This window comes from Alloalcanivorax profundimaris, from assembly GCF_015265435.1.
Taxonomy (GTDB): domain Bacteria; phylum Pseudomonadota; class Gammaproteobacteria; order Pseudomonadales; family Alcanivoracaceae; genus Alloalcanivorax; species Alloalcanivorax profundimaris.
Genome location: NZ_JABJWH010000010.1, coordinates 1 through 56368 on the forward strand (window position 1 = coordinate 1; position 56368 = coordinate 56368).

Below are 56368 nucleotides of genomic sequence, written 5' to 3' on the forward strand. Positions count from 1 at the left end.
TCGACCCCATTCCAGCCTTGGCTATCTGCCTCCCGTCAGCCGGCTGCCCTTACTGAACAACCTGGTGGCTTTACACAGCTAGCGCCGCCCGTAGGTGCGGCGCAGGTCGTCGCGCAGACGCACGAACCAGGGCGCCACCAGGGGTAGGAGGATGGCGCCCAGGGACATCAGCAACAGCGTCAGGGCAATCGGGCTGTTGATGAAGATGTCCCAGGATCCGCGGCCCAGGATCAGGCTGCGCCGCAGATTTTCTTCCAGCAAGGGGCCGAGGATCAGCCCGAACGCCAGGGGCGCCGCCGGTAATCGGAACAGGTTGAGCAGATAGCCGATCAGGCCGAACGCCAGCATGATGTAGACGTCGGACATGGTGTTGCGGATGGCGAACGAGCCCACCACGCACAGCACCGCGATCACCACCAGCAGGATGTGGGAGGGGATCCGCGTCACCCAGGCCACCCAGCGCATCAGCAGCAGGCCGATCACCAGGGTCAGGATCAGCGCCAGGAAGAACGACGAGTACACGCCGGACACGAACTCCGGGTTGTTGGCGAACAGCCCCGGCCCCGGGCGCAGACCGTGGATCAGCAGCGAGCCCATCAGCACCGCGGTGATGGCGTCACCGGGAATGCCCAGGGTCATCATCGGGATCAGGGTGCCGCCGATGCTGGAGCTGTTGGCGGATTCCGGCGCCACCACGCCTTCCGTGACGCCCTTACCGAACTCGTCCGGCCGCTTGGAGAAACGCATCTCCTGGGCGTAGGCGATGGCCACCGCGATGGCGGAGCCGGCCGCCGGAATGGCGCCTACCGAGGCGCCGATGAACGAGCCGCGCAGCATGGTCTTCCACTGGCCCAGCAGTTCCTTCATCGGCGGCCACAGCCGGCCGATGGCGGGCATCACGCTCTTGGTGGAGGGCCGCCCGGCGGTGCCGATGTTCTTCATCACCTCGGCGAACCCGAACAGCCCCACGCACAGCGGCACCAGCTCGATACCGCCTTCCAGCACCGGGCTGTCGAAGGTGAAACGGGGAATATCGGTGAGGCTGTCGAAGCCGACCATGCCGCACAGCAGCCCCAGCCCCCCAACCATCATGCCGCGAATGGTGGAGCCCGGCGACGCATAGGCCAGCAGCACCAGGCCGAACACCGCCACGGCGGTGAACTCCGGGCTGCGGAATTCCATGGCGGCGGCGGCCAGCATGGGCGCCACCAGGACCAGCGCCAGCAGCCCGATCAGCCCGCCCAGGGTGGACGACACCAGTGCGTAGGTGAGTGCCTCGCCGGCCCGGCCGGAACGGGCCATGGGGTAACCGTCCAGCTGGGTGACGATGGCGCCGGGGGTGCCGGGAATATTGATCAGGATGGCGGAAATGGAGCCGCCATACACGCTGGCCACGAACACGGCGAGCAGAAACAGGATGGCCAGGTGCGGGTCCATGCTGAAACTGATCGGCAGGAGAATGGCCAGGGCCATGGTGGAGCTGACGCCGGGCATGGCGCCCAGCACCACGCCGAGCACGGTGCCGATCACCGCCAGCAGCAGGCCCCAGGGCGACATCAGGGTGGTGCCCAACGCGGAAAGGAAATCATTCAGCATGGTATACCTCGTTAGCCGATTGGCACCTTGAGCACCGACACGAAGGTCACGTAGAGGAAAGCGCACAGCAGCACGCCCAGGATCAGACCACTGACCAGGGCGCGCGCCGCGCGACCGGTGCGCCGCCAGCTCAACCAGGCGGTCCAGGCGGCGCTGAATACGAAGGTGGCGGGCAGGAAGCCGATCACGGCCACCCCCGCGCACAGGGCGATCATGCTGAGCAGCAGAGCGACGGCGGCGGGATGGTCGCCGCGCTCCACGGAGGGCCCGCCGGTACGGCCGGTGGCGAGACGGAAGCATCCCTTGATCAGGATCAAGGCGGCGCCGAGGGAAAGCAGGCCCAATACCAGCACGGGCAGGAACGCGGCCCCGGGATCGAGGCCGGCGTCCAGGCTGGCCATCAGGCGCTTGCCGCTCAACACCGAGGACCAGCCGGCGGCGCAGATGATCGCGAAGAACGCGCCGACGGCCAGATCCAGCACCGGGCTTGTTTGCGTGTTGTTCTCGCGGCCGGCGTTTTCGGTGGGCTCGCTCATGGTCAGCCTTCGATCAGATTGGCGTCTTCGAGGATCGCTTTGACTTCCTGGTTGCGTTGCTCCAGGTAAGCGCGGGTGGCGGCGGCGTCACGGGGCATGATCACCAGGCCCAGTTCGGCGGCTTTCTTCTGGAAGGTCTCGTCGTTGAGGAGGCTGTAGAAGCCTTCTTCCAGTTTCTTGCGACGCTCTTCCGGCACGCCCTTGGGCAGGTAGAGCATGTAGAAGTCCTCGGCGATGAAGTCGTAGCCCTGCTCCTTGAAGGTGGGCACGTCCGGGGCGAACGGGTGGCGCTCCTCGGCGGCCACGCCGATGATCTTCACCTTGCCGGCTTTGTGCTGTTCGGCCAGCAGCGGAATCGGCAGGGTGGTGGACATGACCTCGCCGGACACCAGCGCGGACGCGGTGGGGGCGTAACCCTGGTAGGGCACCTTGCTGAGTTTCACGTCGAAGTGATTTTCCAGCATGGTGGCGGCGATGTAGGAGAAACCACCGGGGGAATCATTGCCGTTGATGATGGAGCCGGGCTGGTCCTTCAGTTGCGCCAGGTAGTCCTTGACGTTGTCGATGCCGGTGTCCTTGGCCACCGCCAGGGAAGCCGGTTCCGGACCGATGAACACCAGCGGCTCCAGGTCTTCCAGGGGCGTGGCGTTGCGGTTCATGTAGCTCTGCGCGATGGCGTGGGTACCCATCATGCCAATGGTGTAGCCGTCCGGGTCGGACTTCGCCACGTGTCGCACGCCGTTGGAACCGGCGGCGCCGGTGACGTTGTTCACCACCATGGACACGGGCAGGTTTTCCGGCGGTTTCTCCGCCATCAGGCGCGCGGCCAGATCATAGGCGCCACCGGCGGGCCAGGGCACCACGATGGTGATGGGTTCTTCCGGAAATTCCGCCAGGGCGCGGCTGGAGAGGCCCAGCAACAGGGCCACGGCCAGGCTGGCGGTGGCGAGCAGTTTAACGATCTTCATGTTATTCCCCCTTCGAGGATAATTGGTTCAGGTGAGCGATGGCTTCGTCCATGCCGATGACGTCGCCGTACTTACTGTCGATATCGAACAGATTGGCTTCGTGGGGCGCGGGATGACGATCACCCACGGCTTCGCGGACAACCATCATCCGGAAACCGTACTGAAGACCGTCCACGGCGGTGGCTCGAATGCAGCCACTGGTGGAACAGCCCATCAGGATCACGGTATCCACGCCCAACGACGTCAGCGTGGAGGCAAGAGACGTGCCGAAAAACGCGCTGGCATATTGTTTGGTAATCACCAGTTCGTCCGCCGCCGGGGTTACCGGCTGGCAGAACTCCGCGTCCGGGTTGCCGTCCACCATGGCGCGCATCACGGGTGCTTTTTTCACCCAGACGCCGCCGTCCATCTGGCCTTCGCCACGGTAACGGATATTGGTATGAATCACCGGAATACCGCTCTGACGAGCGGTTTCCAGCAGTCGCGGTGCATGGTCCATCGCCTCCACCACGCCCGGCGCGTAGAGGGGTGCACCGGGACGGGTGTAGGCCTGAAGGAAATCCACCGCCACCAGCGCCGGGCGTCGGCCGAAGCCGACCCGGGTACCCCAGACGCCTTGATAGTTGCTGGCAAGATCGTCCTGGTTGCCGTTGGCCATGATGAATCTCCTCAATAAGCGCCTGACAGCAGGGCACCGGCGCCGGGAACCACGGGTTCCAGGTCCAGGGCCTTGAGCATTTGATAGGTGGTGGCGATGGCCGCGGTGACCACCGGCTTGCCGGTGAGCGCCTCGACCTTGGGCACCGCCGCCAGGGACGGCATCTGCACGCAGGCGGACAGCACGATGGCGTCGGCGTCGGAGAAGTCCATGCCGGCGACGATGTCCGGCAGTTTCGCCGTGTCGTGGCGGGCCACGTCCAGGTTGTTGGGGATTTCCAGGGCGCGGTATTCCAGCACCTCGGTGCCTTCGCGCTGGATGTAATCCACCACCATCTCGGTGAGCGGCTTCATGTACGGCGCCACCACCACGACTTTCTTGGCGTTGAGCACCTTGAGGGCGTCCACCAGAGCGCCGGCGCTGGTCACCACCTCGGTTTCCTGGCCGTTCTCCTTGGTGCGTTCGCGCAGCCGCTTCTGGGATTCCCGGTGGTAGCCGGGGCCCATGGACATGATCGCCACCAGGCAGGCGTAGCCCATCACGTCCACGGCGGCGTCGCTGAGCTCCAGGGCGCAGCGATCGGATTCACCGTCCATGGAGGCCAGTTCTTCCTTGCTCACGGTCTTCATGCGCATGCGGCTGGAGTGAAAGGTGAAACGCTCCGGACGGATAAGCTGCCGGGCGGTGAGCATGGCCGGAATCTCGGTCTCCATGGTGATGTTGGAGCTCGGGACGATCTGGCCGATTCGATAAGGGCGGGTCATGGCTGCACTCCCAGAAAATCACCAAAGCCCTGGAAGAAACCTTCGAGGTCGTCCCAGGGAATCATGTGGCCGGCACCCGGTACCGTTTCGATGCGCACGGATGGCAGCAGCTGTTTGATTTCTTCCTTGTCCTCTTCCTGGATCACGCCGCCTTTGCCGGCGCACATCAGCAGGGTGGGCACCTGCACCTTCGGGAAGTCCTGGTGGATGTCCACCTCGTGGAAGTCCTCGAAGCTCTTGATGATGGCGTCCAGGTAGCAGGTGTGCAGCCACTCGGCGCGCAGCAGCAGTTGCTCCTCGGTCCAGGTGGGGCAGTACTTGCGCATGGTTTCCAGGTCGCAGCCCTTGAGGCAGTCGTTGATGGAATCCACGTACCAGGGCAGCTTGCTGGGGTATTCGCGACGGCCCGGACCGGACACCGGCGGATCGATCAGCGCCAGCTTGGCGACGCCCTTGGCGCCCCGGGTCACCGCCCGCAGGGCGAAGCGCGCGCCCATGGAATGGCCGGCCAGGATGTAATCCTCCAGGCCCAGGGCCTCGGCGAAGGCGACCACGTCATCGGCGCAGGTGTCGGTGTCGTAGTCCAGCTCGGCGCCGGTGGAGGACAGGCCGCGGCCGCGCACATCGAGCACATAGGTGTCGAAGTTCCGGCCCAGCCGCTCGGCCACGAATTCCCAGGTGATCGCCGGGCTGGTGATGCCCGGGATCAGAATCAGCGGCTGGCCCTTGCCGCCGTAGCGCAGGTAGTGCTGGCGAATGCCGTTGGCGTTGACGTTGGCGCCGTACAGTCGGGTGCTGCTCATGCTTGCTCCTCGACCTCCGTTTTGGGGTCTTTCAGCGGTACTTCGTAGACGTCATGGGCGAATACCCAGGCCGGGTCTTCGTTCTGACGCAGCCAGGTGTTGTCGTGGGACACTTGCTGCACGCGGGACGCGCGCTCGAAGCGGTTGGCGCGGTACAGCTCGAAGGCGTCGGCGTAGTTGTCGGCGCCGGTGGTTTCCATGCAGCGTACCAGCATGGCGGCATCCTCGATGGCCATCACCGCGCCCTGGGCCATGTGCGGCTTCATCGGGTGGGCGGCGTCGCCGAGCAGCACCAGGCGGTTGTCGTGCCACAGGGGCAGCGGGTTGCGCTCCAGCAGCGGCCACTTGGTGACTTTATCGGTGCAATCGATCAGAGCTTGAACTTCCGGGCCGTAGTTCTTGAACGCTTCGCGCATTTCTTCCCGGGAGCTGTCCACGAAAGAGGTGCCGTGGTTCCAGTCCGGCTCCGGCACGCCGGTCACGTAGTAGTATTCCTTCTGATCGCCGGTGACGTAGTAGACCATCATGTGACGGTCCTCGGACCACCACTTCACGCACGCTTCGAAGTCGAGATCGTAGGCCTTCAGTTTCTCCGCGGAGATGATCGCGCGGTGCGCCACCCAGCCGCTGTAGATAGGCGCTTCCTCGCCGAGCAGGTGCTCGCGGATCACGGAGTTCACGCCGTCGGCGCCGATCACCAGGTCGGCGGTGGCTTCAGTGCCATCGGCGAAGTTCATCACCACCTGATCACCCTGATCGTCCACTTTCTCCAGGCGTTTGCCGAAGTGCAGGCGGTCCTGGTCCAGCTGATCGACCATGAGGGCGTGCAGGTCGCCCCGGTGCACGGTGATGTAGGCGGCGCCGTATTCCTGCTTGGCGAAATCGCCCAGGGGAATGCGGGACAGGTACTCACCGGTTTCACCGTCGCGGCTGAACCAGTGGCTCGGGTGGGAACCCATGCGCTCCAGCTGGTCCTCGATGCCGATGCGGCGCATCACCTTCATGGCGTTGGGGCCCAGGTGGATGCCCGCGCCCAGGCGAGAGAATTCCGGCGCCTGCTCGTAGACCTGGGTGGGGTAACCGGCTTTCTGCAGCAGTGCCGCGGCGGCGGCGCCACCCAGACCGGCGCCGATGACCGCGATGCTTGGCTTGGTGGTAGTCAAAATCAGACCCTCCTGACGATTCGTTGTATTGGACGACTAGAAACAACGTATACACCATTTATTGGGGGGTCAACCCTCTTTTTGCCCGGGGTCATTATTTTAGCGCGTATTCGTTGACAACGCTGAAAAGCGGTTATAAAGGCGCTAAAGCCCGATTCTGGCGGGGTTTGGGAAGACAGGCGGGGAAAGGCCCTTTTGTGGTGCGTACACGCTAGTTTTCGTTATAAAACAGTGCATGCACCATAAAAGGCGCGGAGAACGCGGCGCCGCACCCGATCAGTGCGCCGCCCGCTCGGTGAGCGACAGCACGCTGGCGGTGAGCGCTGGCAGGAAGGTGACCGTGATAAGGGCGGTGCCGAGCAGGCCGAACAGCACGATGGCGCCCACGCCCCGATACAGCTCGGTGCCCTCGCCGGGCAGCAGCACCAGAGGCGCCAGCCCGCACACCGTGGTGATGGTGGTCATGGCGATGGGGCGCAGCCGCGAACGCACCGCTTCGCTCACCGCGACGGCCACGGCGAGGCCCTGGCGGCGGTTGGTGAGCGCCTCGTGGACGATCAGGATGGGATTGTTGACCACCGTGCCCATGAGAATCAGAAAGCCGAGCATGGAGATCATGTCGAACGGCTGGTTGAACCCGGGCAGGCCGATGGCGGGCAGCAGGGCGCCGGCGCCGTTGAGCAGGGCGAGGCCGAGAATGCCGCTGGCGATGCCCGCCGGAATGGTGGTCATGATCAGCAGGGGATAGCCCCAGTGGGTGAAAATGGCCACCAGCAGCAGGTAGATCAGCAGCAGCGCCACCACGTAGTTGCCGGTGAGGGCGTCCCGGGTGGCGTCCAGCTGGTCGCTGGCGCCGGAGATGTCCACGGTGACTTCCGGGGGCAGGGCGCCTTCCTCGCGCAGGGCGCCGATCACGTCCTCGCGCACCAGGCGCACGCCGGTTTCCAGGGCCACGGAGCGCGGCGGAATGATGTTCAGGGTCACCGTGCGGCGGCCGTTGACCCGGCGCACGGTGCTGGTGTCCACGGTTTCCTCCAGACGCGCCAGGGACGACAGCGGCACCGTGGCGCCCTGGGGCGTTTGCACCGGCAGGCCGGGCAGGGCGGCCAGGCGCGGCGCCACGCCCCGGTTGCTGTAGGCGTAGATGTCCACCTTGTCGTCGCCGAGGAAGAACTCGTCTAGGTAGGCGCCGTCGGTGAGCGCCGCCACCGTGAAGCCCAGATCCTGGGCACTGAGGCCCAGTTCCGCGGCGCGTTCCCAGTCCGGGCGCACTTCCAGCAGGGGCTGGGCCAGGGACAGGCTGCCCGGCTGGGTCTGAATGCGCGGGTTGTCGAACACTTGCTCGGCGCGCCGGTAGGCGGCCCGCGCCACCTGGAACAGGGTGGCCAGGTCATTGCCGGCGATGTCCAGGTTGACGCTGCGGGTGCCGCCGTCGTTGCTGGAGATGATCGAGCCCCGGGCGGCGAAGGCGCGCATACCCGGGTATTGCTCGTAAAAGGTGGTGAGCGCGTCCATCAGCGGTTCCATGTGGCCCGGGTCCACCGGCTCGGCGATCACCCTCAGGCCCTGGGCCTCCACGAACAGGTTCAGGTAGCGCAGCGGCGGCGCCGGCAGTTCGCCGGCCTCCCAGGCCGCCGGATCGGCGTCCACCAGGGGCAGGAAGTGGGCCTGTACCTGCTCGCCGATTTCCTTCATGGCCTCGAGGTTGTAGCCCGGCGGCGCGTTCATGGAGGCGAAGGTCTTGGCCTCCTCGCCCTCGGGCAGGTATTCCGCCGGCGGCGTCAGCAGAGCGATCACCAGGGCGCCGCCGGCCAGGGTGGCGGCGATCACCGTGGCGCGCCGGGGGGCGCTGGCGCTGAGCCAGTGGGACAGGCCGTGCAGGCGGCCCAGCCAGCGGCTTTCTTGGCCCTGGTGGTCGAACACGGCGCCGAAGTCGAGCCGCGCCGCCAGGGTCGGAATCACCGTCATCGCCACCAGCATGGACACCAGGATTGACGCGGACACGGCGATGGCGATGTCGGAGTAGAGCTGGCCGGCTTCCTGGGTGATGAATACCACCGGCAGGAACACCAGCACCGTGGTCAGGGTGGAGGCGAACACCGCCGGCCACACCTTGCGAATGCCTTCCACGGAGGCCCGGAAGCGGTCCAGCCCCCGGCGCCGCTCGATCTCGATGCTCTCCAGCACGACGATGGAGTTGTCCAGGGTCATGCCAATGGCGAACGCCACCCCGGCCAGGGAAATCACGTTGATGGTGCGCCCGGCCAGCAGCAGGCCCAGGAAGGCGGCGATGGTGCAGATGGGAATGCCCACCACGCCCAGGGCGGTGACCCGCACCGAGCGCAGGAACAGGAACATCACCAGGGTGGCGAACACCGCGCCGATCGCCAGGTTGGTCCAGACGTTGCGCACCGAGGCCTCCACGTAGCGCACGTCGTCGGAGATCAGCCCCATGCGCAGACCCGCCGGCGCCAGCACTTCCTGGTTGATCAAGTCCACCTGGTCGAACATGGCGTACTTGATGTCGATGACGTTGGAGCCGCTTTCCCGGCGCACTGCCAGGTTGATCACCGGGTCGCCGTTGACCCGGGACAGGCCGCGTACCGGGAAATGGTCCAACTCCACCGAGGCCACGTCGCGCAGGCGGATCACGCCGTCGCCGCGGCGCGCCAGCACCAGCTCCCGCAGCTCCGGCACCTGGTCGAAGCGGCCCACGGTGCGCAGCAGGTAGCGGCGCTTGCCGCTGTCCACCTCGCCGCCGGACACGTCCCGGTTGCGCTGGCGCAGGGCGTCGCGCACGTCCATCACCGTGAGGCCGCGCTCCGCCAGGCGCTGCGGATCGAGCAGCACCCGCACCTGACGCTCGGCGCCGCCGCGCAGTTCCACCTGGGAGACCCCCTCGACGCTTTCCATGCGGGTGCGCACGTTGTCGTCGATGAAGTCGCGCATCATGTCCAGATCCAGGTCCTTGGGGTTGCCCGTTTGCGGCGCCACCCAGAAATACATGAAGGCGTTGGCGGAGAAGGACGTGGACAGGATGCGCGGCTGGTCCACGTTGTCCGGGTAGTCCGGCACCTGGCTGAGGGCGTTGTTAACGCGGATCAGCGTCTCGGTGATGTCCACGCCGAACGGGAATTCCAGTTCGATTTCCGCCTCGCCGCTGTAGGCGGTGGCGGTGAGCCGGCGCAGGTTGGGTACGTTGCGCAGATACTCTTCCTGCTCAATGAGGATTTCCTTTTCCACGTCCTGGGGTGTGGCGCCGGGCCACCGGGTTTGCACCGTGATGGTGCGCACCTCCAGGTCGGGAATCATCTGCACGGGAATGCGCAGCGCGGCGAGAATGCCGAGCAGGGTGATGATCAGCACCACCACCGTCATCAGGGTGCCGTTACGGACGATCTTTTCGAACACGGGCGGTTACTCCGGGGCGGCGCCGTTGGACGGGTCCGGCCGGCGAACCTCCAGTTCGCGGCCGTCGCTGAGGCTTTCGTTGCCGCGCACCACCACCCGGTCGCCGGCGCTCAGGCCTTCCAGCACGGTGACCCGGTCGCCCAGGCCGGGGCCCACGCGCAGGCGTTGCTCCCGGGCCAGCAGGGCACCGTCCCGGGATTCCGCCACCCACACGGTGACGCGACCGTCCGGGTAGCGCACCAGGGCGTCCCGGGGCACCGCCAGGCTGGCGGTGTCGCCGCGCAGCACCAGGGTGGCGCGGGCGGACATGCCCGGTGTCATCGGCGGCGGGTCGGCGACCCGGGCACGCAGCAGGAAGGTGCGCGAATCCGGATCATTGACCGGCACGATGGCGGTGATGCTGGCCTCGTGCGCTTGGCCGGCGTCGCCGCCCAGGCGCACGGTCAGCGCGCTGTCCTTGGTGAGGCGGGGGAAATATTCCTGGGGCACGGCGAAATCGGCGCGCAGGTCGTCCAGGTTGACCAGTTCCAGCACCGCGGTGCCCGGCGTCACCCACTCGCCCACCTCGGTGAGCTTACGGCTGATCACGCCGTCGAAGGGGGCCTTCAGAGTGTGGCGGCGCAGCAGGGCCTCCTGGCGGCGCTGCTCCACCCGGGCCGCGGCCAGGGCGGCCTCGGCCATTTCCAGTTCCGATTCCAGGCCGCGCACCTCGGTGGCGGCGATGCTGCGGCGTGCCGCCAGGGTGCTGGCCTCGTCAAGCCGGCGGCGGGCATCGTCACGGGCCGCCAGGGCTTCCTCGGCGGCGGCCCGGGCGCTGTCCCGGGCCAGCCGGTTGAGCTCCGCGTCCAGCGCCAGCAGGGTGTCGCCACCGGCGACGCTGTCGCCCAGGTCCACCTTCAGGTCGGTGACCCGGCCGGCCACGGCGGTGGAGAGCAGGGCGCCGCGCCGGGCGGTGATGGTGCCGGTGAGCGGCAGCCGTTCCTCGCGGTGTTCGGCGCGCACCTCAGCCAGGGTGACCGGTTCCGCGGCGGTCGCGCCGCCGGCCCAGAGCAACAACGCCAGCGCCCACCACGGACGGATTCCGCTTCGCATTCACAACCCCTGCTAATGATTCCGGTTATCACTTACGGAACGGCATTAGGCCAAGTTGGTGGACCCGGATCAAGCAAGCGGGTTGCCGGGGTCAGGGCGAGGTCAGGTCAGCGAGAGGTCAGGTCGCCGGGGCGGTCCACGTCGCGGAGCACGCCGGGGTCGTCCACCGGCAGCTCGATCAGCGCCGCCCGGTGGGCGGCGATCAGATCCCGGGCGCCATCGCCGTCGGCGCGGGCGGCCAGCTCCGGCCAGAAGGCACGGCCGAACAGCACCGGAAAGCCCGGCGCGCCGTCGAGCACCGGGCGAACGATGCGGTCGGCGCCGGCCCGGGCGCGCAGGGCGGCCACGGTGGCGTCGCCGACCCAGGGCATGTCGCCGAGCCACAGCGCCGCCACCCGGGCGGCCTCGTCGGCGGCGAGCAGGGCGGCGAAGGCGTCGCCGATGCTGGCGCCCAGGCCGCGCTCGGCGCGCGGCGCGCGCAGTACCAGGGCGTCGCCCAGGCCCAGTTCGGCGGGGTCGTCGTCGGCGCGGATCACCACCGCCACCCGGGGAAAGAGGGCGCCGGCCCGCGCCAGGGTGGTGGCAAGCAGGGAGCGGCCGTCGGCCAGGGGCGCGCGCCGTTTGTCGGCGCCGAAGCGGCGGCCGCGACCGGCGGCGGCGATCACCGCCAGGGTGGCGTTGGCGTCCACGCCGGTGTCGGTCACACCGCCTCCCAGGCGTCGTCGGCCAGGGTGGCGCGCACCCGGTCCGGAGTGAACGGCGGGCGCCGGAAGCGCACCCCGGTGGCGTCGAACAGGGCGTTGGCGATGGCCGGCGCGGCGGGCAGGGCGGTGGACTCGCCCACGCCCAGGGGCGGCGTGTCCGGCGGTTCCAGCAGCACCAGGTCGATCTCCGGCAGCTCCGAGAAGCGCAGCAGCGGGTAGCCGCCCCATTCCCGGGCCGCCGGCCGGCCGTTCTCGAAGGGCACGCTTTCCTTCAGGGTGCGGCCGAGCATCTGGATGATGTTGCCGTGCACCTGGTGGCGCACCCCGGCCGGATTCACCATCAGCCCGGCGTCCTGGGCCACCACCAGCCGTTCCACGCGGATCGCGCCGCTGCCCGGGTGCACCTTGAGAAACACCACCCAGGCCGCCAGCGCGGCACCGAAGCCCGGGAACTTGCTGTGCACGTAGCGGGCGTAGGCCAGCCCGCGCCCGTGCAGCCAGCCGTCCGCGTCCGGGGTCGGCGCGCGCCGTTCCCGGGGCGCCCAGCCGGCGCGCTCGGCGGCGGCGCCGAGCACCGCCCGGGCCCGTTCGTCGTCCAGGTAGCGCAGCCGGTAGGCGAGCGGATCGTCGCCGGCCAGGGCCGCCAGTTCGTCGATATAGCTGTCGTGGGCGAAGGTATTGGGCAGCGCCGACACGCCGCGCAGCCAGGCGGCGCGGATCAGGGTGGGCACGTCGTCGCTGGCGATATGGCGGCGCGGGTAGGCGTAGGGAGGCACCGCGGTGCGGTCGCCCATCTGGAACGGATGCTCCGAGGCGGCCACCTTGCCGGTCAGGCGCAGGGCCAGGGTGGGCGCGTTGTCCGAGGGGTAGCGGGTGACGAAGCGGTAGCTGGCCGGCGCGCCGTCCGCGTCCCGCTCGCCTTCCACGTCCATCACCTGGGCCGCCCCCTTGGGTTCCCACAGATGCTCTTCCTCCCGGGACAGCTGCACCCGCACCGGCCGGCCCACCGCCCGGCTCAGCAGGGCGGCGTCGGCGCCCACGTCGTCGGCGCAGTTGCGGCCGTAGCAGCCGGAGGCCTCCAGCCGCTGGATGTCGATGCGGCCCTCGTCGAGATCCAGCAGGCGCGACAGGTCGGCGCGCAGGCTGTGCGGATTCTGGGTGCCGGACCACACCGTCAAGCGGTGGTCGGCGTATTCGGCCACGGAGCAGGACGGCCCGATGGAACCGTGTAGCTGGTAGGGCCAGACGTAGGTGCGCCGCAGGGTGGGCCCCGCCGGCGGCTCGCCGTCCTCGTCATCCAGCAGCGCGCGGCGCTGGGCGGGCAGGGCGCGCAGCGCCGCCTCCAGATCCTCCGGACCGTCCAGCGCCGGCAGACCGTCCGGTTCGCGCCAGCGCACTTTCAGGCACCGGGCGGCCCGCATGGCCTGCTCCTCGCGTTCCGCCACCACGCCCACGAAGTCGCCCTGGACCACCACGTCCACCAGGCCGGGCAGGCCGGCCACCGAGTCCCGGTCCACCTCGATCAGGCTGGTGCCGACGAAATCGCCCCGGTCCAGGCCGTGGTAGGGCGGGCGCACTACCCGGCCGTGCAGCATGCCCGGCACGCGCACATCATGGACGAAGGTCAGCTCGCCCCGGGCCTTGGCGGGGATATCCACCCGCGCCGCCGGCCGCCCCACCAGCCGGTAATCGGCGCGGGGCTTGAGCGGCGCCTCGGCGGCCAGCTTAAGATCCTCCCGGCGGCCGGCCACCAGTGCGCCGTAGGCGACCCGCCGGTCCGGGTTCTCCCGGTCGTGCAGGGCGCCGTCCTCGCTGACCAGACGTTCCGCCGGCACGGACAGGTGCCCGGCGGCCAGGGCGCGCAGTCGCTCCCGGGCCTGGGCGGCGGCGATGCGCAGCGGCTGGGCGGTGATCTGAATGCTGGCGCTGGCGATGGTGGGCCCCTGGTTGGGCACCTCCGAGGGATGGCCGAGCACCATGGTCACCGCCTCGAACGGCACGTCCAGCTCCTCGGCGACGATCTGGCCCAGGGCGGTGCGGATGCCGGTGCCCAGATCCACGTGGCCGTTGAAGCCCAGCACCCGGCCGTCGGCCAGCACCGCGATGAACAGCTCCGGCTCGGTGGGCACGAAATCCGAATGCGTGCCGGGCTGGCCGGGCGCCGGCTTGGGCGTAGGTTGCGGGTCGCGGAACACCACCAGCACATCGGGCTGGTGAAGCAGGGCGTCGCGGCTGGGCAGGGTCGTGGTCGGCATAGGCTTCAAATCATCACGCCGTGTACGGGCGCGGGCAAGAGGCGTGGTCGGCGCGAACGCCGGTGTTTTTCTGTAGAAAAAACGTATACACCATTTATGCCAGGGTCAAGAAAATGAAGGCAAAGAATTTCCCGCTATTCCGTACGGCCTTGTTGACATCACATTTGATTCTATTTAAAGCTATTTTACGGGCTTTGAGGGGCGAATCGCCGGTTTGGCAAAGGAGACGTCATCTCTGCCCAAGAAGGGTGCATACATTCTAAATCAGCACCAAAAAAGAATGTGTGCCCCATAAAGCAACGAATAAATACCGCCGCGCACTTGAACGGTGCGACGTCGGAGAGAGCATACGCATGCCCGCTACAAACAGTGACCGGCCCGAGGGCCGGGAACTCCGGCTTACCGTCAACGGTGAGGACCGGCGTCTCGACGTGGCGCCGTCCACGCCCTTGCTGTATGTACTGCGCAACGACCTGTCCCTGAACGGGCCCAAGTTCGGCTGCGGGCTGGGCGAGTGCGGCGCCTGCATGGTGCTGGTGGACGGCCGCGCCGCCCGCGCCTGCGTGCTGCCCGCCGCCGCCGTGGAAGGCCACCAGGTGACCACTCTGGAAGGCCTGGCCGACGGCGACCGGCTGGATCCGGTGCAACAGGCTTTTATTGATGAACAGGGCGCGCAGTGCGGGTACTGCCTGAACGGCATGATCATGAGCGTGCGGGCCCTGCTCAACGCCAGGCCGGCGCCCAGCCGCGATGAACTGGTCGAGGCGCTGGATCACAACCTGTGCCGCTGCGGCACCCACCAGGAAATTCTCGCCGCCGCCTGCCGGGCGGCGGGTCTGGGCGGGGAGGGCGACGCATGAGCCGCCTGCCGGAACAGCGCGAGCGCGACGAGGCCCTGGCCCATGGCCTGGTGATCCGGCCGCCGGTGTACCGCCTGGACGCCCGCGCCTTTGTCTGCTCGCAACTGCTGGACGTGAACCGCGACGGGCTCGACGAGGACGTCACCGTGGTGGCGGACGGCAATTTCCTGGGCGTGGTGGCGGCCTCGCCGGAGCAGGCCCGGCGCGCCGCCGAACGGCTGCGCCCGCGCTGGTCCACTCCCGCCGGCAACCACCGGGGCAACACCCCGGCGCCGGCCTCCGATCGCCTGCAACGGAATTACGACTGGCCCGGCCGCCTGGGCTGGGGCGTGGAGCCGGACTGGGTGATCGCCGATTGCAACAACGGCGCGGTGCGCGTGGACGGTCCGGTGGCGGACACCGAGCGCCTGCGCCGGGAACTGGCCTGCCTGTTGGAAACCGATCCGGCGCGTATTCACCTGGACGGGCATGGCGAAGCCGGCCTGGGCCGCCAGGGCAGTGACGACGCCGCCGCCGACGCCGCCCTGCTGGCCCACGCGGTGGGCCGGCCGGTGGCGGTGCGCCTGGACCCGGATCCCTATGCCCTGGACGCGCAAGCCCTGGCCCGGGCCCGCCGCCTGCGCGTCAGCGGCACCCCGGACGGTGGCGACTTCCAGGTGGACGATGACCTGGGCTATGTGTCGGTGCCACCGCTGGCCCTGTGGCTTACCGGCCGGCTCACCGATGGCCTGCTGCGCGATCCGGACGCGGCGGCGCTGCAATACACCTTCGTGCAGGAGTCGTTTCTGGACGAAGTGGCGGCCGCCCTGGGCGAGGACCCGGTGGCCCTGCGCCTGCGTCACATCAAGGACCCGCGCGGCCGCCAACTGCTGCAATCCGTGGCCAACCAGGCCGGCTGGAACCGGCCCGCCGCCAACGACGGTCGTGCCGACCTGGTGCGCGGGCGCGGCGTGGCCTACAGCCACCGCCCCTCGGAGTCCGGCGACGCCGGTTCCGGCACCCGCAGCGCCTGGATCGCCGACGTGGAAGTGAACACCGTCACCGGTGGCGTGCGTCTGTCCCGCCTGGTGGCGGGCCAGGACGCCGGCGCCGACGGCCCGCTGCGGCCACTGCTGGACAGCCATCCGCTGCGCGCCGCCCTGGAACAGAAGCTGCTCGGCCTGCCGGACACGGCGCCGCCGGCGGACCAGTGGGGCGGCACCGATGACCGCCGCCTGCCGGCCACCCGTGGCGCCAGCCCGCCGGCGCCCCGGCGGACGGCCGGGCCGCTGGCGGAAGGCGAGGACGTGGACCTCAGCCCGGCGGTGGCGGTGGTGGCCAACGCTCTCTATGACGCCACCGGTGTGCGCTTCCGGTCGCCGCCGTTTTCGCCGGCCCGGGTGCGTGCCTCCCTGCAGGCGCGCCGCGACCGCGGCAAACGCCGCTGGTGGTGGGCCGGGGCACTGGCGGTGACCGGGCTGCTCGCCACCCTGTGGCCGTGGCGGGCGTCCCTGGCGCCGGTGAGCCGGCCCGCCACCAACCTGTATTCCGCGGAAACCATCGAACGGGGCCGCCTGGTGGCGGAGGCCGGCGACTGCGCGGTTTGCCACACCGCCGAGGAGGGGCTCACCAATGTGGGCGGGCGGCCGTTCGAAACGCCGTTCGGCACGCTGTACAGCACCAACCTGACGCCGGACCCGGACACCGGCATTGGCAACTGGTCCTACGCCGCCTTCGAGCGCGCCATGCGCGAGGGCATCTCCCGGGATGGCCGGCATCTTTACCCGGCGTTTCCGTACACCGATTTCGCCAAACTCAGCGACGCCGACATGCAGGCCCTGTACGCCTACCTGATGGCGCAGCCCGCGGTGGCCGCGCCGGCGCCGGACAATGACCTGCGCTTCCCGTTCAATGTGCGCTCGATGATGGCTGGCTGGAACACCCTGTTCCACCGGGACCGGACCTTCCAGCCGGACCCGGCCCGCTCGCCGCAATGGAATCGCGGCGCCTATCTGTTCGAGGGGGCGGGGCACTGCGGTGCCTGCCATACGCCGCGCAACCTGTTCGGCGCCGAGAAAACCGGCGAGGCGCGCCTGGCCGGTGCCCTGGTGGACGGCTGGGAAGCGCCGGCCCTCACCGCCGACAGCCGCGCACCGGTGGCCTGGACCGAGGAGTCCCTGTTCCAGTACCTGCGCACCGGCCGCTCGGATTTTCACGGCGTGGCCGGCGGGCCCATGGCGCCGGTGGTGGCCGGCCTGGCGGAACTGCCGGAGTCCGACGTGCGCGCCATCGCCCATTACGTGGCCACGCAAATGGACGCCCCGGCCAGCGCCACCGAGGCGCAGCAACGGCAGGCCCGGGAGCGGCTGGCGGCCAGCGCCGAACCGGTGGGCCAGGAGGCCGGCCAGCGGGTGTTCGACGGCGCCTGTGCCTCCTGCCACGCGGACGGCGCCGCCGCCAGCTTCACCGGCGCGCGGCAATCCCTGGCGCTCAACACCAACCTGCACAGCGAGCGTCCGGACAACGTCATTCAATCGATCCTCGGCGGCGTGCACGTCGAGGGCGTGGCCGGCGGCGGCGAGATGCCGGCCTTTTCACACAGTTTGAGCAACCGCCAGGTCAGCGATCTGGTGCATTACTTGCGGGCGCGTTTCGCTCCGGGAGAAACGCCCTGGAAAGACGTCGGGAGGACTGTCGCCGAGATACGCACGGAGCACAACCAACAACCATAAAAGCGTACTTCGCTAATCAACCAAGCATACGAGGTGGGAAATGCAACGAAGCAAGTGGATCTGGCTCATCTGGGCCGTGGTCGTCCTGTGCTACCTGGTGCCGTACACGGTACTCAGTGACGTGCACGCCTGGTACGGGAGCTTCCTGTTCTGGACCCTGGCCGGCGTCGCCGTGATCGCCATCAACTTCATCATCACCAAGGACTTCGAGGGACACTGAACATGACCGAATCGATGATCTGGTGGTCGGTGGCGATCTACCTGGTGGTCGCCATCGCCATCGCGGTACTGGCCCGACAGGGCAAAATGGTCAACATGTCCGGGTATTTCCTGGGCGACCGCAAAATGGGCGGCTTCGTGTCCGCCATGAGTTACAGCGCCACCACCTACAGCGCCTTCATGATGGTGGGCCTTGCCGGCCTGACCTACAAAGGCGGCGTCGGGGCTCTGGGTTTCGAGATCGTCTACTTCGCCGGGGTGTCCCTGGTGGCGATCTTCGGGCCCAAGTTCTGGGCCGTGGGCAAGAAGTTCGGCTATGTCACCCCCAGTGAGATGCTCGGCCACCGCTACAACGACAAGAAAGTCTCCGTGGCCGTGGCGATCTCCAGCTGCGTGTTCCTGATTCCCTACGCCGCCGTGCAACTGGCCGGCGTCGGCTACCTGCTGCAGGGCGCCACCGAGGGCGCCATTCCGTTCACCACCGGCGTGGTCCTGGCCACCGCCGTGGCGATCTTCTTCTCCTACGTGGCGGGCATCCGCTCGGTGATGTGGACCGACTCCCTGCAGGCGATCATGATGATCATCGCCTCCACCCTGGTGGCCTGGCTGGTGATCCAGGGCCTGGGCGGTTTCCACGCGCTGTTCGACACCCTCGCCGAGAAGAAACCGGAAACCCTGGTGGTGCCGGGCCCGGGCCTGTTCAGCTTCGTCACCTTCCTGGGGCTGACCATTCCCTGGTTCTTCTTCAGCCTCTCCAACCCGCAGGTCAGCCAGCGGCTGTTCATGCCGTCCTCGTTGCACGCCATGCGCCGCATGCTGCTGGGCTTCCTGGGCTTCGGCCTGGTCTACACCCTGGTGTCCGTACTGTGGGGCTTCTCCGCCCTGGCCGCCTTCCCGGATCTGGCCAAGGCCGACCTGGCCACCGCCACGCTGCTGGGCTCCGAATTCGTGCCGCCGGTACTGGGCGCCATCGTGCTGATCGGCATCATGGCCGCCGCCATCTCCACCATCGACTCCATCATGCTGACCCTGTCCTCCATGCTGGCCCGGGACGTGTACGCCAACGTCAAACCCGGCAGCGATGACGGCAAGCAGCTGTGGGTGGGCAAGATCGTGATTCCGATCATCGCGCTGCTGGCCCTGGGCTTCGCGGAACTGCAGCTGGACCTGATCGCGGTGCTGTCCGTGGCCGCGTCCTCCGGCCTGGTGGCGGTGGTGCCGGCCATCATCGGCGCCTTCTACTGGAAACGCGGCACCGGCGCCGGCGCCTTCGTCAGCGTGGTCGGCACCGGCATCTTCGTGCTGATCATGTACGCCACTGGCAACAGCCTGCTGGGCCTGCCCGCCGGCATCTGGGGCATCATCGTTTCCACCGCTCTGTACATCGGCGTCAGCCTGGCCACCAGCGCCCCGGCGGAACGCGCCGACGAGTTCGTGGACGCCAGCAAGAAGTACTGAACACCAACCGGGCAACCCCTTGTGGCGCGCCGCCTGGCGCGCCTTTTTTTTGTCCGTCTTATTCGCGCAGCGCCTCCACCACCAGGGCGAAGGCCCGCGACGCCTGCCGCCGGTTCGGGTAATAAAGATGATGGCCGGGGAAGGGCGGGCACCAGTCCTCCAGCACGCGCTCCAGCTCGCCGGCACGCAGATAGGGCCGCGCCAGTTCCTCCGGCACATAGGCCACCCCCAGGCCCGCCTTGGCGGCATGCAGCATCTGGGTGGCGCCGCCCAGCACCAACTGCCCGCGCACGTGCACGTTCAATTCGCGGCCGTCTTTTTCGAACTCCCAGGCGTAGGTGCCGCCGTGGGTGGGCAGGCGCAGATTGATGCAGTTGTGCTCGGTGAGCCGGTTGGGGTGGGTGGGCCGGGAACGGGCATCGAAGTAGGGCGGGGCGGCCACCACCGCCATGCTCACATCCGGGCCGATGCGCACCGCGATCATGTCCTTCTCCACCTGCTCGCCCAGCCGCACCCCGGCGTCGTAGTGCTCCCCGACGATGTCGGTGAGGCCGTAGTCCACGGCGATTTCCACCTCGATGTCCGGGTATTCCGGAAGCAGGGCGGCCAGCTTGGGCAGCAGCACGGTGTCGGCGGCGTACTCCGTGGCGGTGATGCGCAGACGGCCGGCGGGTTTGTCGCGCAGCTCGGTGAGTGCTCGCAGATCCGCCTCGATTTCCCGAAAGCGGGGCGCGATGGAGCGGCGCAGCCGCTCACCGGCCTCCGTGGGCGCCACCCGCCGCGTGGTCCGGGCCAGCAACCGCAGGCCCAACCGTTCCTCCAGATGGCGGATATTCTGGCTCAACGCCGATTGCGACACCCCCAGCCGCGCGGCCGCCTTGGTGAAGCTTCCCTCGTCGGCCACCGCCAGAAAGGCGAGCAGGTCCGTGGCGTTCTCTCTCAACATATTAGGTAAACTTATAGGGCCAAGAAGATTATGCCAGTTTATCGAACAGAGGCGTCGCTGTAAGGTTTTCCTAAAGACATCCGAAGAGGAAGACGGACATGGACATTCAACCAAGCGGCTCCCAACCCTCCACCCAGGGCCCCGCCGATTACTTTACCGGCACGGTGCGTGTGGACCCGCTGTTCCCGGCCCATCCGCCGGCGCGAACCAGTGGCGGAAGCGTCACCTTCGAACCCGGTGCACGCACCGCCTGGCACGCCCATCCGCTGGGCCAGACCCTGATCGTCACCGCCGGCTGCGGCCGCGTGCAGCGCTGGGGCGGCGACATTCAGATCATCCGCCCCGGCGACGTGGTCTGGATTCCGCCCCACGAGAAGCACTGGCACGGCGCCGGCGAGGACACCGCCATGACCCACATCGCCATCCAGGAGGAAGTGGACGGCTCGCCGGCGGACTGGTTCGAGAAAGTCAGCGACGACCAATATCATCAAGGAGCGACGCCATGAGCAACGACACTCTGACACCGCGCCAACGGGCCCTGGTGGCACTCTCCGGGCTCGCCGCCAAAGGCGACCTGGAACGCCTCGACGGCGCCCTGCGCCAGGGCCTGGACGACGGCCTCACCATCAATGAAATCAAGGAAGTGCTGGTGCAGCTCTACGCCTACGCCGGCTTCCCGCGCAGCCTCAACGCCATCCACGCCCTGATGGCGGTGCTCGACGAACGGCGCGAACAAGGCATCCAGGACGAGGAGGGCGCCGAACCCGGCCCGGTGCCCGAGAATCTGGACCGCGACGACTACGGCGCCCGGGTCCGCGCCCGCCTGGCCGGCCAGGACGAAATCCCGCCGCCCGCCGGTTTCCAGCTGTTCGCCCCGGTGATCGACCGCTTCCTCAAGGAGCATCTGTTCGCCGACATCTTCATCCGCGATAACCTGGACCAGCAAAGCCGGGAACTGGCCACCGTCTCGGCCCTGGCCAGCATGACCGGCACCGAAGGCCAGCTGCGCTTCCACCTGGGCGCCGCCATGAATACCGGCCTGAGCCGCGCTCAACTCGATGCGCTGGTGGCGCGACTGCGCGCCAGCGTGGGTGACCACGAAGCCCGGCGCGTCGAGGGCGTTCTCAAACAGCTTTAACGCACGGGGAGGGCGCTTCCCCCACTGGCCAGATAATGCCGGGTACTGGCATCGAGTGCCTGCCGGATTGGTGGCAAGGTCACGCCGGCGGCCCGCGTGAAGGCCTCCATGGCGCCCAGTTCGAACCGGTCCGGCTGGATAAAGTGCAGTGTCTCCGGGTAGGTGTTGGCGAACCGGGCCACGCCGGGCACTCGTAACAGCCAGGACAATAAGCGCATCGGAACATACCCGCGCGGGGGACGCCGTTCCAGGACCTCCGCGATCAATGTCAGCATCGGCAACAGATTCGGTGTGTCCGCCGCCAGGGCCAGAAGCCGTGGCGGTGGGGAGGAGTCAACGGCGGCGTGGTGGATCATCGAGGCCAGCGTGTCCACCGGGATCAGCGGCAGCCAGTGATCCGGCCCACCGGGCACCCGCATCAGACGCCCACGGGCGAGATTATCGATCAGCGTGTACAACGGCTGGGACGGATCAAGGTCCCCTCTCACGCTGTGTCCGGCCACGGTGGCCGGCTGCACTTCGACCCAGTCATCGTAGTCCCTGCTGGCTGGTGATCGCGGACCATCGGTTATTACGATGAGCCAGCCATCGAGGAGAAAGAAGAAGGCGTTGGGCAGGGCTCGTAGCCTTCCGCCATCCTGATCCGCGATCACTAGCGTTTCGATCTCGACCCCCATCGCAAAAACGAGGACTGTCCCTTGACTATGCAGCGTATTGCATTAAAAGGGGCGGTTTCGTTTTTCGGGGGAGAAACCGGCATGAAAAAGCATCCATACGACGCCGGAGAAGCGCCTGTCGGCGCGGCGAACATCTCGGTGGAGCTGGCCCATGGCATCCATAACGGCTGGGTGGTCGGTGCTATCAGCGCCTTGGTGTTACTGGTCGGCGCCGTGGCCGGGCTGGCCACGGGCGACGGCATCGGGTTCGTGATCAATTTGCTCGCGGCGGTAGCGTGCGCGGGTTTGGCGTATGGCGTGTACCGGCGAAGCCGCGTGGCGGCGGTCGCCTTATTGTTATTGTTCCTGGCGCTGTGGCTGGGATCGCTGATCCGGTTCGGAAACTTCGCGGGCGTGTTGGTGGAGGTGATCCGGCTGATGTTCGCGGTGATGCTGTATCAGGCCATGAAAGCGTGTTTCCTTTGGCATCGAAGCCAGAAACAGGGCTGCTCCTGACCCAAGCAAGAAACCCACTTAAGTACGTATAATGTATATTATGTTAAATAAATGATATGACGGTTGCCAACCTCGTTGTCACCTCATCCTGCCGTTCGCCAGAACGCGTGGCGGAGATGTTCGGCGTGCCGGCTATAACCACAAGGTGCTCAAACACTGGCAACTGGGCGCGGATCTCGTCAGTCGCTTGCCGGAGTCCGGGGAGCTGGTGATAGGCTAACCACCGCCGCCATGGCGTCGGTAAGCGCGGTGAGCTGGTCCGCTTCAATGCCGTAGGGGGGCATGATGTAAACCAGCTTGCCGAACGGTCGAATCCAGACGCCCCGCTCCACCAGCATTTTCTGGGTGGCGGCCACGTCCCGGGGTTGTTCCAGCTCGAGCACGCCGATCGCGCCAAGAGCGCGCACATCGGCGACGCCGGGGGCGTCGCGCAGCGGCTCAAGTTGCCGGCGCAACTGCGACTGGATACCGGCCACCCGGTCGCGCCAGTCACTTTCGCGCAGCAGATCGATGCTGGCGTTGGCGACCGCGCAGGCCAGCGGGTTGCCCATGAAGGTGGGGCCGTGCATCAGCACGCCGGCCTCGCCGTCGCAGATGCCAGCGGCCACGTGGTCGGTGCACAGGGTCGCCGCCAGGGTCATGTAGCCGCCGGTGAGGGCCTTGCCCAGGCACAGGATATCCGGACAAACGCCAGCGTGCTCCATGGCGAACAGTTCCCCGGAGCGGCCGAAGCCAGTGGCGATCTCGTCAAAGATCAGCAGCACGCCGTGCTCGTCGCACAGCCGGCGGGCGCCGCGCAGGTATTCCGGGTGATAAAAGCGCATGCCGCCGGCGCCCTGGACAATGGGCTCCAGGATCACCGCCGCCACCTCGTGGGCGTGGTTTTCCAGCAGGCCGCGCAGGGAATCCAGGTCGGCGTCGTCCCAGTCATCGTGGTAGCCGATGCGCGGCGCGTCGGCGAACAGGTGCTGGGGCAGCACCTTGTTGAACAGGTGGTGCATGCCGTTGACCGGATCGCAGGTGGCCATGGCGCCGAAGGTATCCCCATGGTAGCCGTGGCGCAGGGCGATCAGACGGTGTTTCTCCGCCCTGCCCTGGCTGAGCCAGAACTGCAGCGCCATCTTGATGGCCACCTCCACGGATACCGAGCCGCTGTCCGCCAGGAACACCTTGTTGAGCGGTTCCGGGGTCAGCGACACCAGCCGCTTGCCCAGCTCCACCGCCGGCGCGTGGGTGATGCCGCCGAACATCACATGGGCCATTTTGTCGATCTGATCCTTGGCCGCCTGGTTCAGGCGCGGGTGGTTGTAGCCATGCACCGCCGCCCACCAGGAGGACATGCCGTCGATCAGGCGGCGCCCGTCCTCCAGTTCCAGATGAACGCCCTGGGCGCGGGCCACCGGGTACACCGGCAGCGGCTTGGAGGTGGAGGTATAGGGGTGCCAGAGATGATCACGGTCGAAGGCGAGATCGATGGTAGACATAGCGGGTCCATGGCCGGAAAGGTCGGGCAACCATGCCAATTCGCGGGCCCCGACTCAAGCCCCGCCGGGGCCTTTACAGGGGCGTCATCAGGCTGGCGCGCACGCCGTAGGAGTCGCCCGGGTTCTTGGTGCCGGAGATGTCGAAGTCGAAGCGATCGAACAGGGAGAACCCCAGCCCCACGCTGGCGCTGGAATCCAGGTTGGCGATCAGGTCGTGGCGGTAGCCCAGCCGCAAGGTGGCGAAACCGAGCTGGGCGAACGCCAGATTGGCGCCGGCGAAGCGGGCGTCGTCGGCCTCGTTGAAGGCGTCGCGGGCATCGATGTTGATGTTCAGCTTGGCGCTCGGCCACGGCCACCACCAGGCCGGGTCCAGATAGGTGGCCAGGCTGGCCAGGGCGGTGGTGCGGTAGGGGCTGTAGACCAGGTCACCGTCGCGGCGTGGGAACAGTTTTTCCACCCGCAGCGCCATGTCCAGGTCGCCGAACGTCTTGCTGAGCCGGGTATCGATGTTGAAACCCTGGCTTTCGGTGTAGCTGTCCTGTTCCTGCAGCAGCGGGTTGAAGTCCGCCATGGCGGGCAGGTCGTAGTGATAATTCAGGCTGCGCTGCGCCTTGAAGACGGCATCCAGCTGGTAACCGCGCTCGGCGCCGAAGGCCCGGTCCAGGGTCAGGCCGGCCTCGGTGATGGAACTGCCCTGCCCTTGCATGCGGCGGGCGCGGTCGGCGCCGTCGCGGGGGAAGAGCGCGGAGAACCGGGTGTGGCTGCGCGCCATCAGCGCCGAGGACACGCACTGGGTGGGCAGCTCCACGCTGGTGCCGGCGTCCGCGTTGACGCGCAGGCTGTCGCGGTCCATTTCCTCGATCAGCCCGGTGCGGGCGCCGAGCACCGGCTCGCTGACCGCGTCCAGTTCGCCGAAGAAGCGCTCGGCCTGGGCGGTGGCGGTGAACAGCAGCAAGATGGCAAGGGCAAACAGACGCATGGTCGGGTTCGCTCCGGGAATCGCTCGAACCGAAAAACGGTACTATGCAATAACAACGCCAATTGTTAAAAGGCGCCGGCGTGAATTTTACGTTTGCCCGGGCGTGCGATCCCGGCGGACGCGCACCTCGTCGCACAGGGCCGGGAAGTCCGTGCCGCGCTCCGCCAGCCAGCGGCGCAGCTCGATCTGCTTAAGGCCGAAGGCGCGGGCGCAGCGCGACAGGCACAGCTCGTCGCTGTCCAGGTGGGCCTCCACCCAGTGGCGCAGGCGCAGCAGGAACTGTTGCTCCTCCAGGCCTTCGAGGTCGCTTTCCAGGGGCGGTAGCAGCCGCTCCACCAATTCCGGGTTGGCGTTCAGCGAGGGCCGCGCCAACAGGGCGCTGGGGAAGCTGAGGCTGTCGTGGGGGCGGCGGAAGGCCGGGTCCAGGCCGAGCAGGCGCCGGTACTCCCCCGCCCTCCCGGGGGCGCCGCGGCGAAAGGCCACCGCCGTGGGCGCGAAGGCATCGTCGGTGAGCAGCGCGAACAGCTTGCCGAGCAGCGGCGCCAGGCATTCCGCCTGCTGGCGCAGGGGGCCGAAGCCCGGGTAGTCGATGTCGATGACCAGTCGCGAAGTGTCGCCGCGGCGCTCCAGGCCGGCCCGGAACCCGCCGGACAGCAGACGCTGGAAGCGCAGGAAATGCCCCAGGGCCTGCTCGAAGGTGTCGCTGGCGTACATCACCAGCAGCACGTCGTCCAGCAGGCGCGGCCGCACCGCCTCGGCGATGTGCAGGCCGATGAAGTCGTCCCCGGAACGCTCGGCGATGCCGCTCCAGAACAGCGGCGCCTCCAGATGCGGGTCGCAGTAGGCCGGGTGGCCACCGGGCAGCGTTTCGTTGGCCAGGCGGGCACCATCGTACCCCAGCCGGCCCAGCCCCTCCATCACCAGGCGGCGCATGGTTCGGTTGGGGGCCAGCGATGCCCTGCCGTCAGTCCGTGGCGAGGCGTCGTGGTGTTCCATTGGTCTTTCTCCCTGTTATCGGCGGAACGCTAGCGGTCGAGCGGCCCGGGGTCAACGGAAGATTGCCCGGCGGGCCTGGAGTGCGGTTTCATGGGAGTACGGATCACCAGGAGGTGGCTATGAGGCGATGGCAGGACGGCACCCGCCGGCTGGCCCTGATGGCGCTGCTGCTCGGCGCCCTGGCCCCGGCGTTCGCCACGGCGGCGCCCACGGTGCGGGTGCTGGATCTGAAGGGCGCCATCGGGCCCGCGGTCAGCGACGGTTTCGTGCGCGCCCTGGCGCGCGCCAACGAGGACCGGGTGGCGCTGTTCGTGCTGCGCCTGGACACACCGGGCGGCCTGGACGCCGCCATGCGCGACATGATCCACGCCATTCTCGATTCCCGGGTGCCGGTGGCGGTCTACGTGGCGCCGTCCGGAAGCCGCGCGGCCAGCGCCGGCACCTACCTGCTCTACGCCGCCCATGTGGCGGCCATGGCGCCGGCCACCAATCTGGGTGCGGCCACCCCGGTGCAAATCGGCGGCGACTCGCCGCTCCCCGGCGGCGCCGAGCCGCCGGATTCCGACCCCGAAGCCTCTTCCGATGCCCCGCCGGACAGCGGCTCGGCCCTGCGCCACAAACAGATCAACGACGCCGTGGCCTACATCCGCGCGCTGGCGGAGCTGCGCGGGCGCAACGCGGATTGGGCGGAACAGGCGGTGCGCCAGGCGCAAAGCCTGCCCGCCGGGGAGGCCCTGGAACGCAACGTCATCGACCTGATGGCCACCGACCTGGACGACCTGCTGACCCGGTTGGACGGCCGCCAGATCAGCGTGGACGGCGACACCGTGACCCTGGAGCTGGCCGGCGCCACGGTGGAAACCGTGGAGCAGGACTGGCGCACCGCCTTCCTGGCGGTGATCACCGACCCCAGCATCGCCTACATCCTGATGCTTGTGGGCCTCTATGGCCTGGTGCTGGAATTCTCCAGCCCCGGCGTTGGCGCGCCCGGCGTGCTGGGCGCCATCTGCCTGCTGCTGGCGCTGTACGCCCTGCAGATGCTGCCGGTGAGCTACGTGGGCCTGGGGCTGATCGTGCTGGGGGTGGGGCTGATGGTGGCGGAGGCCCTGTCGCCCTCCTTCGGCGTGCTCGGCGCCGGCGGGCTGGCCGCCCTGCTGTTCGGCTCGGTGATGCTGATGGACACGGACCTGCCCGCCTTCCAGATCGCGCTGCCGGTGATCGCCGCGGTGGGCGCCGGCGGTGCCTTGCTGCTGGGCGTGGCGGTACGGCTGGCGGTGAAGGCGCACCGCCACCCGGTGGTGAGCGGCGCCGACACCCTGATCGGCGCCCGGGCCGTGGCCCTGGAGGATTTTCAGGAACAAGGCCAGGTGCGCGCCGCCGGTGAGGTGTGGCGCGCCCGCGCCGCCCGGCCGGTGCGCCGGGGCCAGGCACTGCTGGTGCGTGGCCGGGACGGACTTACCCTCGACGTGGAGGAGGACTCCCCATGATGTTCAGCTACTTCTGGATCGCGTTCGCGATCCTGGTGATCGGTTTCGTGTTCAGCATGTTCCGCATCCTGCGCGAGTACGAGCGCGGGGTGATTTTCATGCTCGGCCGCTACTACAAGGTGAAGGGGCCCGGGCTGATCCTGGTGGTGCCGGTGATCCAGCAGATGGTGAAGGTGGACCTGCGCGTGCGGGTGCTGGACGTGCCCAGCCAGGACGTGATCTCCCGGGACAATGTGTCGGTGAAGGTGAACGCGGTGCTCTATTTCCGGGTGGTGGATTCCGAGCGCGCGGTGATCAACGTGGAGGACTTCTACGCCGCCACCAGCCAGCTCTCCCAGACCACCCTGCGGTCGGTGCTCGGCAAGCACGAGCTGGATGAGATGCTGGCCTCCCGGGACGAGCTGAACCAGGACATCCAGGCGATTCTCGACGAACAGACCGACCCCTGGGGCATCAAGGTCACTAATGTGGAGATCAAGCACGTGGACCTGGACGAGGACATGGTGCGGGTGATCGCCCGGCAGGCGGAGGCGGAGCGCATCCGGCGCGCCAAGGTGATCCACGCCAACGGCGAGAAGGAGGCCTCCGAGGTGCTGCTGGACGCGGCCCGAACCCTGGCCTCCCAGCCCCAGGCGTTGCAGCTGCGTTACTTGCAGACGCTCACCGAGGTGGCCAACGAGCGCTCCAGCACCATCGTCTTCCCGTTGCCCATGGACATGATCGAAAGTTTTATGAACCGGGATAGATGATTCCCGGCGGGAATGCCATGAAGTCGCCGTTTTCATTGGATTTCGGCGCCGCCGGCGTGGACCATGGGCGCCCCTCTGGATGGGAGCTTCCCCATGTCGCTCCGCTTCTGGCAGTCCGGCCTGGCGCTGGTGGCCGTCGCCACCTTTGCCATGGCCTTCAAGGGCATTTTCGCCCGCCTGGTCTACCAGCACGGCGTGTCCGTGGACGCGCTGCTGATCTGGCGCTTCCTGCTCGCCGTGCCGCTGTTTTGGCTGGGCGCCCTGTGGATCAACCGGGGCCGGCCCAAGGAGCGGCTCAGCCGCCGGCAGTGGGGGCTGTGCGCGGTCAGCGGGCTGCTGTTCTTTTTCTCCACCTGGTGCGACTTCAACGCCATCCATGAACTGGGCGCCAGTCTGTCGCGGATGCTGCTGTACCTGTTCCCGGCGCTGATCATGCTGATCGAGGCGGTGCGCTTGCGGCGCCTGCCCGCCCCGCTCCACCTGCTGGTGTTCGCCGGCGCCTGGACCGGCATCGCCCTGCTGCTGCTGCCGGGCTGGCAGATCGGCCGGGTGACCCTGGCGGGCACTCTGTACGGCCTGGGCGCGGCGGCCTGCTACGCCAGCTTCCTGACGCTCAGCCAGGGATTGATGAAACCGCTCGGCTCGGTGCGTTTCAACCAGGTGTCCAACAGCTTCACCCTGGTGTTCATGACGGTGGGGCTGCTGCCGGGCATTCCGGCCTCGGAACTGGCGTTGAGCGCCCCGGCCCTGGGCTGGATGGTGGTGCTGGTGGTGTTGTCCACGGTGCTGCCCTTCTTCCTGCTGTTCGAGGGCTTCCACCGGGCCAACGCCTCGGAGGCGGCGGTGGTGGCCATGTTCGGGCCGGTGGTCACGGTCACCGCCGCCCTGGCCCTGTTCCCGGACGAGCACCTGGGGCCGGTCCAGTGGCTGGGTCTGGTGATGGTGCTGGCCAGCATCGGCGCCCTCAAGCTGGTGAAGACGCCGGCCGCTCGGTGAAGTGATGGAAGGCGTGGTGGGCTGGCTGGCCGCGGATCGCGGCTAAAGCCGCTCCTGATAGGGACATCAGGAGCGGCCGGGCGGCGTAGCGTTTAAGCCGCGATCACTTGCTCAGGTATTTCATGGCCCGCTCGATGCCTTCGATGGTGAGCGGGTACATGTGGTTGTCGGTGAGCTGCTTGATCCACTGGGTGGAGGTGGTCATCTGCCAGGCCCGTTCCGGCTCCGGGTTCAGCCAGATCACCTTCTCGTAGGTTTCCATGATGCGCTGGAACCAGACCGCGCCGGGCTCGTCGTTCCAGTGCTCCACGGAACCGCCCACGGAGTTCACCTCGTAGGGGCTCATGGCGGCGTCGCCGATGAAGATCACCCGGTAGTCGCTGCCGTACTTGTGCAGCACGTCCCAGGTGGAGGTCTTCTCGTCCCAGCGGCGGCGGTTGTCCTTCCACACGTACTCGTAGATGAAGTTGTGGAAGTAGAAGTACTCCATGTGCTTGAACTCCAGCCGGGCGGCGGAGAACAGCTCCTCGCAGAGCTTGATGTAGGGATCCATGGAGCCGCCGATGTCGAAGAACAGCAGCACCTTGACCCGGTTTTCCTGCTCCGGGCGCATCTTGATGTCGAGCAGGCCGGCGTTGCGGGCGGTGGACTTGATGGTGTCGTCCATGTCCAGCTCTTCGTCGCGGCCGGTGCGGGCGAACTTGCGCAGCCGGCGCAGGGCCAGCTTGATGTTGCGGATGCCCAGCTCCACGGAGTCGTCCAGGTTGCGGAACTCCCGCTTCTCCCAGACCTTCACCGCGCTCTTGTTGCGCGACGGGCCCACCATGCGGATGCCTTCCGGGTTTTCCCCGTAGCCGCCGAACGGGCTGGTGCCGCCGGTGCCGATCCACTTGTTGCCGCCCTCGTGGCGTTTTTCCTGCTCCTCCAGCCGCTTGCGCAGCTCGTCGAGAATCTTCTCCAGGCTGCCCAGGCCCTGCAGTTGTTCCCGTTCTTCCGGGGACAGGGTCTTTTCCAACTGCTGGCGCAGCCACTCCTCGGGGATGGTCTGGCTGAGCCAGTCCGGCTCGATGCTTTCCAGCCCCTCGAAGTAATGGGCGAAGGCGCGGTCGAAACGGTCATAGTACTTCTCGTCCTTGACCATCACCGCCCGGGACAGCATGTAGAAGTCCTCGATGGAACCGAACGCCACGTGGTGCTTGAGCGCGTCGAACAGATCCAGCAGCTCGCGCAGGCTCACCGGCACCCGGTGGGCGCGCAGGTCCTCGAAAAAACCGATCAGCATAAACGCTTCTCCGGGATCAGCGTTCGCGGCGGCTCATGAAGGCCAGCCGTTCGAGCAGCTGCACGTCGGCTTCGTTCTTCACCAGGGCCCCGTACAGCGGCGGCACCGCGCTCTTGGTGTCGCGGTTACGCAGGATGTCCTCGGGGATGTCGTCGGCCATCAGCAGCTTGAGCCAGTCGATCAGCTCGCTGGTGGAGGGCTTCTTCTTCATGCCCGGCACCTTGCGCAGGTCGAAGAACAGCTCCAGCGCCTCGGTGACCAGCTCCTTCTTGATCTCCGGGAAGTGCACATCAACGATCGACTGCATGGTCTTGGCGTCGGGGAAGTTGATGTAGTGGAAGAAGCAGCGGCGCAGGAAGGCGTCGGGCAGCTCCTTCTCGTTGTTGGAGGTGATGATCACGATCGGCCGCTGCTCGGCGCGCACGGTTTCGCCGGTCTCGTAGACGAAGAACTCCATGCGGTCCAGTTCCTGGAGCAGATCGTTGGGGAACTCGATGTCCGCCTTGTCGATCTCGTCGATCAGCAGCACCACCTGCTCGTCGGCGGCGAACGCCTCCCACAGCTTGCCCTTCTTGATGTAGTTGGACACGTCCTCGACGCCTTCGGCGCCGAGCTGGGAGTCGCGCAGCCGGGACACCGCGTCGTACTCATACAGACCCTGCTGGGCCTTGGTGGTGGACTTGATGTGCCAGGACAGCAGCGGCTTGCCGAGCGCTTCCGCCACCTGCTCGGCGAGCAGGGTCTTGCCGGTACCGGGCTCGCCCTTGATCAGCAGCGGACGCTGCAGGGCGATGGCCGCGTTGACGGCCATTTTCAGATCTTCCGTGGCAACGTACTTTTCGGTGCCCTGAAACTGCATGCGGGTTCTCCACATCATCGAGAATAACGGCGAGCACTCTAGCAACCCCCGGCCCCCGGGCAAAGGGCCGGAACCGCCACGGAGCGGGAGGATTACGTCAGTGGCTGTGCCATAATCGCCGCCCATGAACCTGTTCCTGCTGCACCCCGAGCAACACCTGGAAGGCGATCTTTGGCGTCTCGACGAGCGCCAGAGCGCCCACGCGCGTACCGTGCTGAAGCTGGCCGAGGGCGACACCTGTCGCGCCGGCGTGCTCAACGACGGCCTTGGCGAGGCACGGATAGAATCCTTAAAAAACAAAGAGATAACGTTATCTTTTAAAGTGGATTCAAAGCCGCCGGCGCCGCTGCCGCTGAATCTGGTACTGGCCCTGCCCCGCCCCAAGATGCTCAAACGCCTGCTGATCGACGCCGCCAGCCTGGGCATCAAGCGCATCGTGCTGATCAACGCCTGGAAGGTGGACAAGAGCTATTGGCGCACCCCCAACCTGAAGGCCGGGTTGCTGCGGGAAAAACTGCTCCTGGGTCTGGAGCAGGCCGGCGACACGGTGCTGCCGGAGCTGATCCAGGCGCCGCGCTTCCGGCCGTTCGTGGAGGATGATCTGGATGGCTGGGCTGGTCCCGGGGCGCGTTACCTCGCCCACCCCGGCGACCACCCCGCCCTGCCCCACGAGCAGGCCGGACCGGCCACCCTAGCGATCGGGCCGGAAGGGGGCTGGACACCGTTCGAGGTGGAGTTGCTGCAGGAACACGGCTTCCGGGCGCACCGCTTCGGCACCCGCATTCTGCGGGTGGAGACGGCTTTGCCGGCTTTGGTGGGGGCTTTGATGCGGTTGCCGTAGGGCGTGGCGGGTTATCGCGACTGAAGTCGCTCCTACGGGGACGTACGACCCGCCGTAGGAGCGACTTCAGTCGCGATGGCTTGCTAAATGCCTTAGCGGCGGTAGGGGTTGCGGCGCGGCTTGCGCGGTGGCTTGTTGCCGCGCTGGTGGCGCAGCCGGGCGCGGCCATACAGGCCGGTGTACTTCTTGCCCTTCAGGTCCACCCGGTCGGTGAGCGGCTTGATCTCCTCGGCGGTGAGCTCCTTCCAGCGGCCCAGGCGCAGGTCCGAGGGCAGTGTCAGGTCACCGAAGCGGATGCGGATCAGGCGCGCCACTTCCAGGTCCTGGGACTGGAACAGGCGGCGCACTTCCCGGTATTTGCCCCCGGTGAGGCTGACCTTGTACCAGCGGTTGGCGCCTTCCTCGGCGCCGCCGGCGTCCTCGATGCTCTCGAACCGGGACACCCCGTCCTCCAGCAGCACGCCATCGAGCAGCGCCTGGCGCTTGGCGTCTGTGAGATCGCCGTGCACCCGCACCGCGTATTCCCGGACGAAGCCGTTGGACGGATGCATCAGCCGGTGGGCCAGTTCACCGTCGGTGGTGAACAGCATCAGGCCGGTGGTGTTGATGTCCAGGCGGCCCACCTGCACCCAGCGCAGGCCCTGCAGCCGCGGCAGGTTGTCGAACACCGTGGGGCGCCCCTGCGGATCGTTCCGCGAGCACACCTCCCCGGCGGGCTTGTGATAAACGATCACGCGCCGAATTACGTCTTCTTCCGCCTTCACTGGAATGATCCTGCCGTCCACTCTGATCGTGTCTTCCGGCTCCACCCGGTCTCCCAGGGTCGCCACCTGGCCGTTCACGGAGACGCGCCCATCGGCGATCCAGGTCTCCAGTTCACGGCGTGATCCCAGCCCGGTGCGGGCCAGGACTTTCTGCAATTTCTCACTCATGACGGGTCGATTCGTCCTCGTTGGCGGCATCATCGCCGCCGTCGTCGTCGTTCGTTCGCGGCTCCGCCTCGGCGGCGGCCGGCGCCACCGGCGCGGCGTCGTTCTCCGCTTCCGGCGAGCCCTTGTGGCGGAATTCGGTCTCGAAACCGGCGTTGACCGCGTCCACCTTGTCGATGCTCATCAGGGTGGCCTCGTCGATCTCCGGCTCGTCGTCCTCATAGCCGAACAGGCGCTCCTCGGCCTGCTGGCGCTCGCCCTCGGTGGCGGCGCCCTCCCCGTCTTCCGGGTCGTCGTCGTCCGGATCCGGCACGTCGCTGAGCGCCAGTTCCTCGTTGAGCTTGTCGAGATCCTTGATCTCCGACAGCGGCGGCAGGTCTTCCAGGCTCTTCAGGTCGAAGTAGTCCAGGAACTGCCGGGTGGTGGCGAACATGGCCGGCCGGCCGGGCACGTCCCGGTGCCCCACCACCCGCACCCAGCCCCGTTCCAGCAGGCTTTTGACGATGTGCGAGCTCACCGACACGCCGCGGATTTCCTCGATCTCGCCGCGGGTGATCGGCTGGCGGTAGGCCACCAGCGCCAGCGTCTCCAGGATGGCGCGGCTGTAGCGCGGCGGCTTCTCCTGCCACAGGCGGCTCACCCAGGGCCCCAGGTCCTTGCGCACCTGGAAGCGGAAGCCGCTGGCCACTTCGCGCAACTCCACGCCGCGCTCGCCGTATTCCTCGCCGATCTCCTCCAGCAGCCGAGACAGCTCCGCCTTGTCCGGCCGTTCCTGTTCATCGAACAGCATCAACAGAGCGTCCCGGTCCAGGGGGCCGTCGGCGGCGAAGATCGCCGCTTCCATGATGTTCTTGATCCGTTGCGGCTCCACGATCAGTCGTCCTCGGCTGTGTCGGTTGAGGGCTCGTCGTCGATCTCCAGCGCCGCCAGCGCTTCACTTTCCTCCAGCACCAGGGTCTTCGCCTTGACGTGGATCGGGCTGAAGGGCTCATTCTGGATCAGCTCGATCAGCGACCCCTTCACCAGCTCCAGCACCGCCAGGAAGCTCACCACCACGCCCAGGCGGCCCTCCTCGGCCTCGAACAGCTCCACGAAGGGCACGAAATCCCGGCCCTTGAGGCGGTCCAGCACGTTCGCCATGCGTTCCCGGGTGGACAGCTTCTCCCGGGAAACCTGGTGGCTTTCGAACATATCGGCCCGGTGCAGCACTTCCTTGAAGGCCAGCAGCAGCTCGCGCAGGTCCACGTCCGGCTGCGCTTTCTCGCGTACATAGTCCGGACGGCGCGCGGCGGCCATCTGAAAGTCCCGCTCCTGGCGCGGCAGGGCGTCGATGTCCTCGGCGGCCTGCTTGAAGCGCTCGTATTCCTGCAGCCGGCGGATCAACTCCGCGCGCGGATCCTCGGCGTCTTCCTCGTCGTCGTGGCTGGGCCGCGGCAACAGGGTGCGCGACTTGATCTCGCCCAGCATGGCGGCCATCACCAGGTATTCGGCGGCCAACTCCAGGTTGAGCGCCTTCATCAGCTCCACGTACTCCATGTACTGGCTGGTGATCTGCGCCACCGGGATGTCGAGAATGTCCAGGTTCTGGCGCTTGATCAGATAGAGCAGCAGATCCAGCGGCCCCTCGAACGCCTCCAGAAACACTTCCAGGGCGTCCGGCGGAATGTAGAGGTCGTCGGGCAGCTTGGTGATCGCCTGGCCGTACATCAGACCAAAAGGCATCTCCGCCTGCTGCGGATTCAGCGGCGCCAGCGGATTGTTACCGCCGCCCTGGGGGGCCTGTTGGTCGACGACGTCGTTCATGGCTGCTGTCCCGCCTCCTTGGCGATCACCGGTAGTGGAGTCCCATGGCCGCGCGCACTTCCTCGAGGGTGGCGCGGGCTACCTCGCGGGCCTCCTCGCAGCCCTCGGCGACGATGGTGCGCACCAGATCCGGGTTGCGCAGGTGTTCCTCGGCGCGCCTGCGGATCGGCGCCAGCTCTTCCTGAACCGCCTCGATCACCGGCTTCTTGCATTCCAGACAACCGATGCCGGCGGTGGTGCAGCCCTCGCGCACCCACGCCTGGGTGTCGTCGTCGGAATACACCTTGTGGAATTCCCACACCGGGCATTTCTCCGGGTTGCCGGGGTCGCTGCGGCGTACCCGCGCCGGGTCCGTGGGCATGCGCCGGATCTTGGCGTCCACCTCGTCCGGTTCCTCGCGCAGGCTGATGAAGTTGCCATAGGACTTGGACATCTTCTGACCGTCCAGGCCCGGCATGCGCGACGCCGGCGTGAGCAGGGACTGCGGCTCGGGCAGGATCACCTTGCCACCGCCTTCCAGGTCGCCGTTGAGCCGTTCCTTGTCGCCCAGCGTAATGTTCTGCTGACCCTGCACCAGAGCGCGGGCGGTTTCCAGGGCGGTCTCGTCGCCCTGCTCCTGATACTTGCGGCGGTTGTCCGTGTAGATGCGTGCCTGTTTCTTGCCCATCTTCTTGATGGCGGCGATCACCGCCTCCTCGAAGCCGGGCTCGCGGCCGTACAGATGGTTGAAGCGGCGCGCCACTTCCCGGGTCAGCTCCACGTGGGCCACCTGATCGGCGCCCACCGGCACCTGCCCGGCCCGGTAGATCAGGATATCGGCGGCCTGCAGCAGCGGGTAACCGAGGAACCCGTAGGTGCTCAGGTCCTTCTCGCGCAGTTTCTCCTGCTGGTCCTTGTAGGTGGGAACCCGCTCCAGCCAGGACAGCGGCGTCATCATGGAGAGCAGCAGATGCAGCTCCGCGTGCTCGGGCACCTGGCTCTGGATGAACAGGGTCGCCGAGCCCGGATTGACGCCGGCGGCGAGCCAGTCGATCACCAGATCCCAGACATGGTCCTGGATGGCGTGCGGATTCTCATACTCAGTGGTGAGACCGTGCCAGTCCGCGACGAAAAAGAAACACTCGTACTCGTGCTGCAAACGTACCCAGTTCTTGAGCACGCCATGGTAGTGCCCCAGATGCAGGCGCCCGGTGGCGCGCATGCCCGATACCACTCTTTGGGAGGGAACCACGGAACTCAAAAGCCGACTCCTGTCGTAACGGCAAGAAAGCGGCGATTATAAAGGGAACCGCCGGGGTAAAGACAGGGCTGGCATCCTGCTAGCTCATAAACCATGCAAACTTCATGCAGGCCCGATGCCAGCCCGCCGCGCCGGGGTTACGGGTGTTCAGAAAATGGCGTCCAGGGGCCCGGCGCCCTCGCGCACCACTTCCGGGCCGGTGCCGTCGGCCAGGGAGATCACGGTGGTCTCGGTGACCCCGCAGAAACCGCCGTCGATCACCAGGTCCACCTGGCCCTGCAGGAAGTCGCGCACGTCCTGGGGATCGGTGAGCGGGAACTCGTCGTCCGGCAGGTGCGCCGTGGAGGTCATGATCGGCCCGCCCTGCTCGTGCAGCAGCGCCTGGCAGATCGGATGATCGGGCACGCGGATGCCGATGGTGCGCTTTTTCGGGTGCATCAGGCGCCTCGGCACCTCGTTGGTGGCCTTGAGGATGAAGGTATAGGGCCCCGGCGTGTGCGCCTTGAGCAGACGGTAGTCCGGATTGTCCACCTTGGCGAACAGGGCCAGCACGGACAGGTCCGGGCACAGCAGGGTGAACTGGTGTTTGTCGTCCAGCCGGCGCAGGCGGATCAGGCGCTCCAGGGCGTCCTTTTCGCCAATGCCGCAACCCAGGGCGTAGGTGGTGTCCGTGGGGTAGGCGATCAGCCCGCCCTGGCGGATCACGTCCACGGCCTGGCGGATCAGGCGCGGCTGGGGCGTTTCGGGATGAATATGCAATACGTCGGTCATGGGGCGGCATTCTCCACCCGCCCCTGGGCGGGCGCAAGCCGCCAGACCGGGGTGCCGTCCGGCGGAAACGGCGGCAACCCGCCCAGGCTCAGCCACTTCTGGCCCGGGGAGTGGAAATCGCTGCCGCCGGAGACCGCCAGGCCGAAGTGGCGCCAGCATTCCTCCAGCAGGCCGGCCTGGTGGCGGGTGAGCCCGGGCAGCACCGCCTCCATGGCCTGGCCGCCGGCGGCGCGGAAGTCGCGCACCAGCTCGCGCAACCGCTTGCGGGTCAGGTTGTAGGCCTGGGGATGGGCCAGCACCGGCACGCCGCCGCCGGCACTCAGGTCCTGGATGCCCTGCTCCAGGCTCACCCACGGGGTGGACACGAAGGCCGACTGGCCTTTCTTGAGAAAGCGATTGAAGGCGTGGCGCTGGTCGCGGACCACGCCCTCCTCCACCAGCACGCGGGCGAACCAGGGCCGGCCCGGGGTGTCCGAATCCGCCAGGGCGCAGGCCTTGGCGTAGCTGTCGGAGAGCCGCGCCGCCTTGTCGAGCCGGGCGCCGATGCGCCGCGCCCGCTGGCGGCGGGCTTCCAGCTGGTCGGCGACGCGGGCGGCGAGCACCGGGCAGTCCGGGTCCACCCACAGGCCCAGCACATGGATTTCACGGCTGCCCCACAGCACCGACAGCTCGATGCCGTTGATCAGGGTGAGGCCGTGGCGCGCCGCCGCCGCGTGGGCCTCGGGCAGCCCGGCCAGGGTATCGTGGTCGGTGAGCGCCAGGGCGTCGACGCCGTATTCGGCGGCGCGTGCCACCAGATCCGCCGGTGCCAGGACGCCATCGGAGGCCAGGCTGTGGCAGTGCAGGTCGGGACGCTGGAAGGGAGCGGGTTCGGTCATGTTACGAACGGTACCACACTCACCACCCCGGGCGGGATGATTTGCCGTGCGGTTCCCGATACCATCGGCGGTCCGAGCGAGGAACGATTTCATGAAGCAACTGTTCGATTACCTGCCGGTGGTGGTGTTTTTCGGCCTCTATTTCCTGAGTGGCCGGGACATCATGCTGGCCACCTGGGGCATCATCGGCGCCACCACCTTCCAGGTGCTGGCCGGCCGGCTGATCTGGAAGCGCTGGCACCGGCTGCACCTGGTGGTGCTCGCCATCACCCTGGTGTTCGGCGGCCTCACCCTGCTGCTGCGAGACGACGTGTTCATCAAGTGGCGGCCCTCGATCATCAGCTTCGTGCTCGCCGCGGTGCTGCTGGTGGGGCATTTTCTGCGCGAGCGCAATCTGCTGCAGCGTCTGTGCGAGCGGCTGATGGTGAGCGGCTTCGGTTTCGTGGTGGCTCTGGAAAAGCGCGACTGGAGCCGCCTGAATCTGGCTTTCGTGCTCTACTTCCTGGGCCTGGGCCTGCTCAACCTGTTCATCGCCTACAATTTCAGCACCGATTTCTGGGTGAATTTCAAACTGTTCGGTTTCACCGCCATCCAGATGGTGTTCTACGTGGCCGCCTTCCTGTATTTCTACAAACGCATGCCGGAAGCGGACCGCGACCGCCTGTTTCATCAGGACAAAAAAGCCCCGGAACCGACCAAGAAGGACGACGAGGACGATGCTGTACGCGATCATCAGTGAAGACGTGGCCGATTCCCTGAGCCGCCGCGCCGGCGCCCGCGCCGACCACCTGGCGCGCCTGGAACGGCTGCGCGACCAGGGCCGGCTGGTGCTGGCCGGACCGCACCCGGCGGTGGACAGCGCCGACCCCGGCGAGGCCGGTTTCACCGGCTCCCTGGTGGTCGCGGAATTCGATTCCCTGGACGACGCCCGGGCCTGGGCCGACGCCGACCCCTACATCGAAGCCGGGGTTTACGAGCGGGTCACGGTGAAGCCGTTCAAGGCCGTTCTGCCCTGACTTTTTACAAAGCCGGCCCGCCAGGGCCGGGAAATGTGACTACTTCGGCGCCGTTCGCCGCGCCGGTTGCCTAAACTTCGCGCCCAGATCATCAAGGAGTGCCCGTTAATGCTGGTTCGCTGGTTCTGTCTCTTCCTTCTTGCCGCCGTGTCGGCGCCGGCCCTGGCCGCCACCGCCTGGGTGGACGATGAAATCTACGTGCCGGTGCGCTCCGGCGCCGGTTCCGGTTACCGCATCGTCCACCGGGGGCTGAAAAGCGGCACCCAGGTGGAATTCCTCGGCGAGGAAGGCGACTGGGCGCACATCCGCTACCAGGGCACCGAGGGCTACATCGGCAAGCAGTACATCAGCCGCTCGCCCACCGCCGGCATCCGCCTGCAACGGATCAGCCAGCAAAACGAACAACTGGAAAGCAAGGTCAGCGAACTCCAGGAACAGCTCGATCAGGCCCAGCGGGAACGCAACAGCCTGCGCGGCGAGAACGAGGAACTGCAGGGCTCGCTGAGCAGCCGCAGCCAGGAACTGGACAAGCTGCGCGACGTGGCCGCCGATCCGATTCGCCTGGACCAGGCCAACCGCCGCCTCAACGAGGAGCTGAGCATGTTGCGCTCGGACCTGGATCAACTGAAGGCGGAAAACACCATGCTGCGCAGCGACAACACCTCGCGCAAATGGATCACCGGGGTCGGCATCCTGCTGCTCGGCGCCATCGCCGGCCTGCTGCTCAAATCCAAGTCCGGGCGCCGCCGCAGCACCTGGGCTAACTAGCCACCCACCAGGGCTACCTGGCCACCCGCCCGAACAGGGTTTCCAGGCGCAGCACGATTCCGTTGACGCCCTGGTAACCCTGGTCCCGGGGCCAAAGCACGAACGGCTCCACCTCCACGAACAGCCACGGGCGCCACACATTGCGCCGGTAGCGGGCATACAGCCGGTAGCTGTCGACCACCGCCGGCTGGGTCTTGCCCCCTACCCCCAGGCCCATATTGAGCGCGGAACGGCCGCTCAGCCGCTTGAACAGATTCACGCCCTGAAACAGGCCGAGCCCGTCGCCGGCCTGGTTCAGTGCCTCGGTGTAGCGGATCTCGCTGGAAAAACGCAGGGTGGTGTCCGGCGCCAGGGGCCGGTCCAGCTCGAACAGGGAACGGCTGCCCCAGCCGTCCGGGTCCCGCCAGTAGAGTCGCTGGGTGTAGCGCAGCCAGGCGGATTCATTGAACAGCGGATACAGGCGCCGGTAGCGCAGGCGGGTAAAGGTGGTGAGGTCGGAGCGCGCTCCCACGTCGAGATCCAGATCCATGTCGTCGGTGCGGTCGATCACCCAGCGCAGGGCGCCACGGAAGCCGTTGTCCCGCTCGCCGTCGGGAATATCCCGAGCCACCGGGCTCTCCGGGTCCTGGTCCTCGTCGTGGCTGCGGAACAGCAACGAGAAACGGCGTTCGGCGCTGGGCAGCCAGACCCGGGCGTCCAGGTCCACGTCGCTGGCGCCGTCGCCGTCGTCGCGCCACACCCGTTCGCCGGTAAGGCGCACCAGACTGGCGGCGGGCTCGTTGTTCTCGCGCAGCGGATCCTCGAAGAAACCGTCCACCCAGCGGCTCGGCCAGCACAGGCTGCGCGACAGCCAGTCGTGGGTGCGGTCCACCAGGGTGCCGGCGCCTTCCCAGCGGCAGGCGTCCGGGGATTGCGCCCGTGCCGCGCCAATCAACGCGAACAGACCCAGCACCAGCATCAAACAACGGCCAAACAACAACGAACGCCTCATGGCGCCAGCATAGCCCGCCGTGGGCGCGGCGGGAATCAGCCCAGCGCGCCGGCGTCGCGAAGACGGGCGATGTCGTCGTCGGCGAAGCCCTGTTCGCGCAGCACCTCCTCGCCGTGCTGGCCGAGCCGGGCGCCGCTGAAGCGGTATCCCACCGGCGTGGCGGAGAACTTGAACGGCGACGCCACCTGACGCTGGCGGCCACCATCGTGGCGCGGCACCTCCACCACCATGCCCCGGGCCTGGAGCTGCGGGTGGCGCGCCGCTTCACTGAAGCTCAACACCGGCTCGACGCAGCAGTCCAGGTCGGCGAACAACCGGCACCAGTGATCGTAATCCTGGGCGCCGATGGCCTCGGCGATCACCGCCTTGACCTCGGCCACATCGGCCGGGTCGCGGCTCAGGCCCTTGGCGGCCAGATCCGGCTGCCCCAGGGCGGCGCAGAACTGACTGAAGAACTGCGGCTCCAGGCCGGCCACGGACAAATAGCGGCCGTCCCGGGTGCGATAGCAGTCGTAGAAGCTGCCACCGTTGAGGGTGGTCGCTTCCAGAGCCGGGTCCTCGCCGGCCACCAGGGCCGGCGGCGCGGCCAGACCATGCAGGCTGAAGGCGGCGTCGGTCATGGAAATGTCCAGTTGCTGCCCCTCGCCGGTGTTCTGACGATGAATCACCGCCGCCAGCAGGCCCATCACCGCGTGGCAGGACCCGCCGGCCACGTCCGCCACCTGGAACGCCATGGGCGCCGGGCCGCTGTCCCGGCGACCGTTGTAGCTGGTCATGCCGGCGATGGAGAGATAGTTCAGGTCGTGGCCGGCGCGGTCCCGGTAGGGTCCGTCCTGGCCGTAGCCGGTGATCGAGCAGTAGATCAGGCCCGGGTTGATGGCCTTGAGGGTTTCGTAGCCCACCCCCAGCTTGTCCATGACGCCGGGACGGAACTGCTCCACCACGATGTCGTAGTCCTTCACCAGGCGATGCACCACCTCGCGGCCTTCCGGGGTCTTCAGATCCAGGGCCAGGGAACGCTTGGAGCGGTTGATGTAGCCGTGCACCGCGGAGACGTTGTCCTCCGAGGGCGGCAGCAGGCGCACCATGTCCGGGCGGGTGGGCGATTCCACCCGCAGCACCTCGGCGCCCATGTCCGCCAACAACAGGGTGGCGAAGGGGCCGGGCAGCAGGGTGGAGAAATCCAGGACTTTCAGTGAGGCCAGGGGTCCGCTCATGAAACCGCTCCTTTGTACAACGGGCTGTCGGGACAGGAACCCTACCGCCCGGAGCCGGCGCCGCCAATGGCCGTTGCCATCTCCGACTGACCGAAACGGACATGGGGCACGGGCGCCAACTGCGCTAGCATGCCCCTCTTCCCTGGACATCGCGGATCATTATGACGCCACTCATCAAACTGCGCGGCACTCTGGCCCTGGTGGGCATCACCCTGAACACCCTGATCATGGCGCCTCTGCTGTACCTGTTCGCCCTGCTGCGGCTGTGCCTGCCGTTGCACCGGGCCCAGGTGGTGCTGGCCCGGGTGCTGGTGGTGATCGCGGAGAGCTGGATGGCGGTGAACAACGCCATCATCGGGCTCACCAGCGGGGTGCGTTGGCGGGTGGAAGGCATGGAGGGGCTGGCCCGTCGGGACTGGTATCTGGTCACCTCCAACCATCAGTCCTGGGCCGATATCCTGGTACTGCAGAAGGTCACCAACCGCCGGGTGCCGTCGCTGAAGTTCTTTCTCAAGCAACAATTGATCTGGGTGCCGCTGCTGGGACTGGCCTGGTGGGCCCTGGATTTCCCGTTCATGAAGCGCTACACCCGCGCCCAGCTGGAAAAGCATCCGGAGCTCAAGGGCAAGGACATGGAAACCACCCGGCGCGCCTGCGAGAAGTACGCCCACTATCCGGTGTCGGTGATGAATTTTTTCGAGGGCACCCGCTTCACCCGCGCCAAGCACGACGAGCAGGGCTCGCCCTACCTGCACCTGCTCAAGCCCAAGGCCGGCGGCGCCGCCTTCACCCTCAAGGCCATGGGCGGCCAGCTGCATACCCTGCTGGATTTCACCATCATCTACCCGCCGGGCACCACCCGCTCGCTGATCGGCTTTCTGGGCGGCGCCATGGACGAAGTCCAGGTGATCGTTCACCGCCGGCCGATTCCGGACTGGGCCTCCCAGGGCGATTACGAGAACGATCCCGAGTTCCGCGCCCGCATTCAGGGCTGGATCAGCGAACTCTGGGCGGAAAAGGACGCTTTGATTCAGTCGCGGCTTTCCGCGTAAGGCCGGATTTGCCTATAGTAGTGGCCCGGTGCCATCGCGGCGCCGGGAAATACAAAGCGAATCCGATGGGAAGGCCATGTTAGGCAATCTGTTCAAACCCCGGTGGCGGCACCGGGACGCCGACGTGCGCGCGCAAGCCGCCACGGCTCTGAATCCGGCCCAGGACGGCGAAGTCCTGGCACGGCTCGCCCGCGACGATGACAGCCCGAGGGTCCGGGCGACGGCCACCGGCGCCCTGCTCGACCTCAATCTGCTCGACCAGCTGATCGCCGGGGACGCGGACGCCGGCGTGCGCGATGCCGCCTCCGAGCGCATCATGGCCCTGCTCGCCGGCACCGTGGACGGCGCGCCGGCCGCCGAAACCCGCCTGCGTCTGATCCGCCATACCGACAATCCCCGGGTGCTGATGCACGTGGTCCGCCACAGCCCGGATCCGGCCAGCCGGGAGGCCGCCCTGGCGGCGATCCAGGATGCCCCTTCCCTGTATGAGCTGGCGCTGCACGGCAAGGACGCCGCCACCCGCCTGGCCGCCGCCGAGCGGCTCGAGGACGACGACCTGCTGCGGCAACTGGGCCGCGAGGGCCGCGACAAGAAGGTGGTGCGTCTGGCCCGGGACCGCCTCAAGGCCCATCAACGGGAACAGACCGAACAGGCGCGCCGGGCGGAGGAACGGGAACAGGCGCTGGAGGCCCTGGAGCATCTCGCCGCCCACAGCGCCGATCCGCTGTTCGCCGCCCGCTTCGGCCAGCTGGAGCAGCGCTGGGCGGCGGTGGCCGAGGGCGCCGACGGGCCACAGGCGGAACGCGCCACCAAGGCGCTGGAGCAGGCCCGCGCCCGGCTCGAGGAAGCGCGCCGCGAAGAACAACGGGACGCGGCGCGGGCCGCCGCCCGGGAAGAACGTCAGGCCGCCCTGGACACCCTGCGCACCCTGATGCGGGACCTGGAAAGCGCCACCTGGGACCACCAGCTTGGCGAACTGCGCTCGGCGGTGGGTACCCAGGAACGCCGCTGGCAGGCCGCCGTCGAGGACGCTCCCGGCGACGACGACCAGGAGCTGGCGTTCCGCTCGCAACTGGACGAATGGCGCCGCCTGATCGCCCTGGCGGAAGCGGCCCGCGACCACGACGAACCGGAACAACGCCAGGCCCTGGCGGAACAGTGGCCGCGACGGGTACCGGCGCCCTCTTCCCTGGCGGAACTCACCGCCGCGCCGGCGCCCGCCGAGCAGCCGCAAGCACAAGAGGCCCGCGCCCCGGCCCGCGAACGCAGCCGCCACCAGGGCCTGGTGGTGGCCCTGCGCCGGGAACTGCAGCGCGGCAACCTGAAGCACGCCAACCGCCTGTGGCTGAAAGCCGAGGCGGTGCTCGCCGAGGAAGACGATGCCTGGCTGGCCCGGCAGTTGGAGCGCCACAGCGAACGCCGCGAGGAACTGCGCGATTGGCACGCCTTCGCCGCCCAGCCCAAGAAAGAAGCGCTGTGCGAGCGCATGAAAGCCCTTATCGACCAGGACATGGATCCCGCCGAGCGGGCCAGCGCCATCCAGGCCCTGCATGACGAATGGCGGGCGCTGATGAGCTCCGACCAGGATCAGGACCAGGCCCTGTGGGAACGCTTCAAGGCCGCCTCCGACCGCGCCTACGAACCCTGCCGCGCGCACTTCCAGGAACTGGACGCCCAGCGCGCCGACAACCTGCGCCGGCGCCGCGCCCTGTGCCAGCAACTGGCCGACTTCGTGGCCGGCGAGAACTGGGACCGGGCCGACTGGCAGGCGGTATGGGAAATCCGCCGCCGCGCGCCGCAGGAATGGAAGGACGCTTCACCGGTGCGCTTCACCGACGGCCGCGACCTGCAGAAGCGGTTCTCCGCCCTGCTCTCCGAAATCGACGAACACCTGGACCGGGCCTGGCAGGAGGCGGAGCGTCAGCGTGCCGCCCTGCTCGACCGCGCCCGCGCCCTCAGCGAGCAGGATGACGTCCACGACGCCGCCCGTCAGGCCCGGGAGCTGCAGAAGGAATGGCGCGCCGCCCCCTGGCTGCCGCCGGCCCGGCACCGCCGTTGGCAGAAGGATTTCCGGGGCCTGATGGACGCCATCTTCGGCGCCCGCCAGGCCGCCAGCCAGGCCCGTGACGAAGCCCGGCAGGCGCAGCGGGATCGCGCCACCACCCTGCTCGAGGACGGCGAGCGGCGCCTCGGCGAGAATCTGGCGGCCCTGGATGACGCCGCCCTGGCGGCGCTGATCGGCGAGCTGGAGGCACTGGACCATGGCGCCCTGGAGCGCGGCCAGCAACGCCGCAAACAGCAGTTGCTGGACACTCTGCGCCGGCGCCGCGCCGACCTGCCCCGCTGGCGGCGCTGGCGGGACGCGGAGCGGCGTCTGGCGGACGCGCCGGACGGCGAAGCCGGCGACGACGACGGCGCCCTGGCGGTGGCTCTGGAAGCCCTGGCCGGCGTGGACAGCCCGGAACATGCCCGCGCGGAGCGCATGGCCTGGCAGCTGGAACAGCTGCCCCGGGCAATGAAGTCCGCCGGCTACGCGCCGTTGGAAGAAGCGCTCAAGCTGGTGGAGGCCCGCGCCGACGACGCGCCCCTCGACCCGGCGTTACGCCAGCGGATGACGGTGGCCCTGGCGGCGCTTGAGCCCGGTGGCGGAGAGAAAGACGGGGGTTAAGCGCCTCTGCCCGGCGCTCAAATCCCGCTATTGGCCGTAGCGTTTCGCGGTTTCCAGGAACGCCAGTTCCTCGGCGGTGCTTTCCCGGCCGAGAACCTGGTTGCGGTGCGGGAAGCGTCCGAAGCGCTCAATGATGTCCCGGTGCTCCTCGGCGAAGTGCACGTTTTCGTCGAGGCGCGAACGCACCGCCTCCGGCACCCGTTCGCGCAGATCCCGGTAGCAAACCACCGACCGTTTCTGCAGGTCCTCGTCCTCGGCGTGCATCAGCGGCATGCAGAAGAACACCTGCCCGGCCCAGTCCAGGCGCCGGTCCATGCCGGTGGACAGCCCCTCCAGGCACAGGGTGGCGGCCCGATGATCACCGGCGAACGCCTCGGCGGTGCCCCGGTAAATGTTGCGGGTGAATTGATCCAACAGCAGGATCAGCGCCAGCCGCGAGCCGGCTTCCCGTTCCCAGTCCACCAGTTCCCGCCGTAAAGCGGCCCGCACCCGGTCGCCGAACCGTTCCTCGATCTCCGCGTCCCGGGCCGGGGTGCTCTTGAACCAGTGCCGGCTCACCGACGAAGGCGGCCAGTCGCCACCGCCGTCGCCAAACCAGAAGGTGAGAATGTCCCGGTGGGGGGCGCTCAGATCCATGGGGTGGCTCCTTCCTGGAAAGTCATGGGCGATGGGCAGGTCATTCGCAGGCCTCATCGGGCAGCGCGGTCTCGATCACCGGCCAGGCGTTGTCCAGCAGGCGCGGCTGGGCCTCGGCGGTGGGATGGATGCCGTCGCCCTGCAGTTGCCCGGCCTCCACCACGCCGTCCAGCAGGAACGGCAGGAACGGCACCCCGGTATCGGTGGCCACGTCCTTGAACGCCTGCTCGAACAGGCGCGTGTAGGCACGGCCGTAATTGGGCGGGATGCGCATGCCCAGCAACACCGGCTCGGCGCCGGCTTCACGGCTGAGCCGTATCATGGTTTCCAGGTTGCCCGCCAGCCGTCGCGGCGGCAGACCGCGCAGGCCGTCGTTACCGCCCAGCTCGATGACCACGGTGTCCGGCTGGTGCCGCTCCAGCAGCGCCGGCAAACGCACCCGGCCCCCATCGCTGGTGTCGCCGCTCACCGAGGCGTTGACCACCGGCAATGCGGAACATTGCGTATCCAGACGCTGTCGGAGAAGCTGTACCCACCCTTCCGTTTCGTCGATGCCATAGGCCGCGCTGATGCTGTCGCCCAGCACCAGCACGCCCTCGGCGCGCACGGCGGCGGGCACAATCAAACAGAATACGATCAGCAGGCGTCCCAACATATGGCTTCGACTCCGGTACTCGACGCGCGTCAACTTAGCAAAACGGTTCCCGCCCCGGAAGGCACGCTCACCCTCCTCGATGATATCCACCTGACGTTGAACCCCGGTGACAGTATGGCCATCACCGGGCCGTCCGGTTCCGGAAAATCCACGTTACTGGGTTTGCTGGCCGGTCTCGACCAGCCCAGCGGCGGCGAGGTACTGCTGCGTGGCGAGCCGTTCAGCCGCCTGGACGAGGACGGCCGGGCGGCGCTGCGCGGGCGCTATTGCGGCTTCGTGTTCCAGGCGTTTCACCTGGTCGGCGACCTGAACGCGGTGGAGAACGTCATGCTGCCGCTGGAGATCACCGGCGCCGACCGGGCCCGGGAGCGCGCCCGTCACTGGCTCGATCGGGTCGGCCTGGGCCACCGGGAACGCCACTTCCCCGGCCAGCTGTCCGGCGGCGAGCAGCAGCGCGTGGCCCTGGCCCGGGCGTTCGCCCTGGAGCCGGACCTGCTGTTCGCCGACGAACCCACCGGCAGCCTGGACCGGGCCAACGGCGACCAGGTGGCGAGCCTGCTGTTCGATCTTAACCGGGACCACGGCACCGCCCTGGTGCTGGTCACCCATGACCCGGCCCTGGCCGCCCACTGCGCCCATCATCACGAACTGGTGGAGGGCCGGCTGAGTGTTTGATCCGCGATTGCTGATGCGCCCCTGGCGCTCCGGCGCCTTCCGTATCCAGGCCCTGGCGCTGCTGGTGGCATCCCTGGCCATCGCCGCGGTGGTGCTGATGCGCGGCGAGCTGGATCACCGCTTCGCCAACCGCACCGCCGAGGCCATCGGCGGCGACCTGATCCTGGAGGGCAGCCAGCCGGCCAGCGACGAGCAGGTGGCCCTGGTGGCGGACCGCCCCCATTCGCGCATGACCGGCTTCACCACCGTGCTGGTGCGCGACGAGACCTTCGTGCTGGTGAGCGTCAAGGCGGTGGACGACGCCTACCCGCTGTTCGGCACCCTGACCGTGGCGGACCAGCGCTTCGGCGACCAGTACGCGGTCAGCCACGGCCCGCCCGCCGGCCAGGTGTGGCTGGCCGGCACCGCCCTGGACCGCCTGGAGCAGAACCTGGGCGAATTCATCACCGTCGGCGACCGGGCCCTGCTGGTGAGCAAGGTGCTGATTCGCGAGCCGGACCAGGGCGCCGGCTTCTACAGCATGAACCCGCGGCTGATGATGAACCGGGCGGACGTGGCCTCCACCGGCATTCTCGGCCCCGGCACCCGGGTTCACCATGAACTGCGCATCGCCGCTCACGGCGAGGCCATGAACACGGTGGCGGAGGCCCTGCGCCCCACCCTGGCGGTGAACCAGGAGATCGACACCCGCGAGGACGCCGGCCTGCGCTCCATGGGCCCGCTGCGCCAGCTCACCCTGTGGGGGCAGTTGGCGGTGATGATGGTGGTGCTGCTGTGCGGCGGCGCGGTGTATCTGGCCGCCGGCGTGCGCGGCGCCGAACAGGCGCGTCGCTGCGCGGTGATGAAGACCTTTGGCGCCCGCCGCCGGCAAATCCTGTCCCGGGTGCTGGGGCGGGAACTGGTGGCGCTGCTGCCCTCCCTGCTGCTGGGCCTGGCCCTGGCCGCCGGCGCTTTCCTGGCGCTGCGCCAATGGCTCGGCGACGAGCTGGCCTGGCAACCGCCCTGGCACACCTGGGTGCTGCTGGGCCTGGCCCCGGTGGTGATCTGGGCCGGCTTCGCCCTGCCCCGCCTGTGGCGGCTGGTGCATCTGCCGGCCCGGGAAATTCTGGGCGACAGCCCGGAAGCGCCTTCCGCCCGGGCCGGCCTCAACCTGGTGGGCGCCCTGGCGGCGCCGGTGCTGGTGGCGATGATGCTGTCCGGCTCGCTGATGGACCTGGGCCAGCTGCTGGCGCTGATGGTGGCGGTGGCCGTGGGGCTGCCGCTGTTGCTGTGGGCGCCCCTGCGCCTGGCGGACCGGGCCGGCCAGCGCTGGCCCCTGGCCGCCCGGCTGGCCCTGCGCCGGCTGTCCCGGCGGCCGCTCACCACCCTGCCGATGCTGGCCGCCATGGTGCTGGCCCTGTCGATCATGTCCCTGGCCACCCAGGTCGGCCAGCAACTGCTGGCGGACTGGCGCGACCGGTTGCCGGAGCAGGCGCCCAACTACTTCGTGCTGAACCTGTTCGACGAGGACCTGGACGCCTTCCGCGCCTGGCTGGACGACCACGGCGCCCGCGTGCCGGGCTACTACCCGGTGGTGCGCGGCCGCCTCACCGAAGTCAACGGCGAGCCGGTGCGCGAGGCGGTGACCAAGGAAGAGGACGAGGACGACGAGGGCCAGCGGGCCCTGAACCGGGATCTGTCGCTCACCGAGGCGGAGCGCCTGCCGGAGAGCAACCGCACCCTGGAAGGGCGCTGGCTGGGTGACGGGCCCGGCGAGGTGTCGGTGGAAGCGGATCTGGCCGACTCCCTGGGCCTGGAAGTGGGCGACGCCCTCACCTTCACCGCCCAGGCCGGCGACCTGTCCGCCACCGTGGTGGGCGTGCGCGAGGTGGATTGGGAGAGCTTCGAGCCCAACTTCTACTTCATGTTCAGCCCCGGCACCCTGGACGGCCAGAGCCGCTACTGGCTGACCAGTTTCTACCTGCCCGAGGACCGGGCCGGGGAGCTGCCGGCGCTGATTCGCCAGTTTCCGCAGATCACCCTGCTGGACGTGAACGCCCTGCTCGACCAGGCCCAGGGGCTGATCGCCCAGGCCAGCCGGGCGGCGCTGGCCCTGGCGGTGCTGTTGCTGGCCGCCAGCGTGCTGGTGATGGCGGCGGCCTGGCTGGCCGGTGGCCAGCAGCGACGCAAGGACGAGGCACTGTTGCGGGTGCTGGGCGCGCGCAGCGCCCTGCTGCGTCGAGTGGCGGTGCTGGAGCAGCTTCTGCTGCTGGGCGGCGCCGCCCTGTTCGCCCACCTGCTGCATCTGGCCGCGCTGGTGCCCCTGGGCATCAAGATGTTCGACGGCGACCTGCCGTTGTCCGCCTGGATCCTGCTGCCCTGGGTTCTGGTGGTGCCGATGCTGCTCCTGGAGGCGGCGCGGCCGCGCAACCAGGAGCGACCTCTGGCGCGCCTGGCCGGCTGACGGCGGGGTTGTTTCGATTCACAGCCGGTTGGCGATGCGCTCGCCGGCCAGCAGCCGGAAGCTGATCAGCGCCGCCACGGCGCTGCCCGCCATCAGGGCCGTCATGGGCAGCGGCGTGCCGTCGTGGATCATGCCCAGCCCGGAGCCGATCAGCCCGGCGAGCAGGAACTGCAGGCAGCCGTTGAGGCCGGTGGCGGCGCCGCTGTCCCGGTCGAAATAGGCCAGGAAGCTGGCCAGGGCGTTGGGAATCGCCAGCGCCGCCATGCCCGCCACCACCATGATCAACGGCACCGTGGTCCACAGGGTCAGGTGGCCGCTCAGCGTGAGGCCCAGCAGCACCAGGGCGGCCACCGCCTGGATCAGCACCGCCACGCCCATGATCACCGGGCTGTCATGGCGGCGCAGCAACAGCACGTTGACCCGGTTCAGCCCGAGCATGGTGACCACGTTGGCGCCGAACAGCAGCGGGAACTCCGACTCATCCATGCCGAAGTACTCGATGTACAGGAAGGCGGCGTCGGTGATGAAGGTGAACATGGCCGAGAACACCAGGCCGTTGGCGAGGATGAACCCCATCGCCTTGCGCTGGCGAAGCACCCGCCCGTAGGCGGCGAACATGCGGTGGCGCAGGGGCTCCTCGGCCACCTGGGGCGTCACCGACGGCAGCGCGAAGCGCAGCATCAGCCCCACGATCACGGCGTAGCCGGCCAGCATCACGAAGATACTGGGCCAGCCGGACAACTTGAGCAGCGCGGCGCCGATGGCCGGCGCCAGCAGCGGCGCGATGAGCAACACCAGGCCCACGGAAGTGAGTACCCGGGCCGCTTCCCGGCCGTTGAAATGATCGCGCACCGAGGCGGCGGCGATCACCACGGTGGCGCCGCCGCCCAGGGCCTGCACCACGCGCAGCATATAGAGCTGCTCCACGGTCCGGCAGACGCTGATCGCCAGGCTGGCCAGGATGAACACCGCCAGGCCCACATAGGCCACCGGCTTGCGGCCGAAGTGATCCGACAGCGGCCCGCCCAGCCATTGCCCCACCGCCACGCCGATCACGTAGAAGCTCACCGACAGTTCCACCCGGTGCACCGCCACGCCGAAACCGTCGGCCATGGTGGGCAGAGCCGGCAGGTAGGTGTCGATGGCCAGCGGCCCGAGGGCCACCAGCGTGCCCAGCATGAGCGCCAGGCGCAGCGGAGAAATCGCGGACATGAATCGTTTCCCGGGAAACCAGTTCAGGGGGAGCGCAAGCCTACCATCCAAGCGCCTGCGGTGCCCGTTTGGGCGCGCTTTTTATCAGATTTTCACCACGCCGGAACAAAGGCTTGCGGCGTTCCGGCTTCGCTGGGACTATAGCCGCATTCTCGAGACAAGGAAGCCCATGGAACTTTCCGCTCCCTTCCAGCTGGCGCTGATCACCGTGGTCGCCTTTCTGTGCCAATGGGCGTCCTGGCGGATCAAATTGCCGGCGATTCTGCCGTTGCTGATTTCCGGTTTGTTGCTCGGCTCCGTGGCCGGCCTGATCCAGCCCCGCGAGCTGTTCGGCGACCTGCTGCTGCCCGGGGTGTCCCTGGCGGTATCGATCATTCTGTTCGAGGGCGCCCTGACCCTGCGCTTCGACGAGATCCGCGGCCTGGAAAAGACCGTGCGGCGGCTGGTGATCTGGGGCGCGCTGATTACCTGGGGCGTGGTCACCCTGGCGGCCTGGGGGCTGCTCAAGCTGCCGCTGGGGCTGGCGCTGTTGTTCGGCGCCCTGGTGGTGGTCACCGGCCCCACGGTGATCGTGCCGCTGCTGCGCAGCGTGCGGCCCAAGGCCAACATCGCCCGGCTGCTGCGCTGGGAAGGCATCGTCATCGATCCGCTGGGCGCGATCCTGGCGGTACTGGCCTATGAACTGGTGGTGGCCACCGGCCAGCAGGGTGCCCTGCTCCACGGCCTGTGGCTGTTCTTCCAGGCGATCGCCGTGGGCGCGGTCATCGGCACCGTGGTGGCTTTTATTCTGAGCGCCCTGCTCAGCCGCCATCTGGTGCCGGAATACCTGCGCAGCTTCCTGGTGCTGTCGGCGGTGATCGGCGAATTCGTGCTCGCCAACGGGCTCAGCGAGGAATCCGGCCTGGTGGCGGTGACCGTCACCGGCATCGTCATGGCCAACCGCAAGGGCGTGCGCACCGACGACATTCTCCACTTCAAGGAGAACCTGTCGGTAATGCTGATCTCCGGCCTGTTCATCGTGCTGGCGGCGCGCCTGGAGATGGACCAGCTGCTCAGCCTGGGCGCCTCGGCGCTGCTGGTGCTGGCCATCGTGCAATTGGTGGCGCGGCCGCTGTCGGTGTGGGTGGCGACCCTGGGCAGCAGTCTGAACTGGCGGGAGAAGGCGCTGCTGGCCTGGATCGCGCCGCGCGGCATCGTCGCCGCCGCCGTCTCGGCGCTGTTCGCCCAGCGCCTGGAAGAAAGCGGCGTGGCCGGCGCCGACCTGCTGGTGCCGCTGACCTTCATGATCATCATCGGCACGGTGGCGCTGCAGAGCGTCACCGCGCGCCCCCTGGCGCAGCTGCTCAAGGTGGCCGAGCCGGGCCCGCGCGGCTTCCTGCTGATCGGCGCCAACCCGGTGTCCCGGGCCATCGGCAAGGCCCTGCAACAGAACAACTTTCCGGTGCTGCTGATCGACTCTAACTGGGAGAGCATCCGCTCCGCGCGCATGGAAGGCTTGAGCACTTTCTACGGCAATCCGGTGTCCAGCCACGCCGACCAGCATCTGGATCTGGTGGGCTACGGCAAGCTGCTGGGCCTGAGCCCGCGCCGGGAGCTGAACACCGTGGCCACCATGCGCTATCGCCTGGAATTCGGCGAGCCCAATGTCTACAGCCTGCCCTGGGTGAGCGAGAAGGAAGACAAGCACGAAGTGGCGGCGCACCACCGGGGCGCCACCCTGTTCAGCAACGAGGCCAGCTATGCGCGACTGGCCAGCCTGATCAGCCAGGGCGCGGATATCCGCCGCACTCGCATCACCGAGGAATTCAGCTTCAAGGCCTACCTGGCCGTGGAGGATCGCCAGGTGTGGCCGCTGTTCGCCATCGATCCCCGCGACCGCATCCATGTATTCACCGCCGAGGCGCAGCCGGAACCGCGCCCGGGCTGGTCGGTGATGGCGCTGATCAAGGACGACGCCAAGGAAGAGCGGGTGTCCGAGAAGGCCTCGGAAAAGGCGTCCGAGAAAGGCGCCGGCAAAGGCACGGATCGCGGCTGAAGCCACTCCTACGGGGGCTGCTGGAGATCTGTAGGAGCGGCTTCAGCCGCGATGGGCCCAGGAAGGCGACCTCCTTCAGGGGTGTGTTTCCTCGCCGGCCGCGTTGAAGGAATCGATCAGCCCGCACACCCGGCCGTCGTCCAGGCGGCAGTCCGGGGCGTCCTCCCAGGCGGCCATGGCGGCGCGCATGCGCTCGCTGAGGCCGCTCAATTCACGAATACGCTCCTCCACCTGCGCCAGCCGCGCCTCGATCAGCCGGCGCACCCGGGGACAGGGCGCCTCGCCCCCTTCCGATTCCTCGATCAACTCGCGCACGTCGCTGAGGGTGAAACCCAGGCTGCGCGCCTTGAGCGCGAAACGCAGCCGGCGCAGATCGTCGCCGCCGTACAGGCGGTAGCCGTTGCCCGGGTCCCGGCGCGGGCGCAGCAGGCCCAGGTCGGTGTAGTGGCGCACGGTTTCGGCGGTGGTGTCGGCCCGCTGGGCCAGGTCGGTGACGCGCATGACGTTATCCCGTTTCCGAAATCAGCAAAACCTCAGTGTAACACCGGGGTTTCAATACTGGCCCGGGTAGCCGGTGGCGTGACGGATCGACCGGTACAGGGGCGCCAGGCGCGGGTACAGGCGCCGGTAAACGCGCCGGTAGAGCCGGTCATACAGGGCGCGCGGCGCCGGTCGGGGCAGGAAGGTCTCCCCTTTGCGGGTCATCGCCGCCACGGCGGCGCCGTGGTCGGCGAACAGGCCGGCGCCCACCGCCGCGTTGATGGCGGCCCCCAGGCCGGAGGTTTCGAAGGTGTGCGGGCGCACCGCCGGCAGGCCGAACACGTCGGCGGTGATCTGCATCACCGCGTCGCTTTGCGAGCCGCCGCCGGACACACGCAGCTCGCGCACCGGCGCGCGGTTGCGTTTCTCCAGGCGCTCCTTGCCGTCACGCAGGGCGTAGGCGATGCCCTCGATGATCGCCCGGTACAGGTGGGCGCGGGTGTGCACGTCGCCGAAACCGATGATGGCGCCCTTGGCCTCCGGGCCGGGAATGCGCACCCCCGGGTTCCAGAACGGCTGCAGGGTGAGGCCCATGGCGCCCGGCGGCGAGTCGTCCAGCAGGCGCTCGAACAGCCGTTCCGGCGCCACGCCCAGGCGTTCCGCTTCGCGCACTTCCTCGGCGGCGAACTCGCGCTTGAACCAGTTCACCATCCAGTAGCCGCGCTGTACGATGATCTCGGAGTTGTAGCGCCCCGGGGCGGCCGCCCCGTAGGCCGGCACGAAGCGGATCGGTTCCACGAAGCGCGCGTTGCAGGTGTTGAAGGTGGCGGTGGTGCCGTAGCTCAGGTTGCCCACGTCCGGGGTGAAGGCGCCGGCGCCGAGCACCTCGCAGGCCTTGTCGGCGCCGCAGGCGATCAGCGGCAGGCCCTCCGGAATGCCGGTGTTGGCGGCGGCCGTGGCGGTGATGGCCCCCAGCGGGCGCCCCGGGGGCACCAGCTCCGGCAGCTGCTCGCGGCGCACCCGCAGGGCCCGCCACTTCATATCCGCCGGGCCGGCCCAGTCCTGGCGCTTGAAGTCATAGGGCAGATAGCCCACCTGGCTGGCGGTGCAGTCCCGGCGTTCACCGCACAGCTTCCAGGACAAATAGCCGGACAGCAGCAGGAAATAGCGGGTGCCGGCCCAGAGGTCCGGCTCGTCGGCGGCCAGCCAGTTGCACTCCGCCTTGGACTGGAACTGGCGCAGGGTCTCGCCCTGCCCCAACGCCGCCACCGGCCAGCGCCAGTACCAAGGCAGGCGCGGGTAGTCCCGGGTGCGGCGCTGATCCAGCCAGATGATGGCCGGGCGCAGCGGCCGCATGGCCTGGTCCAGGCACACCACGGAGGCACGCTGGGTGGTCAGCGCCACCGCCGCCACGCGCTCGCGCAGGTCGCCGTGCGCCGCCCACAGGCCCTGGCAGGCCCGCGCCAGTTGCTCCCAGAAGTAATCCGCGTCCTGCTCCGCCTGCCCCGGCCCGGTGTCCCGGTAGGCCTGGATCGGCTGCTGATGGCGGGCCACCAGCTCGCCGGCGGTGTCGAACAGCATCGCCCGGGCGCTTTGCGTGCCCTGGTCCAGCGCCAGCAGCAGCGGCGCCGCCGGCCGGGTGGCGGCAGCGCTCACGCCGCCGCCCGCTCGGCCGGCGGCACGCCGTAGAAACGGGCGCGCAGATCCTGGTAGCGGGCCCACTCCTGGCGCCAGCGGGCCTCGTCCCAGCCCAGCAGTTCACCGGTCAGGGCGCGCAGCCGCTCCGCCAGGCCCTCGCCGCCGTCCCGGCGCAGCAGGCCGAGCCGGGTGCGGCGCAGCAGCAGATCGTCCAGGTGCACCACCGCTTCGTTTTCCAGCACCCAGCGCAGCAGGGCATCGTCGTCCTGAACCGCGTGCAGGAAGCGGTCCACCTGGGACGGCGCCTCCGGCAACGGCCGGAACAGGGGCGCGTTGCTGCGCCGGGCGCGGCGCGCGGTCCGTGCGTCCAGCAAACCGGCGGCAGCCAAAGCGTCCAGGGCGATCAGCCGGAAGGTGGTGAGCTTGCCGCCGCTTACCGTCACCAGGCCGTCGTGCTCCCAGACGGCGTGGTCGCGGCGTTCCTTGGACGGGTCCTTGCCGTCGCCGGAGGCGATCACCGGGCGCACCCCGGCCATGGTGGAAAGCACGTCGTCCCGGGTCAGGCCGGCGCCGGGGAACTGGCCATTGATCAGCTCCAGCAGATAGTCCACCTCGGCGCCGCTGGCGCTGGCCTCCAGGTCGAGATCGTCGCCGTGGTCCAGGTCCGTGGTGCCCACGCAGGTCACGCCCTCCCAGGGGAACACGAACACCGGCCGGCCATCCCGGGGGTGCATCACGGTGAGGCAGTCGTCCACCGGCAGCCGCGCCGGGTCCACGAACAGGTGACTGCCGCGCAGGGGGCGGATGCGCGGCGTTTCCGCGCCGCCTTCGCCGGAGCGGTTGGCGCCAAGCCGGTTGGCCCAGGCGCCGGTGGCATTGATCACCACCGGGGCACTGAGCTCGCCGGTTTCGCCGGCCACCTCGTCGCGCACCGTGACCCGGGTGACGCCGTCCTCCCGGCGGGTGCCGGTGACGCGGGCGTAGTTGAGGCTCCGGCCCCCCACCCGGGCCGCTTCCAGCAGGCAGCGGATCACCAGGCGGCAATCGTCGGTGAGCGCGTCGGTGTAGCTCATGGCGCCGCTCAGGCCGGTGTCGTCCAGGCCCGGCACCCGGCGCAGCAGTTCCTTTCTGGAC

51 protein-coding genes (1 of these 51 cut by a window edge) are annotated in these 56368 nt (G+C 68.2%); 19 read left to right on the forward strand and 32 right to left on the reverse strand.

Annotation, left to right across the window (positions count from 1 at the left end; genetic code table 11):
* Positions 1-78: 78 nt before the first annotated feature.
* The 11 genes from HMJ39_RS06230 to HMJ39_RS06280 all read right to left on the reverse strand — a co-directional run bounded on the left by HMJ39_RS06230 (position 79) and on the right by HMJ39_RS06280 (position 13950).
* Positions 79-1596 (reverse strand): tripartite tricarboxylate transporter permease, encoded by a 1518-nt coding sequence (locus tag HMJ39_RS06230; protein WP_161385626.1) that lies wholly within the window; start codon positions 1594-1596, stop codon positions 79-81.
* Positions 1597-1607: 11 nt separating this feature from the next.
* Complete coding sequence (locus tag HMJ39_RS06235; protein WP_161385625.1) at positions 1608-2132, reverse strand: tripartite tricarboxylate transporter TctB family protein; 525 nt, start codon at positions 2130-2132, stop codon at positions 1608-1610.
* 2 nt (positions 2133-2134) lie between these two features.
* Complete coding sequence (locus tag HMJ39_RS06240; RefSeq protein ID WP_161385624.1) at positions 2135-3100, reverse strand: Bug family tripartite tricarboxylate transporter substrate binding protein; 966 nt, start codon at positions 3098-3100, stop codon at positions 2135-2137.
* A 1-nt stretch (position 3101) separates the two neighbouring features.
* Positions 3102-3758, reverse strand: a complete 657-nt coding sequence (locus tag HMJ39_RS06245) for an N-carbamoylsarcosine amidohydrolase (protein ID WP_161385623.1) — start codon at positions 3756-3758, stop codon at positions 3102-3104.
* 11 nt (positions 3759-3769) lie between these two features.
* Positions 3770-4522 (reverse strand): maleate cis-trans isomerase family protein, encoded by a 753-nt coding sequence (locus HMJ39_RS06250; protein WP_161385622.1) that lies wholly within the window; start codon positions 4520-4522, stop codon positions 3770-3772.
* The gene (locus HMJ39_RS06255; protein ID WP_161385621.1) at positions 4519-5325 is read right to left on the reverse strand and encodes an alpha/beta fold hydrolase; all 807 of its coding nucleotides are present in this window, start codon (positions 5323-5325) and stop codon (positions 4519-4521) included. The genes HMJ39_RS06250 and HMJ39_RS06255 overlap by 4 nt, the downstream gene beginning before the upstream one ends.
* Entirely contained in the window at positions 5322-6488 is a 1167-nt protein-coding gene (locus HMJ39_RS06260; RefSeq protein WP_161385620.1) for an FAD-dependent monooxygenase, read from the reverse strand. The genes HMJ39_RS06255 and HMJ39_RS06260 overlap by 4 nt, the downstream gene beginning before the upstream one ends.
* A 276-nt stretch (positions 6489-6764) precedes the next feature.
* Positions 6765-9899: an efflux RND transporter permease subunit gene (locus HMJ39_RS06265; protein WP_194296666.1), complete on the reverse strand. Its 3135-nt coding sequence runs from the start codon at positions 9897-9899 to the stop codon at positions 6765-6767.
* Between the two features lie 6 nt (positions 9900-9905).
* Positions 9906-10991 (reverse strand): efflux RND transporter periplasmic adaptor subunit, encoded by a 1086-nt coding sequence (locus HMJ39_RS06270; protein WP_194296667.1) that lies wholly within the window; start codon positions 10989-10991, stop codon positions 9906-9908.
* A 107-nt stretch (positions 10992-11098) separates the two neighbouring features.
* A complete protein-coding gene (locus HMJ39_RS06275) occupies positions 11099-11695 on the reverse strand; it encodes a nucleotidyltransferase family protein (protein WP_323370853.1) in 597 nt (198 codons plus the stop codon).
* Positions 11692-13950 carry a xanthine dehydrogenase family protein molybdopterin-binding subunit gene (locus tag HMJ39_RS06280; RefSeq protein WP_194296668.1) on the reverse strand — a complete coding sequence of 753 codons (2259 nt, stop codon included), beginning with the start codon at positions 13948-13950 and terminating at the stop codon, positions 11692-11694. Before HMJ39_RS06280 ends, HMJ39_RS06275 begins: the two co-directional genes overlap by 4 nt.
* Positions 13951-14303: 353 nt before the next feature.
* Here HMJ39_RS06280 and HMJ39_RS06285 point away from each other — a divergent pair, with 353 nt between their 5' ends.
* The 4 genes from HMJ39_RS06285 to HMJ39_RS06300 are packed head-to-tail and all read left to right on the forward strand — an operon-like array spanning position 14304 to position 19198.
* Positions 14304-14810, forward strand: coding sequence for a (2Fe-2S)-binding protein (locus HMJ39_RS06285; RefSeq protein ID WP_194296669.1), 507 nt, complete (start codon positions 14304-14306; stop codon positions 14808-14810).
* A complete protein-coding gene (locus HMJ39_RS06290) occupies positions 14807-17521 on the forward strand; it encodes a c-type cytochrome (protein WP_194296670.1) in 2715 nt (904 codons plus the stop codon). Before HMJ39_RS06285 ends, HMJ39_RS06290 begins: the two co-directional genes overlap by 4 nt.
* Before the next feature lie 40 nt (positions 17522-17561).
* Positions 17562-17741 (forward strand): hypothetical protein, encoded by a 180-nt coding sequence (locus HMJ39_RS06295; RefSeq protein ID WP_161385614.1) that lies wholly within the window; start codon positions 17562-17564, stop codon positions 17739-17741.
* A gap of 2 nt (positions 17742-17743) precedes the next feature.
* On the forward strand, positions 17744-19198 hold the full coding sequence (locus tag HMJ39_RS06300; protein WP_161385613.1) for a sodium:solute symporter family protein: 1455 nt from the start codon (positions 17744-17746) through the stop codon (positions 19196-19198).
* 58 nt (positions 19199-19256) lie between these two features.
* Here the strand turns inward: HMJ39_RS06300 and HMJ39_RS06305 are convergent, their stop codons facing one another.
* Positions 19257-20144, reverse strand: coding sequence for a LysR family transcriptional regulator (locus tag HMJ39_RS06305; RefSeq protein WP_194296671.1), 888 nt, complete (start codon positions 20142-20144; stop codon positions 19257-19259).
* 98 nt (positions 20145-20242) lie between these two features.
* Here HMJ39_RS06305 and HMJ39_RS06310 point away from each other — a divergent pair, with 98 nt between their 5' ends.
* Together HMJ39_RS06310 and HMJ39_RS06315 are read left to right on the forward strand one after the other, a co-directional pair.
* Positions 20243-20650: a (R)-mandelonitrile lyase gene (locus HMJ39_RS06310; protein WP_194296672.1), complete on the forward strand. Its 408-nt coding sequence runs from the start codon at positions 20243-20245 to the stop codon at positions 20648-20650.
* On the forward strand, positions 20647-21282 hold the full coding sequence (locus HMJ39_RS06315; protein ID WP_194296673.1) for a carboxymuconolactone decarboxylase family protein: 636 nt from the start codon (positions 20647-20649) through the stop codon (positions 21280-21282). The genes HMJ39_RS06310 and HMJ39_RS06315 overlap by 4 nt, the downstream gene beginning before the upstream one ends.
* Here HMJ39_RS06315 and HMJ39_RS06320 read toward each other — a convergent pair.
* Positions 21279-21959, reverse strand: coding sequence for a Rossmann-fold NAD(P)-binding domain-containing protein (locus tag HMJ39_RS06320; RefSeq protein WP_194296674.1), 681 nt, complete (start codon positions 21957-21959; stop codon positions 21279-21281). The two genes, HMJ39_RS06315 and HMJ39_RS06320, sit on opposite strands and share 4 nt — an antisense overlap.
* A gap of 27 nt (positions 21960-21986) precedes the next feature.
* On the opposite strand from HMJ39_RS06320, the gene HMJ39_RS06325 reads away from it, so the two are divergent.
* On the forward strand, positions 21987-22454 hold the full coding sequence (locus HMJ39_RS06325; protein WP_194296675.1) for a hypothetical protein: 468 nt from the start codon (positions 21987-21989) through the stop codon (positions 22452-22454).
* Between the two features lie 179 nt (positions 22455-22633).
* Here the strand turns inward: HMJ39_RS06325 and bioA are convergent, their stop codons facing one another.
* From bioA to HMJ39_RS06340, 3 genes are all read right to left on the reverse strand, one after another.
* Positions 22634-23938 carry an adenosylmethionine--8-amino-7-oxononanoate transaminase gene (gene bioA / locus HMJ39_RS06330; protein WP_194296676.1) on the reverse strand — a complete coding sequence of 435 codons (1305 nt, stop codon included), beginning with the start codon at positions 23936-23938 and terminating at the stop codon, positions 22634-22636.
* Between the two features lie 73 nt (positions 23939-24011).
* The gene (locus tag HMJ39_RS06335; RefSeq protein WP_161385159.1) at positions 24012-24917 is read right to left on the reverse strand and encodes a hypothetical protein; all 906 of its coding nucleotides are present in this window, start codon (positions 24915-24917) and stop codon (positions 24012-24014) included.
* An 87-nt stretch (positions 24918-25004) separates the two neighbouring features.
* Positions 25005-25913, reverse strand: a complete 909-nt coding sequence (locus HMJ39_RS06340) for an AraC family transcriptional regulator ligand-binding domain-containing protein (protein ID WP_194296677.1) — start codon at positions 25911-25913, stop codon at positions 25005-25007.
* 119 nt (positions 25914-26032) lie between these two features.
* Between HMJ39_RS06340 and HMJ39_RS06345 the strand changes: the two genes are divergently transcribed.
* The 3 genes from HMJ39_RS06345 (at position 26033) to HMJ39_RS06355 (ending at position 29145) form a co-directional block, all read left to right on the forward strand.
* Complete coding sequence (locus HMJ39_RS06345; protein ID WP_194296678.1) at positions 26033-27400, forward strand: NfeD family protein; 1368 nt, start codon at positions 26033-26035, stop codon at positions 27398-27400.
* Positions 27397-28149 carry a slipin family protein gene (locus tag HMJ39_RS06350; RefSeq protein WP_228462193.1) on the forward strand — a complete coding sequence of 251 codons (753 nt, stop codon included), beginning with the start codon at positions 27397-27399 and terminating at the stop codon, positions 28147-28149. Before HMJ39_RS06345 ends, HMJ39_RS06350 begins: the two co-directional genes overlap by 4 nt.
* A 93-nt stretch (positions 28150-28242) precedes the next feature.
* Positions 28243-29145 (forward strand): DMT family transporter, encoded by a 903-nt coding sequence (locus HMJ39_RS06355; RefSeq protein WP_194296679.1) that lies wholly within the window; start codon positions 28243-28245, stop codon positions 29143-29145.
* Between the two features lie 103 nt (positions 29146-29248).
* On the opposite strand, the gene HMJ39_RS06360 is transcribed toward HMJ39_RS06355, so the two are convergent.
* On the reverse strand, positions 29249-30427 hold the full coding sequence (locus HMJ39_RS06360; protein WP_161385155.1) for a vWA domain-containing protein: 1179 nt from the start codon (positions 30425-30427) through the stop codon (positions 29249-29251).
* A 16-nt stretch (positions 30428-30443) separates the two neighbouring features.
* Positions 30444-31286: an AAA family ATPase gene (locus HMJ39_RS06365; RefSeq protein ID WP_194296680.1), complete on the reverse strand. Its 843-nt coding sequence runs from the start codon at positions 31284-31286 to the stop codon at positions 30444-30446.
* Between the two features lie 124 nt (positions 31287-31410).
* Between HMJ39_RS06365 and HMJ39_RS06370 the strand changes: the two genes are divergently transcribed.
* The gene (locus tag HMJ39_RS06370) at positions 31411-32127 is read left to right on the forward strand and encodes a 16S rRNA (uracil(1498)-N(3))-methyltransferase (protein ID WP_194296681.1); all 717 of its coding nucleotides are present in this window, start codon (positions 31411-31413) and stop codon (positions 32125-32127) included.
* Between the two features lie 92 nt (positions 32128-32219).
* On the opposite strand, the gene rluB is transcribed toward HMJ39_RS06370, so the two are convergent.
* The 6 genes from rluB to HMJ39_RS06400 all read right to left on the reverse strand — a co-directional run bounded on the left by rluB (position 32220) and on the right by HMJ39_RS06400 (position 37748).
* Positions 32220-33059, reverse strand: coding sequence for a 23S rRNA pseudouridine(2605) synthase RluB (rluB, locus tag HMJ39_RS06375; RefSeq protein WP_161385152.1), 840 nt, complete (start codon positions 33057-33059; stop codon positions 32220-32222).
* On the reverse strand, positions 33052-33927 hold the full coding sequence (scpB, locus tag HMJ39_RS06380) for an SMC-Scp complex subunit ScpB (protein WP_161385151.1): 876 nt from the start codon (positions 33925-33927) through the stop codon (positions 33052-33054). The genes rluB and scpB overlap by 8 nt, the downstream gene beginning before the upstream one ends.
* Positions 33928-33929: 2 nt before the next feature.
* A complete protein-coding gene (locus HMJ39_RS06385) occupies positions 33930-34859 on the reverse strand; it encodes a segregation and condensation protein A (RefSeq protein ID WP_161385150.1) in 930 nt (309 codons plus the stop codon).
* A 25-nt stretch (positions 34860-34884) separates the two neighbouring features.
* Positions 34885-36099, reverse strand: a complete 1215-nt coding sequence (locus HMJ39_RS06390) for a tryptophan--tRNA ligase (protein ID WP_194296682.1) — start codon at positions 36097-36099, stop codon at positions 34885-34887.
* A gap of 147 nt (positions 36100-36246) precedes the next feature.
* Complete coding sequence (locus HMJ39_RS06395; RefSeq protein ID WP_161385149.1) at positions 36247-36870, reverse strand: L-threonylcarbamoyladenylate synthase; 624 nt, start codon at positions 36868-36870, stop codon at positions 36247-36249.
* On the reverse strand, positions 36867-37748 hold the full coding sequence (locus HMJ39_RS06400) for a PHP domain-containing protein (RefSeq protein WP_161385148.1): 882 nt from the start codon (positions 37746-37748) through the stop codon (positions 36867-36869). Before HMJ39_RS06400 ends, HMJ39_RS06395 begins: the two co-directional genes overlap by 4 nt.
* Positions 37749-37839: 91 nt before the next feature.
* On the opposite strand from HMJ39_RS06400, the gene HMJ39_RS06405 reads away from it, so the two are divergent.
* From HMJ39_RS06405 to HMJ39_RS06415, 3 genes are all read left to right on the forward strand, one after another.
* Positions 37840-38487, forward strand: a complete 648-nt coding sequence (locus HMJ39_RS06405) for an inner membrane-spanning protein YciB (RefSeq protein ID WP_194296683.1) — start codon at positions 37840-37842, stop codon at positions 38485-38487.
* On the forward strand, positions 38465-38764 hold the full coding sequence (locus HMJ39_RS06410) for a YciI family protein (RefSeq protein WP_194296684.1): 300 nt from the start codon (positions 38465-38467) through the stop codon (positions 38762-38764). Before HMJ39_RS06405 ends, HMJ39_RS06410 begins: the two co-directional genes overlap by 23 nt.
* 108 nt (positions 38765-38872) lie before the next feature.
* A complete protein-coding gene (locus tag HMJ39_RS06415; RefSeq protein WP_194296685.1) occupies positions 38873-39532 on the forward strand; it encodes a TIGR04211 family SH3 domain-containing protein in 660 nt (219 codons plus the stop codon).
* Positions 39533-39545: 13 nt separating this feature from the next.
* On the opposite strand, the gene HMJ39_RS06420 is transcribed toward HMJ39_RS06415, so the two are convergent.
* Together HMJ39_RS06420 and HMJ39_RS06425 are read right to left on the reverse strand one after the other, a co-directional pair.
* Entirely contained in the window at positions 39546-40508 is a 963-nt protein-coding gene (locus HMJ39_RS06420) for a hypothetical protein (protein ID WP_228462194.1), read from the reverse strand.
* A 50-nt stretch (positions 40509-40558) separates the two neighbouring features.
* Positions 40559-41740, reverse strand: coding sequence for a CaiB/BaiF CoA transferase family protein (locus tag HMJ39_RS06425; RefSeq protein WP_194296687.1), 1182 nt, complete (start codon positions 41738-41740; stop codon positions 40559-40561).
* A gap of 161 nt (positions 41741-41901) precedes the next feature.
* Here HMJ39_RS06425 and HMJ39_RS06430 point away from each other — a divergent pair, with 161 nt between their 5' ends.
* Positions 41902-42792, forward strand: a complete 891-nt coding sequence (locus tag HMJ39_RS06430) for an acyltransferase (RefSeq protein ID WP_161385142.1) — start codon at positions 41902-41904, stop codon at positions 42790-42792.
* A gap of 76 nt (positions 42793-42868) precedes the next feature.
* Entirely contained in the window at positions 42869-45460 is a 2592-nt protein-coding gene (locus HMJ39_RS06435; RefSeq protein WP_194296688.1) for a DUF349 domain-containing protein, read from the forward strand.
* A 27-nt stretch (positions 45461-45487) separates the two neighbouring features.
* On the opposite strand, the gene HMJ39_RS06440 is transcribed toward HMJ39_RS06435, so the two are convergent.
* A complete protein-coding gene (locus HMJ39_RS06440; protein ID WP_194296689.1) occupies positions 45488-46096 on the reverse strand; it encodes a DUF924 family protein in 609 nt (202 codons plus the stop codon).
* A gap of 40 nt (positions 46097-46136) precedes the next feature.
* Positions 46137-46751 (reverse strand): arylesterase, encoded by a 615-nt coding sequence (locus HMJ39_RS06445; protein WP_161385139.1) that lies wholly within the window; start codon positions 46749-46751, stop codon positions 46137-46139.
* Between HMJ39_RS06445 and HMJ39_RS06450 the strand changes: the two genes are divergently transcribed.
* Together HMJ39_RS06450 and HMJ39_RS06455 are read left to right on the forward strand one after the other, a co-directional pair.
* Positions 46752-47426 carry an ABC transporter ATP-binding protein gene (locus tag HMJ39_RS06450; RefSeq protein ID WP_161385138.1) on the forward strand — a complete coding sequence of 225 codons (675 nt, stop codon included), beginning with the start codon at positions 46752-46754 and terminating at the stop codon, positions 47424-47426. It abuts the gene before it with no gap.
* Complete coding sequence (locus HMJ39_RS06455) at positions 47419-49869, forward strand: ABC transporter permease (protein ID WP_194296690.1); 2451 nt, start codon at positions 47419-47421, stop codon at positions 49867-49869. The genes HMJ39_RS06450 and HMJ39_RS06455 overlap by 8 nt, the downstream gene beginning before the upstream one ends.
* A gap of 18 nt (positions 49870-49887) precedes the next feature.
* Here the strand turns inward: HMJ39_RS06455 and HMJ39_RS06460 are convergent, their stop codons facing one another.
* Positions 49888-51081 (reverse strand): multidrug effflux MFS transporter, encoded by a 1194-nt coding sequence (locus HMJ39_RS06460; RefSeq protein ID WP_161385137.1) that lies wholly within the window; start codon positions 51079-51081, stop codon positions 49888-49890.
* Positions 51082-51250: 169 nt separating this feature from the next.
* On the opposite strand from HMJ39_RS06460, the gene HMJ39_RS06465 reads away from it, so the two are divergent.
* A complete protein-coding gene (locus HMJ39_RS06465) occupies positions 51251-53116 on the forward strand; it encodes a cation:proton antiporter (protein WP_161385136.1) in 1866 nt (621 codons plus the stop codon).
* Between the two features lie 75 nt (positions 53117-53191).
* On the opposite strand, the gene HMJ39_RS06470 is transcribed toward HMJ39_RS06465, so the two are convergent.
* The 3 genes in view from HMJ39_RS06470 to HMJ39_RS06480 are tightly spaced (at most 51 nt apart) and all read right to left on the reverse strand, a layout consistent with a single transcriptional unit that may run on beyond the window.
* The gene (locus HMJ39_RS06470; protein WP_161385135.1) at positions 53192-53617 is read right to left on the reverse strand and encodes a MerR family DNA-binding protein; all 426 of its coding nucleotides are present in this window, start codon (positions 53615-53617) and stop codon (positions 53192-53194) included.
* A 51-nt stretch (positions 53618-53668) separates the two neighbouring features.
* On the reverse strand, positions 53669-55252 hold the full coding sequence (locus HMJ39_RS06475; RefSeq protein ID WP_321206069.1) for an FGGY-family carbohydrate kinase: 1584 nt from the start codon (positions 55250-55252) through the stop codon (positions 53669-53671).
* Positions 55249-56368, reverse strand: the 3' portion of a protein-coding gene (locus HMJ39_RS06480) for a glycerol-3-phosphate dehydrogenase/oxidase (RefSeq protein ID WP_161385134.1). Its footprint extends 398 nt past the window's final position; 1120 of the gene's 1518 nt are visible here — the last part of the coding sequence; its start codon lies off the right edge, out of view; it ends in the stop codon at positions 55249-55251. Before HMJ39_RS06480 ends, HMJ39_RS06475 begins: the two co-directional genes overlap by 4 nt.

Coding starts and splice junctions, on each gene's coding strand:
- HMJ39_RS06250 (WP_161385622.1), bottom strand. CDS start 4,522: ATGACCCGCCCTTATCGAATCGGCCAGATCGTCCCGAGCTCCAACATC.
- HMJ39_RS06445 (WP_161385139.1), bottom strand. CDS start 46,751: ATGTTGGGACGCCTGCTGATCGTATTCTGTTTGATTGTGCCCGCCGCC.
- HMJ39_RS06365 (WP_194296680.1), bottom strand. CDS start 31,286: ATGCAGTTTCAGGGCACCGAAAAGTACGTTGCCACGGAAGATCTGAAA.
- HMJ39_RS06430 (WP_161385142.1), top strand. CDS start 41,902: ATGACGCCACTCATCAAACTGCGCGGCACTCTGGCCCTGGTGGGCATC.
- HMJ39_RS06450 (WP_161385138.1), top strand. CDS start 46,752: ATGGCTTCGACTCCGGTACTCGACGCGCGTCAACTTAGCAAAACGGTT.
- rluB (WP_161385152.1), bottom strand. CDS start 33,059: ATGAGTGAGAAATTGCAGAAAGTCCTGGCCCGCACCGGGCTGGGATCA.
- HMJ39_RS06235 (WP_161385625.1), bottom strand. CDS start 2,132: ATGAGCGAGCCCACCGAAAACGCCGGCCGCGAGAACAACACGCAAACA.
- HMJ39_RS06345 (WP_194296678.1), top strand. CDS start 26,033: ATGAGGCGATGGCAGGACGGCACCCGCCGGCTGGCCCTGATGGCGCTG.
- HMJ39_RS06300 (WP_161385613.1), top strand. CDS start 17,744: ATGACCGAATCGATGATCTGGTGGTCGGTGGCGATCTACCTGGTGGTC.
- HMJ39_RS06340 (WP_194296677.1), bottom strand. CDS start 25,913: ATGGAACACCACGACGCCTCGCCACGGACTGACGGCAGGGCATCGCTG.
- HMJ39_RS06410 (WP_194296684.1), top strand. CDS start 38,465: ATGCTGTACGCGATCATCAGTGAAGACGTGGCCGATTCCCTGAGCCGC.
- HMJ39_RS06400 (WP_161385148.1), bottom strand. CDS start 37,748: ATGACCGAACCCGCTCCCTTCCAGCGTCCCGACCTGCACTGCCACAGC.
- HMJ39_RS06355 (WP_194296679.1), top strand. CDS start 28,243: ATGTCGCTCCGCTTCTGGCAGTCCGGCCTGGCGCTGGTGGCCGTCGCC.
- HMJ39_RS06230 (WP_161385626.1), bottom strand. CDS start 1,596: ATGCTGAATGATTTCCTTTCCGCGTTGGGCACCACCCTGATGTCGCCC.
- HMJ39_RS06310 (WP_194296672.1), top strand. CDS start 20,243: ATGGACATTCAACCAAGCGGCTCCCAACCCTCCACCCAGGGCCCCGCC.
- HMJ39_RS06295 (WP_161385614.1), top strand. CDS start 17,562: ATGCAACGAAGCAAGTGGATCTGGCTCATCTGGGCCGTGGTCGTCCTG.
- HMJ39_RS06360 (WP_161385155.1), bottom strand. CDS start 30,427: ATGCTGATCGGTTTTTTCGAGGACCTGCGCGCCCACCGGGTGCCGGTG.
- HMJ39_RS06415 (WP_194296685.1), top strand. CDS start 38,873: ATGCTGGTTCGCTGGTTCTGTCTCTTCCTTCTTGCCGCCGTGTCGGCG.
- HMJ39_RS06280 (WP_194296668.1), bottom strand. CDS start 13,950: ATGCCGACCACGACCCTGCCCAGCCGCGACGCCCTGCTTCACCAGCCC.
- HMJ39_RS06305 (WP_194296671.1), bottom strand. CDS start 20,144: ATGTTGAGAGAGAACGCCACGGACCTGCTCGCCTTTCTGGCGGTGGCC.
- HMJ39_RS06290 (WP_194296670.1), top strand. CDS start 14,807: ATGAGCCGCCTGCCGGAACAGCGCGAGCGCGACGAGGCCCTGGCCCAT.
- HMJ39_RS06470 (WP_161385135.1), bottom strand. CDS start 53,617: ATGCGCGTCACCGACCTGGCCCAGCGGGCCGACACCACCGCCGAAACC.
- HMJ39_RS06385 (WP_161385150.1), bottom strand. CDS start 34,859: ATGAACGACGTCGTCGACCAACAGGCCCCCCAGGGCGGCGGTAACAAT.
- HMJ39_RS06240 (WP_161385624.1), bottom strand. CDS start 3,100: ATGAAGATCGTTAAACTGCTCGCCACCGCCAGCCTGGCCGTGGCCCTG.
- HMJ39_RS06245 (WP_161385623.1), bottom strand. CDS start 3,758: ATGGCCAACGGCAACCAGGACGATCTTGCCAGCAACTATCAAGGCGTC.
- HMJ39_RS06335 (WP_161385159.1), bottom strand. CDS start 24,917: ATGCGTCTGTTTGCCCTTGCCATCTTGCTGCTGTTCACCGCCACCGCC.
- HMJ39_RS06285 (WP_194296669.1), top strand. CDS start 14,304: ATGCCCGCTACAAACAGTGACCGGCCCGAGGGCCGGGAACTCCGGCTT.
- HMJ39_RS06440 (WP_194296689.1), bottom strand. CDS start 46,096: ATGGATCTGAGCGCCCCCCACCGGGACATTCTCACCTTCTGGTTTGGC.
- HMJ39_RS06425 (WP_194296687.1), bottom strand. CDS start 41,740: ATGAGCGGACCCCTGGCCTCACTGAAAGTCCTGGATTTCTCCACCCTG.
- HMJ39_RS06255 (WP_161385621.1), bottom strand. CDS start 5,325: ATGAGCAGCACCCGACTGTACGGCGCCAACGTCAACGCCAACGGCATT.
- HMJ39_RS06315 (WP_194296673.1), top strand. CDS start 20,647: ATGAGCAACGACACTCTGACACCGCGCCAACGGGCCCTGGTGGCACTC.
- HMJ39_RS06325 (WP_194296675.1), top strand. CDS start 21,987: ATGCAGCGTATTGCATTAAAAGGGGCGGTTTCGTTTTTCGGGGGAGAA.
- HMJ39_RS06320 (WP_194296674.1), bottom strand. CDS start 21,959: ATGGGGGTCGAGATCGAAACGCTAGTGATCGCGGATCAGGATGGCGGA.
- bioA (WP_194296676.1), bottom strand. CDS start 23,938: ATGTCTACCATCGATCTCGCCTTCGACCGTGATCATCTCTGGCACCCC.
- HMJ39_RS06460 (WP_161385137.1), bottom strand. CDS start 51,081: ATGTCCGCGATTTCTCCGCTGCGCCTGGCGCTCATGCTGGGCACGCTG.
- HMJ39_RS06435 (WP_194296688.1), top strand. CDS start 42,869: ATGTTAGGCAATCTGTTCAAACCCCGGTGGCGGCACCGGGACGCCGAC.
- HMJ39_RS06405 (WP_194296683.1), top strand. CDS start 37,840: ATGAAGCAACTGTTCGATTACCTGCCGGTGGTGGTGTTTTTCGGCCTC.
- HMJ39_RS06465 (WP_161385136.1), top strand. CDS start 51,251: ATGGAACTTTCCGCTCCCTTCCAGCTGGCGCTGATCACCGTGGTCGCC.
- HMJ39_RS06395 (WP_161385149.1), bottom strand. CDS start 36,870: ATGACCGACGTATTGCATATTCATCCCGAAACGCCCCAGCCGCGCCTG.
- HMJ39_RS06350 (WP_228462193.1), top strand. CDS start 27,397: ATGATGTTCAGCTACTTCTGGATCGCGTTCGCGATCCTGGTGATCGGT.
- HMJ39_RS06370 (WP_194296681.1), top strand. CDS start 31,411: ATGAACCTGTTCCTGCTGCACCCCGAGCAACACCTGGAAGGCGATCTT.
- HMJ39_RS06270 (WP_194296667.1), bottom strand. CDS start 10,991: ATGCGAAGCGGAATCCGTCCGTGGTGGGCGCTGGCGTTGTTGCTCTGG.